The organism is Nonomuraea sp. NPDC049504, from assembly GCF_040676845.1.
Taxonomy (GTDB): domain Bacteria; phylum Actinomycetota; class Actinomycetes; order Streptosporangiales; family Streptosporangiaceae; genus Nonomuraea; species Nonomuraea salmonea.
This window is the reverse complement of record NZ_JBFAPT010000019.1, coordinates 112,932-167,226: the sequence shown is the minus strand read 5'-3', so window position 1 is coordinate 167,226 and position 54,295 is coordinate 112,932. Positions and strand designations below refer to the sequence as shown.

General features: G+C 71.7%; 57 protein-coding genes and 1 pseudogene (2 of these 58 only partly in view). 31 read left to right on the top strand and 27 right to left on the bottom strand.

The genetic code is table 11. The annotated features are described in order from the left end of the window. A protein-coding gene (locus tag AB0K28_RS32225; RefSeq protein ID WP_364377455.1) for an MFS transporter crosses the window boundary here: on the top strand, positions 1–615 show its 3' portion. The gene continues 609 nt to the left of window position 1, outside the view; only the last 615 of its 1,224 coding nucleotides appear in the window; its start codon lies off the left edge, out of view; it ends in the stop codon at positions 613–615. On the opposite strand, the gene AB0K28_RS32220 is transcribed toward AB0K28_RS32225, so the two are convergent. Continuing rightward, the gene (locus tag AB0K28_RS32220; RefSeq protein ID WP_364377453.1) at positions 601–1,092 is read right to left on the bottom strand and encodes an ATP-binding protein; all 492 of its coding nucleotides are present in this window, start codon (positions 1,090–1,092) and stop codon (positions 601–603) included. The genes AB0K28_RS32225 and AB0K28_RS32220 overlap by 15 nt on opposite strands. A gap of 156 nt (positions 1,093–1,248) precedes the next feature. Between AB0K28_RS32220 and AB0K28_RS32215 the strand changes: the two genes are divergently transcribed. Both AB0K28_RS32215 and AB0K28_RS32210 read left to right on the top strand, forming a co-directional pair. Continuing rightward, entirely contained in the window at positions 1,249–2,073 is an 825-nt protein-coding gene (locus AB0K28_RS32215) for a helix-turn-helix transcriptional regulator (protein ID WP_364377451.1), read from the top strand. Beyond that, positions 2,066–2,284, top strand: a complete 219-nt coding sequence (locus AB0K28_RS32210; protein WP_364377449.1) for a DUF397 domain-containing protein — start codon at positions 2,066–2,068, stop codon at positions 2,282–2,284. The genes AB0K28_RS32215 and AB0K28_RS32210 overlap by 8 nt, the downstream gene beginning before the upstream one ends. A gap of 68 nt (positions 2,285–2,352) precedes the next feature. On the opposite strand, the gene AB0K28_RS32205 is transcribed toward AB0K28_RS32210, so the two are convergent. Then, the gene (locus AB0K28_RS32205; protein WP_364377447.1) at positions 2,353–2,667 is read right to left on the bottom strand and encodes an ATP-binding protein; all 315 of its coding nucleotides are present in this window, start codon (positions 2,665–2,667) and stop codon (positions 2,353–2,355) included. 13 nt (positions 2,668–2,680) lie between these two features. Between AB0K28_RS32205 and AB0K28_RS32200 the strand changes: the two genes are divergently transcribed. Together AB0K28_RS32200 and thpR are read left to right on the top strand one after the other, a co-directional pair. Next, positions 2,681–2,791 (top strand): DUF397 domain-containing protein, encoded by a 111-nt coding sequence (locus AB0K28_RS32200; protein ID WP_364377445.1) that lies wholly within the window; start codon positions 2,681–2,683, stop codon positions 2,789–2,791. 59 nt (positions 2,792–2,850) lie between these two features. After that, positions 2,851–3,408 (top strand): RNA 2',3'-cyclic phosphodiesterase, encoded by a 558-nt coding sequence (gene thpR, locus AB0K28_RS32195; RefSeq protein ID WP_345391148.1) that lies wholly within the window; start codon positions 2,851–2,853, stop codon positions 3,406–3,408. 159 nt (positions 3,409–3,567) lie between these two features. Here thpR and AB0K28_RS32190 read toward each other — a convergent pair whose 3' ends face one another. Next, entirely contained in the window at positions 3,568–4,536 is a 969-nt protein-coding gene (locus AB0K28_RS32190; protein WP_364377443.1) for an aldo/keto reductase, read from the bottom strand. Between the two features lie 51 nt (positions 4,537–4,587). Here AB0K28_RS32190 and AB0K28_RS32185 point away from each other — a divergent pair, with 51 nt between their 5' ends. Together AB0K28_RS32185 and AB0K28_RS32180 are read left to right on the top strand one after the other, a co-directional pair. Then, entirely contained in the window at positions 4,588–5,892 is a 1,305-nt protein-coding gene (locus AB0K28_RS32185) for an MATE family efflux transporter (protein ID WP_364377441.1), read from the top strand. 25 nt (positions 5,893–5,917) lie between these two features. After that, complete coding sequence (locus AB0K28_RS32180; RefSeq protein WP_364377439.1) at positions 5,918–6,931, top strand: hypothetical protein; 1,014 nt, start codon at positions 5,918–5,920, stop codon at positions 6,929–6,931. On the opposite strand, the gene AB0K28_RS32175 is transcribed toward AB0K28_RS32180, so the two are convergent. Further along, positions 6,928–7,296 carry a hypothetical protein gene (locus AB0K28_RS32175; RefSeq protein WP_345391130.1) on the bottom strand — a complete coding sequence of 123 codons (369 nt, stop codon included), beginning with the start codon at positions 7,294–7,296 and terminating at the stop codon, positions 6,928–6,930. The genes AB0K28_RS32180 and AB0K28_RS32175 overlap by 4 nt on opposite strands. A gap of 55 nt (positions 7,297–7,351) precedes the next feature. Here AB0K28_RS32175 and AB0K28_RS32170 point away from each other — a divergent pair, with 55 nt between their 5' ends. Genes AB0K28_RS32170 through AB0K28_RS32140 form a run of 7 tightly spaced genes read left to right on the top strand, consistent with a single transcriptional unit; the run spans position 7,352 to position 15,672 of the window. Continuing rightward, complete coding sequence (locus AB0K28_RS32170; RefSeq protein ID WP_364377437.1) at positions 7,352–8,137, top strand: alpha/beta hydrolase; 786 nt, start codon at positions 7,352–7,354, stop codon at positions 8,135–8,137. 15 nt (positions 8,138–8,152) lie between these two features. Next, positions 8,153–9,379 (top strand): L-2-hydroxyglutarate oxidase, encoded by a 1,227-nt coding sequence (lhgO, locus tag AB0K28_RS32165; RefSeq protein WP_364377435.1) that lies wholly within the window; start codon positions 8,153–8,155, stop codon positions 9,377–9,379. Positions 9,380–9,396: 17 nt separating this feature from the next. Then, a complete protein-coding gene (locus AB0K28_RS32160) occupies positions 9,397–10,089 on the top strand; it encodes a response regulator transcription factor (RefSeq protein WP_364377433.1) in 693 nt (230 codons plus the stop codon). After that, positions 10,089–11,501: a HAMP domain-containing sensor histidine kinase gene (locus tag AB0K28_RS32155; protein ID WP_364377431.1), complete on the top strand. Its 1,413-nt coding sequence runs from the start codon at positions 10,089–10,091 to the stop codon at positions 11,499–11,501. The genes AB0K28_RS32160 and AB0K28_RS32155 overlap by 1 nt, the downstream gene beginning before the upstream one ends. A gap of 41 nt (positions 11,502–11,542) precedes the next feature. Continuing rightward, positions 11,543–12,223, top strand: a complete 681-nt coding sequence (locus AB0K28_RS32150) for a response regulator transcription factor (protein ID WP_345391119.1) — start codon at positions 11,543–11,545, stop codon at positions 12,221–12,223. Positions 12,224–12,232: 9 nt separating this feature from the next. Further along, a complete protein-coding gene (locus AB0K28_RS32145; RefSeq protein WP_364377429.1) occupies positions 12,233–14,032 on the top strand; it encodes an ABC transporter in 1,800 nt (599 codons plus the stop codon). Next, on the top strand, positions 14,029–15,672 hold the full coding sequence (locus AB0K28_RS32140) for a GTPase (protein ID WP_364377427.1): 1,644 nt from the start codon (positions 14,029–14,031) through the stop codon (positions 15,670–15,672). The genes AB0K28_RS32145 and AB0K28_RS32140 overlap by 4 nt, the downstream gene beginning before the upstream one ends. Here the strand turns inward: AB0K28_RS32140 and AB0K28_RS32135 are convergent. The 4 genes from AB0K28_RS32135 to tdh form a co-directional block, all read right to left on the bottom strand. Then, a complete protein-coding gene (locus AB0K28_RS32135) occupies positions 15,653–16,822 on the bottom strand; it encodes an MFS transporter (protein ID WP_364377425.1) in 1,170 nt (389 codons plus the stop codon). The two genes, AB0K28_RS32140 and AB0K28_RS32135, sit on opposite strands and share 20 nt — an antisense overlap. A gap of 214 nt (positions 16,823–17,036) precedes the next feature. Further along, on the bottom strand, positions 17,037–17,939 hold the full coding sequence (locus tag AB0K28_RS32130; RefSeq protein WP_364377423.1) for a LysR family transcriptional regulator: 903 nt from the start codon (positions 17,937–17,939) through the stop codon (positions 17,037–17,039). Between the two features lie 61 nt (positions 17,940–18,000). Then, a complete protein-coding gene (locus tag AB0K28_RS32125) occupies positions 18,001–19,176 on the bottom strand; it encodes a glycine C-acetyltransferase (protein WP_364377421.1) in 1,176 nt (391 codons plus the stop codon). Beyond that, positions 19,177–20,244 carry an L-threonine 3-dehydrogenase gene (gene tdh, locus AB0K28_RS32120; protein WP_364377419.1) on the bottom strand — a complete coding sequence of 356 codons (1,068 nt, stop codon included), beginning with the start codon at positions 20,242–20,244 and terminating at the stop codon, positions 19,177–19,179. Between the two features lie 226 nt (positions 20,245–20,470). Between tdh and AB0K28_RS32115 the strand changes: the two genes are divergently transcribed. Beyond that, positions 20,471–21,613, top strand: a complete 1,143-nt coding sequence (locus tag AB0K28_RS32115; protein ID WP_364377417.1) for an ROK family transcriptional regulator — start codon at positions 20,471–20,473, stop codon at positions 21,611–21,613. A gap of 103 nt (positions 21,614–21,716) precedes the next feature. Then, a complete protein-coding gene (locus tag AB0K28_RS32110; protein WP_364377415.1) occupies positions 21,717–22,907 on the top strand; it encodes a Gfo/Idh/MocA family oxidoreductase in 1,191 nt (396 codons plus the stop codon). Between the two features lie 44 nt (positions 22,908–22,951). On the opposite strand, the gene AB0K28_RS32105 is transcribed toward AB0K28_RS32110, so the two are convergent. The 7 genes from AB0K28_RS32105 to AB0K28_RS32075 form a co-directional block, all read right to left on the bottom strand. Then, positions 22,952–24,019: an SPFH domain-containing protein gene (locus tag AB0K28_RS32105; RefSeq protein WP_364377413.1), complete on the bottom strand. Its 1,068-nt coding sequence runs from the start codon at positions 24,017–24,019 to the stop codon at positions 22,952–22,954. Between the two features lie 3 nt (positions 24,020–24,022). After that, positions 24,023–24,454 (bottom strand): NfeD family protein, encoded by a 432-nt coding sequence (locus AB0K28_RS32100; protein ID WP_364377411.1) that lies wholly within the window; start codon positions 24,452–24,454, stop codon positions 24,023–24,025. Positions 24,455–24,527: 73 nt separating this feature from the next. Then, complete coding sequence (locus AB0K28_RS32095; RefSeq protein WP_364377409.1) at positions 24,528–25,697, bottom strand: Ig-like domain-containing protein; 1,170 nt, start codon at positions 25,695–25,697, stop codon at positions 24,528–24,530. A 73-nt stretch (positions 25,698–25,770) separates the two neighbouring features. After that, positions 25,771–26,874 (bottom strand): fumarylacetoacetase, encoded by a 1,104-nt coding sequence (fahA, locus tag AB0K28_RS32090; protein ID WP_364377407.1) that lies wholly within the window; start codon positions 26,872–26,874, stop codon positions 25,771–25,773. Further along, a complete protein-coding gene (locus tag AB0K28_RS32085; RefSeq protein ID WP_345391091.1) occupies positions 26,871–27,641 on the bottom strand; it encodes a hypothetical protein in 771 nt (256 codons plus the stop codon). The genes fahA and AB0K28_RS32085 overlap by 4 nt, the downstream gene beginning before the upstream one ends. After that, positions 27,638–28,807 carry a homogentisate 1,2-dioxygenase domain-containing protein gene (locus AB0K28_RS32080; protein ID WP_364377404.1) on the bottom strand — a complete coding sequence of 390 codons (1,170 nt, stop codon included), beginning with the start codon at positions 28,805–28,807 and terminating at the stop codon, positions 27,638–27,640. Before AB0K28_RS32080 ends, AB0K28_RS32085 begins: the two co-directional genes overlap by 4 nt. A gap of 79 nt (positions 28,808–28,886) precedes the next feature. After that, the gene (locus AB0K28_RS32075) at positions 28,887–29,516 is read right to left on the bottom strand and encodes a helix-turn-helix domain-containing protein (RefSeq protein ID WP_364377402.1); all 630 of its coding nucleotides are present in this window, start codon (positions 29,514–29,516) and stop codon (positions 28,887–28,889) included. Positions 29,517–29,590: 74 nt separating this feature from the next. On the opposite strand from AB0K28_RS32075, the gene AB0K28_RS32070 reads away from it, so the two are divergent. Beyond that, positions 29,591–30,211, top strand: a complete 621-nt coding sequence (locus AB0K28_RS32070; protein WP_364377400.1) for a hypothetical protein — start codon at positions 29,591–29,593, stop codon at positions 30,209–30,211. A 40-nt stretch (positions 30,212–30,251) separates the two neighbouring features. Then, positions 30,252–31,382 (top strand): FAD-dependent oxidoreductase, encoded by a 1,131-nt coding sequence (locus AB0K28_RS32065; RefSeq protein ID WP_364377398.1) that lies wholly within the window; start codon positions 30,252–30,254, stop codon positions 31,380–31,382. Between the two features lie 4 nt (positions 31,383–31,386). Here AB0K28_RS32065 and AB0K28_RS32060 read toward each other — a convergent pair whose 3' ends face one another. Continuing rightward, positions 31,387–32,637, bottom strand: a complete 1,251-nt coding sequence (locus AB0K28_RS32060) for an MFS transporter (RefSeq protein WP_364377396.1) — start codon at positions 32,635–32,637, stop codon at positions 31,387–31,389. A 211-nt stretch (positions 32,638–32,848) separates the two neighbouring features. Between AB0K28_RS32060 and AB0K28_RS32055 the strand changes: the two genes are divergently transcribed. The 3 genes from AB0K28_RS32055 to AB0K28_RS32045 all read left to right on the top strand — a co-directional run bounded on the left by AB0K28_RS32055 (position 32,849) and on the right by AB0K28_RS32045 (position 36,831). Continuing rightward, a complete protein-coding gene (locus tag AB0K28_RS32055) occupies positions 32,849–34,132 on the top strand; it encodes a hypothetical protein (RefSeq protein ID WP_364377394.1) in 1,284 nt (427 codons plus the stop codon). 126 nt (positions 34,133–34,258) lie between these two features. Beyond that, the gene (locus AB0K28_RS32050; RefSeq protein WP_364377392.1) at positions 34,259–35,644 is read left to right on the top strand and encodes an ATP-binding protein; all 1,386 of its coding nucleotides are present in this window, start codon (positions 34,259–34,261) and stop codon (positions 35,642–35,644) included. Continuing rightward, on the top strand, positions 35,638–36,831 hold the full coding sequence (locus tag AB0K28_RS32045) for a tetratricopeptide repeat protein (protein ID WP_345391067.1): 1,194 nt from the start codon (positions 35,638–35,640) through the stop codon (positions 36,829–36,831). The genes AB0K28_RS32050 and AB0K28_RS32045 overlap by 7 nt, the downstream gene beginning before the upstream one ends. Positions 36,832–36,858: 27 nt before the next feature. On the opposite strand, the gene AB0K28_RS32040 is transcribed toward AB0K28_RS32045, so the two are convergent. Then, on the bottom strand, positions 36,859–37,842 hold the full coding sequence (locus tag AB0K28_RS32040) for an aldo/keto reductase (RefSeq protein ID WP_364377390.1): 984 nt from the start codon (positions 37,840–37,842) through the stop codon (positions 36,859–36,861). A gap of 62 nt (positions 37,843–37,904) precedes the next feature. Here AB0K28_RS32040 and AB0K28_RS32035 point away from each other — a divergent pair, with 62 nt between their 5' ends. The 5 genes from AB0K28_RS32035 (at position 37,905) to AB0K28_RS32015 (ending at position 43,069) form a co-directional block, all read left to right on the top strand. Further along, positions 37,905–38,783 (top strand): LysR substrate-binding domain-containing protein, encoded by an 879-nt coding sequence (locus AB0K28_RS32035; RefSeq protein WP_364377388.1) that lies wholly within the window; start codon positions 37,905–37,907, stop codon positions 38,781–38,783. A 38-nt stretch (positions 38,784–38,821) separates the two neighbouring features. Further along, positions 38,822–39,022, top strand: coding sequence for an EF-hand domain-containing protein (locus AB0K28_RS32030; protein WP_345391058.1), 201 nt, complete (start codon positions 38,822–38,824; stop codon positions 39,020–39,022). A 64-nt stretch (positions 39,023–39,086) separates the two neighbouring features. Further along, entirely contained in the window at positions 39,087–40,400 is a 1,314-nt protein-coding gene (locus tag AB0K28_RS32025; RefSeq protein WP_364377386.1) for a helix-turn-helix domain-containing protein, read from the top strand. A gap of 49 nt (positions 40,401–40,449) precedes the next feature. Beyond that, entirely contained in the window at positions 40,450–41,382 is a 933-nt protein-coding gene (locus AB0K28_RS32020; protein ID WP_345391049.1) for a nucleoside hydrolase, read from the top strand. 28 nt (positions 41,383–41,410) lie between these two features. Further along, positions 41,411–43,069 (top strand): alpha-amylase family protein, encoded by a 1,659-nt coding sequence (locus AB0K28_RS32015; RefSeq protein ID WP_364377384.1) that lies wholly within the window; start codon positions 41,411–41,413, stop codon positions 43,067–43,069. On the opposite strand, the gene AB0K28_RS32010 is transcribed toward AB0K28_RS32015, so the two are convergent. Next, complete coding sequence (locus AB0K28_RS32010; RefSeq protein ID WP_345391040.1) at positions 43,056–43,646, bottom strand: TetR/AcrR family transcriptional regulator; 591 nt, start codon at positions 43,644–43,646, stop codon at positions 43,056–43,058. The two genes, AB0K28_RS32015 and AB0K28_RS32010, sit on opposite strands and share 14 nt — an antisense overlap. A 67-nt stretch (positions 43,647–43,713) precedes the next feature. Between AB0K28_RS32010 and AB0K28_RS32005 the strand changes: the two genes are divergently transcribed. Beyond that, positions 43,714–44,481, top strand: a complete 768-nt coding sequence (locus AB0K28_RS32005; RefSeq protein ID WP_364377382.1) for an alpha/beta hydrolase — start codon at positions 43,714–43,716, stop codon at positions 44,479–44,481. Between the two features lie 25 nt (positions 44,482–44,506). Further along, positions 44,507–46,261 (top strand): 5'-nucleotidase C-terminal domain-containing protein, encoded by a 1,755-nt coding sequence (locus AB0K28_RS32000; protein WP_345391037.1) that lies wholly within the window; start codon positions 44,507–44,509, stop codon positions 46,259–46,261. Here AB0K28_RS32000 and AB0K28_RS31995 read toward each other — a convergent pair. From AB0K28_RS31995 to AB0K28_RS31980, 4 genes are all read right to left on the bottom strand, one after another. Beyond that, positions 46,258–46,998, bottom strand: a complete 741-nt coding sequence (locus AB0K28_RS31995; RefSeq protein ID WP_345391034.1) for a cytochrome d ubiquinol oxidase subunit II — start codon at positions 46,996–46,998, stop codon at positions 46,258–46,260. The genes AB0K28_RS32000 and AB0K28_RS31995 overlap by 4 nt on opposite strands. A 13-nt stretch (positions 46,999–47,011) precedes the next feature. Further along, positions 47,012–48,262 (bottom strand): cytochrome ubiquinol oxidase subunit I, encoded by a 1,251-nt coding sequence (locus AB0K28_RS31990; protein WP_364377379.1) that lies wholly within the window; start codon positions 48,260–48,262, stop codon positions 47,012–47,014. A gap of 97 nt (positions 48,263–48,359) precedes the next feature. Beyond that, positions 48,360–49,028: a response regulator transcription factor gene (locus AB0K28_RS31985; protein ID WP_345391025.1), complete on the bottom strand. Its 669-nt coding sequence runs from the start codon at positions 49,026–49,028 to the stop codon at positions 48,360–48,362. A 26-nt stretch (positions 49,029–49,054) separates the two neighbouring features. Further along, positions 49,055–50,173 carry a sensor histidine kinase gene (locus AB0K28_RS31980; protein ID WP_364377377.1) on the bottom strand — a complete coding sequence of 373 codons (1,119 nt, stop codon included), beginning with the start codon at positions 50,171–50,173 and terminating at the stop codon, positions 49,055–49,057. A gap of 68 nt (positions 50,174–50,241) precedes the next feature. Here AB0K28_RS31980 and AB0K28_RS31975 point away from each other — a divergent pair, with 68 nt between their 5' ends. Beyond that, positions 50,242–50,475 carry a hypothetical protein gene (locus AB0K28_RS31975; protein WP_345391019.1) on the top strand — a complete coding sequence of 78 codons (234 nt, stop codon included), beginning with the start codon at positions 50,242–50,244 and terminating at the stop codon, positions 50,473–50,475. A 20-nt stretch (positions 50,476–50,495) separates the two neighbouring features. On the opposite strand, the gene AB0K28_RS31970 is transcribed toward AB0K28_RS31975, so the two are convergent. Then, entirely contained in the window at positions 50,496–51,422 is a 927-nt protein-coding gene (locus AB0K28_RS31970; RefSeq protein WP_364377375.1) for an acyl-CoA desaturase, read from the bottom strand. Positions 51,423–51,629: 207 nt separating this feature from the next. On the opposite strand from AB0K28_RS31970, the pseudogene AB0K28_RS31965 reads away from it, so the two are divergent. Next, positions 51,630–51,815 (top strand): annotated as a pseudogene (locus tag AB0K28_RS31965) (FAD-dependent oxidoreductase); the annotation flags it as partial. Positions 51,816–51,841: 26 nt separating this feature from the next. Here the strand turns inward: AB0K28_RS31965 and AB0K28_RS31960 are convergent. Beyond that, positions 51,842–52,780, bottom strand: coding sequence for a beta-ketoacyl-ACP synthase III (locus tag AB0K28_RS31960; protein WP_364377374.1), 939 nt, complete (start codon positions 52,778–52,780; stop codon positions 51,842–51,844). Positions 52,781–52,836: 56 nt separating this feature from the next. Between AB0K28_RS31960 and AB0K28_RS31955 the strand changes: the two genes are divergently transcribed. Then, positions 52,837–53,463 (top strand): TetR/AcrR family transcriptional regulator, encoded by a 627-nt coding sequence (locus AB0K28_RS31955; protein WP_364377372.1) that lies wholly within the window; start codon positions 52,837–52,839, stop codon positions 53,461–53,463. 19 nt (positions 53,464–53,482) lie between these two features. Here AB0K28_RS31955 and AB0K28_RS31950 read toward each other — a convergent pair whose 3' ends face one another. The 3 genes in view from AB0K28_RS31950 to AB0K28_RS31940 are tightly spaced (at most 37 nt apart) and all read right to left on the bottom strand, a layout consistent with a single transcriptional unit that may run on beyond the window. Next, positions 53,483–53,695 carry a hypothetical protein gene (locus tag AB0K28_RS31950; RefSeq protein WP_345391009.1) on the bottom strand — a complete coding sequence of 71 codons (213 nt, stop codon included), beginning with the start codon at positions 53,693–53,695 and terminating at the stop codon, positions 53,483–53,485. A 37-nt stretch (positions 53,696–53,732) separates the two neighbouring features. After that, complete coding sequence (locus tag AB0K28_RS31945; RefSeq protein WP_355415024.1) at positions 53,733–54,083, bottom strand: nuclear transport factor 2 family protein; 351 nt, start codon at positions 54,081–54,083, stop codon at positions 53,733–53,735. A gap of 4 nt (positions 54,084–54,087) precedes the next feature. Continuing rightward, on the bottom strand, positions 54,088–54,295 hold the 3' portion of the coding sequence (locus tag AB0K28_RS31940) for a DUF3140 domain-containing protein (RefSeq protein ID WP_345391003.1). It continues 110 nt past the right edge of the window; the window shows 208 of its 318 coding nt (coding positions 111–318); its start codon lies beyond the right edge, outside the window; its stop codon occupies positions 54,088–54,090.

Here is a 54,295-nt window from a genome sequence, read left to right as displayed (position 1 = left end):
AAGGGGCAGCTGCGCGAGGGGCTGCGCTACGTGCTCCAGCACGAGGAGATCCTCATGCCGGTGCTGCTGATCGGGTTCGTGTCGATGTTCTCGCAGTCGTTCTCGATGTCGATCGCGCTCATGGCCCGCGAAGTGTTCGGCGCCGGGGCGTCCTCGTTCGGGCTGGCCTCCAGCATGTTCGCGGTCGGCGCGCTCGCCGGCGCCCTGCTGGCCGCGCGGCGGGCCAGGCTGTCGCGCAAGGTGCTGTTCGCGGGGGCGATCGGATTCGGGCTGTTCCAGATCGCCACGGCCGTCGCGCCGTTCTACCCGATCTACCTGCTGCTGCTGGTGCCGACCGGGATCGCGCTGATCACCATCAACACGGCCGCGAACGCCAGCGTGCAGATCGCCACCTCGCCCGAGATGCGGGGCCGCGTGATGGGCATCTACATGCTCGTCTTCACCGGCGGGGCGCCGGTGGGCGCGCCGCTGATCGGCTGGCTGTCCGAGCTCGGCGGGCCGCGGACGGGCGTGCTGCTCTCCGGCGTCCTGGTCCTCGTCGGCACCGGGGCGGCCGTCCTGATGACCCGCCTCATCACCACTCGGGTGGAGAGGTCGGCGCTAGCGATGGCATGAGTCATTTCCGCCGTCGTCGTGGGGGAAGCGGGCGTCCGTACGCGGACGCCCGCTTCGTTCTGTGCGGGGGAGCAGAGCCCAGACGACGCGCTCGCCCACGCGGGTGACGTCCGTGCCCCAGCAACCGCCCGTGAGGCGGTGCACCAGCCACAGGCCCCTGCCTCGCGTGTCCTCCGGAGTCGGCCGCTGTGGCAGCGGCACGGCTCCGCTTCCGCCCGGGTCGATGACGGCGAGCCGCCAGTAGTAGCCTCCGCCCTCCTGGACGGGGAGCAGGCTCAGCCGCACCCAGCGGCCGCCGCCGTGCTCCACCGCGTTGGCCACCAGCTCGGACGCGATGAGCTGCAGGTCGTCCAGCGCCGGTTGGTCCCGCACCCACGCGTGCACCTCGCGCCGCGCCAGCGCGGGCAGCCGTCTCGGGTCGTCCAGCTCGTCGATCAGCCAGACCTTGAAGCTCGTGTACGCTAGCGCTCTTTGCATGGTCACCTCGGCCCGTCGCAGGGATACACCACCGATCCGGCTCGTACGCGGAATCTCCCCAGCATGAGCTTTCCGCCGGCCGGCAAGGGCTGGGAGCGGACCTACAGTTCCCTTACAGTTAGTAAGCCAGCACGCTGCGTGTCCGAGGAGCGCGAGATGGCAGCTGAGGGGGACGATCCGGGCCGGGCGGCGTGGAAGGAGTTCGCCAGGCGGCAGCGCAGGTTCCGCAGGGGCCGGGGCCTGAGCCAGGAGCGCCTGGCGAGCCTGCTGCCCTACAGCGAGAGCGCCGTCGGCCATGTCGAGCGCCTCATGCGCAAGCCGACCGGCGACTACACCCGCGCGGTGGAGAAGGCGCTCGGTCTCGACGGTGAGCTCATGGAGCTGGTGCCGGTGATTCAGGGCCACACCATGGCCCCGAAGTGGTTCAGGGAGTGGCCGCGCGTCGAGATGTCGGCGCACACGATCAGGACGTGGGAGCCGATGCTGATCCCCGGGCTGCTGCAGACGGAGGACTACGCCACTCAGGTGTTCCTGGGGGAGCCGGGGGTCGCCGAGGCGGGCATGCGGCAGGCCGTCCGGTTCCGTATGCACCGGCAGACCGTCTTCGCCCGCCCCCGCCCGCCGCTCTACTCGGCCCTCATCGACGAGAGCGTCCTGCGCCGCCCGGTCGGCGGGCGGGAGGTCATGCGGGCGCAGCTGGCCAAGATCCTCGACGTCCTGCGGCCCCCGTACGTCACGGTGCGGATCGTGCCGCTCTCAGCAGGGCTGACGACGGGCTGTCTCGGCGCGTTCGAAGTGGCGACGCTCCTCGACGGCGGCGCGGACCACGCGTACTTGGAAAGTGCGGAGGAAGGGCGTGTGACCAATCGCGCCGAGACCGTACAAGCGCTTATCGTGCGGTGGGAGATCCTTTCCAGCGTGGCGTACCCGCTGGACAGGAGCCGGGAAACGATTCATGAGGTGATGGCGGGCTATGTCTGAAACAGGCGGATTGGCCGTTGGCGTGTGGACGAAGGCCAAGGCGTCGGGCGGAAACGGTGGGAGTTGCGTCGAGGTGATGCGCCGGGCGGACGACAGCGTCCTCGTGCGCGACACCAAGGATCACGGGAAGGGGCCTGTCCTGACGTTCCGGTGGGACGAGTGGCGGGCCTTCCTGGACGGCGCGTCGAAGGGGGAGTTCGATCTCTCCTGAAGTGAGAGGACCCGCTCCGGCCGGAACCCTCGCCCATAGGGTGAGCGACCACGGAGGTGCCGCGGCGGTCAGCGGGTGAGCAGCGCCCAGACGACGCGTTCGCCCACGCGGGTGAGGTCGGTGCCCCAGCAGCCGCCGGTCAGGCCGTCCACGAGCCACAGGCCGCGCCCGCGTGGCTCGTCCGGGCCCGGTGTGCGAGGCAGGGGGACGGCTCCGGGCCTGCCGGGGTCGATGACGGCGAGCCGCCAGTAGCTCCGTTCCCCCTCCTGTACGGGGAGCAGGCTCATCCGCACCCAGGGGCCGCCGTCGTGCTCCACCGCGTTGGCCACCAGTTCGGACGCGATGAGCTGCAGGTCGTTGAGCGATTGCGTTGAGGTCGCCACCAATCTTCCCGGCATGATCGCCGTTCGTGACAGCAAGAATCCGGCCGGTTCCGCGCTCGTCTTCACGCCGGATGAGTGGCGGGCCTTCCTCGGCGGGGTCAAGCTCGGCGAGTTCGACCGGTAACTCCGGCTGCGGCATGGTCCGCTTCTCCTGCCTCGGCGTCGTTCGGCAGGATGAGGGGCATGAGGTTGTTCGCGGCGGTGGTGCCGCCCGATGCGGTGCTGGATGAGGTCGCCGAGGCCATCAAGCCCTTCGTCGGGCAGGTGCCCGGCCTGCGGTGGCCCGACCGGGCGTTCTGGCACATCACGCTCGGGTTCTTCGGTGAGGTGCCCGAGCGGGTGCTGCCGGAGCTGGAGGTGCGGCTGGCCCGCGCCGTACGTCGGCATTCCGCCCCTGAGCTGGCCTTCGACGGGTTCGGGGCCTTCTCCTCCGTACGCCGCGCGCGGGTCTTCTGGGCCGGCCTCACCGGCGACTCCATGGTCAGGCTGGCCGACTCCGTCAAGGCGGGGGCGCGGCGGGCCGGGGCCGTGCAGACGGATGAGAAGCGGTTCCATCCGCATCTCACGCTGGCCCGCGCCAAGACGGAGACCGATCTCCGGCCGCTGGTCGAGGCCCTTTCCGGGTTCAGCGGGTCGCCGTGGCGGGCCGAGCGGGTGCAGCTGGTCCGCAGCCACACCGGGGCCCAGATGAGGTACGAGTCACTCGCCGAATGGGCGCTGGCACCAGCCGAGCAGAGCTAGGCTCCACGTCGTGGACCGTCCTCGCTCCTGGTTGCTGCCCGTCGTGCTGGGCCTGCTCCTGCTGATCGTCATCGTCGGGGCCGCACTCGCCTGACAAGGCCTGGCCTGCCCCTGCTCGCCGCCGGCCGCCGAGGTGACAGCCGGCGACGCGGTCAGGGACTACCAGGCGTAGTCCTCCGGGGCGGTGCGGTGGCCGGGGAAGATCTCGTCGAGGCGGGCCAGGGCGGCCTTGTCCAGGTCGATCTCCAGCGCCCGCAGGCTGCCCTCCAGCTGCTCCATCGTCCGCGGGCCGATGATCGGGGCGGCGACCGCGCGCTGCTTGAGCAGCCAGGCCAGCGCCACGTTCGCCGGGTCCTCGTTCAGCTCGTCACAGAACTTCTCGTACGCCTCGATCTTGTCGCGGTGCCTGTCGAGCTGCTTGACCATGTTCTCGGCGGCCGAGCGGCCCTTGTCGATCTTGCGCAGCACGCCGCCGAGCAGGCCGCCGGCCAGCGGGCTCCACGGGATCACGCCGAGCCCGTAGTCCTCGGCCGCGGGCAGCACCTCCAGCTCCGGCGCGCGGGTCAGGAGGTTGTAGTGGGTCTGCTCGCTGACCAGGCCCATGAAGTTGCGGCGGGCCGCGGTCTCCTGGGCCTTGGCGAGGTGCCAGCCGGCGAAGTTGGACGAACCCACGTAAATGATCTTGCCCTGCTGGCGCAGGACCTCCATGGCCTCCCAGAACTCGTCGAACGGCGTGAGCCTGTCGACGTGGTGGGCCTGGTAGATGTCGATGTAGTCGGTCTGCAGCCGCTTGAGCGAGGCGTCGGCGGCGCGGCGGATGTTGAGCGCCGACAGCCGGCGCTCGTTGGGCCAGTCGCCCATGTCGCCGTAGACCTTGGTCGCGATGACCGTACGCTCCCTGCGGCCCCCGCCCTGAGCGAACCACCGGCCCACGATGGTCTCGGTGATGCCCTCGCCCTTGACGCCGCCGTACACGTTGGCCGTGTCGAAGAAGTTCAGCCCCAGCTCGTGAGCCCGGTCCATGATGGCGAAGGAGTCTTCCTCCGTCGTGCGCGGGCCGAAGTTCATGGTGCCGAGGCAGAGCGGGCTCACGAGGAGACCGCTGCGTCCGAGTGTGACGTATTCCATGACGTCCAACCCTAAAGACCTGGAGTGCACTCCAGGCCATACGCTCGACGGGTGATTTCCGCCGCGTCGCCCCCCGGACATCGGCTCGTGCTCACCCTGCTCCGCGCGGCGGTGCCGCTCTGCCTGGCGATGATCGCCGGCATGGTCGGCTCGCTGGTGGTGACCTCGGTGCTGGGGCAGCACGACACGGTGACGCTGGCCGCGTTCGCGGTGGTGACGGCCGTGCTCAACCCGGCCTCCGCGGCCGTGCAGGGGGCGCTGCGCGGGCTGGGGCCGTTCGTCGCGCCCTTCCGCGACGACCCGGCGGCGGCCGTGCCGGTGATCCGCGACGCGCGCTGGCTCAGCCTGGCGGCGGGCGCGCTGGGGGCGGTCGCGGTGGTCTGCGTGCCGCTGCTCGCCACCGTCACCGGCGTGCCGGACGAGGTGGTGGCCGAGATGGGGCTGCTGCCCTGGTTCCTCGCCGGATACGTGCTCATCTTCGCCTCCACCGGCGGCGCCAGCACCATCCTGGTCGCGCTCGGACGCAACCGTAACGTGCTCTGGCCCACCCTGACCTTCGGCGTCGCGCTGGGCGGGTTCACCGCGCTGCTCGTGCCGTCGCTCGGGCTGACGGGGGTAGGCATCGCCTGGCTGGTGGGCGGCGTGACGTCGGCGGGAGTGGCGGCCTTCAACGTGCGCAGGGCCGTCGGCCGCCCAGTGGGGCAGAGCCGGCCGCGGCCGCGCGAGATCGTCAAGCTGGCCAGGGTCAGCCTCCCGCTGGCCGCGACCGTGCTGGTGAAGTTCGCGGTGCTGGGCGTGGTGACGTTCGCGGCGGGCACCACCAACACCCGCGACACCGCCGCCCACGCCGTGCTCACCACGCTGACTGGCCTGATCATGATGGTGTCGCTGTCCATCGCGCAGGCCGCGGTGCCCGAGATCGCCCGCGCCCCCGACACCGCCGGAGCGCGGCGGGCCGGGCGCGTCGCGGCGCTGCTCGCCGTCTCGGGGACGCTCGTGGTCGCGGTGCTGCTGCTGGTGGCCGGGCAACCGTTCATCGGGCTGTTCACCGACGACCCGGCCGTGCGGGAACGGGTGCTCGGGCTGCTGCCGCTGATGCTGGTCTCCGCGGCGTTCGACGCGGCGCAGGCGGTACGCGGCATGGGGCTGACGGCGCTGAAGCGGTCGTCGTCCAGCCTCGGGTATTTCGCGCTCGCGTACGGGCTGCTGCTCGTCTCCGTCGTCCCCGTGGCGCGGACCTGGGGCATCACCGGGTTGTGGGCGGCCATGACGGCGGCCAACGCGCTGCTGGTGGTGCTGCAGGGGCTGGGCTTCCACCGGCACAGCGCCCGCGTCGGCGCGGTCGCGACCGCCTGAGCGGCCGGTGGGGCATGATGGCGGCGTGGGGGACTTCGTGATCAGACTGCTCGCCGTCGTGGCGGCCGCGTGCCTGCTGCCCGCCGCACCGGCGCTCGCGGCGCCCGGCGACGACGGCATGGAGAAGCTGTTCACCTTCAAGGACGAGCGCATCACCGAGTCGAGCGGCCTCGCCGTCTCGCCCACCCACGACGGCGTCTACTACACCCACAACGACAGCGCCGCCGCGCCCGTCTTCTACGCGGTGGACGGTGGCGGGCGCACGCTCGCCACCTTCCAGCTGCGCGGGGCCGAGGCGCGCGACTGGGAGGCCATGGCCGCCTCCAAGGACCCGGCGACCGGGCGGGGCGTGCTCTGGTTCGCCGACATCGGCGACAACCTCGACGGCGCCTGGCCGAACGTCTCCGTCTACAAGGTGATGGAGCCGCGCAACCTCACCGACGCCACCCTGCCCGCCGTCCGCTACCGCTTCCGGTACGCCGACGGGGCGCGCAACGCCGAGGGCATCATGGTCAACCCCAGGAACGGGCGGCTGTACGTCGTGTCCAAGGAGTTCGCCGGGTCGGTCTACGCGGCCCCCAAGAAGCTCCGTACCGACCGGGTCAACGTGCTGCGCAAGGTCACCGGCGCGCCCATCATGGCGACGGACGCCGCGTACGCGCCCGACGGGTCCTCGTACGTCGTCCGCACCTACTTCTCCGCCACCGTCTACAAGCCCTCGGGCGAGGTGCTGACCAGGGTGACGATGCCGGACCTCAAGCAGGCGGAGTCGATCGCGTACACGGCCGACGGCAAGGCGCTGCTCACCGGCAGCGAGGGGCCGCGCAGCCCGGTCTACCGGGTGCCGATCCCCGAGGCCGCCCAGCCCACGCCCACGCCGACTCCGACGCCCACGCCCTCGGAGACCGAGGCCGGGAACGAGGAGAGCGCACAGGCCGCCGGCTCCGGTGGCCTGACCGGCACGGACGTCCTCATCTGGCTGGCCGCCGCCGTGCTCGCCATCGGCGTGATCACGTTCCTGGCCCGGCGCACCCGCTAGCGGCGCATGGTGGCGGTGAAGATGTCGCCGCGCAGCGCCCGCTCGACCACCTCGATCGAGCGCTGCAGCCGCACCAGCCGGGGCCCCTCCTCGCGGTAGGTGTCGAGCACGGCCTCGATGGCGTGGGGCGGCAGGTGGCCCTTGAGATCGAGGGCGGCGGCGCGGTAGCCGGCGCGGGCGGCCTCGACGGCGGACCTGACGTGGTGGCGGGCCATCGCGGCCAGCGCCACGGGGTGCCGCCTGAGCACCTCGTACGCCCGGTAGTCGGGCGGCACCGCGTCGAGCAGCCAGGCCACCGCCGAGGTCTCCCAGTCGGGGACGCTGGGCGGACGGACCTCGGGCGGCCACTCCGGCGGCAGGTACATGAGCCCATCGTACTCACGTTCGATTTCGGTCCACTTCGGTGGATAGCATCCCGGTATGCGGCTTCATGTACGGGAGTTCGACGGCCCCGCGGATCGTACCTTGCTGGTCATCCATGGTGGCCCCGACTGGGATCACAGTTACCTGGTGGAGCCGCTGAACAGGTTGGCCGGCGAGCATCGCCTGCTCTTCCCCGACCTGCGCGGGTGCGGCCGTTCTTCGGTCGCCGAGCCGCTCACTCCCGACGCGATGGTGGCCGATCTCGTCGAACTCATCGGCGCGTCACAGGTGGACGTGCTCGGCTTCTCCTATGGCGGTCTCATCGCGCAGCGGCTGGCCATTCAGGCTCCTGGCCTGGTCCGCCGCCTGATCGTCGCCTCCAGCAGCGTTCTGCCGGTGCCGGCGGACGCGTTCGAGGGATGGGAGGAGTACGAGCGCCGCAGCGCCGCTCACCCGTCGATCTGGGACACCTCGCCGCTGCGAGGGGCAGAGCTGACACGGGCCGAGGCGTTCGCGACCGCTCCGCTGGATGTCTGGCGGGAGGAGTCGCTCCCCGATTACCTCAAGCGACTGGAGCAGGTGACCTTCACCGGTAATTATCTGCGGGCCTGGCGGGAGGGCCGGTTTCCGTCGGCCCGCCATCCCGACGCCGTCGAGCGGTTGTCGGGGGTGCCGCTGTTCCTGCTGCACGGACGCCAGGACATGACGTTCCCGGCCTCGTTGGTGCCGTTGACGCCGTGCACGGATGCGGTCGTTCTGGAGGAGGCAGGGCACATGGCGCACATCGATCAGCCAGCGGCGTGGCTGGATGCGGTCAGGCGATTCCTGGCCGCTGCCACGTGATCCCCCGCGCCGGATATGGCGGGGACGGGCGGTAAGTCGGAAAATCGGCTTGTGACGGAGAAGATCGGAGTCGTGGGAGCGGGCATCGTCGGGCTGGCGGTGGCGCGCGAGCTGGCCGGCGCCAGGGGCGCCGAGGTGACCGTGCTGGAGAAGGAGGGCCACGTCGGCGCCCACCAGACCGGGCACAACAGCGGCGTCGTGCACGCGGGCATCTACTACCCGCCCGGCTCGCTCAAGGCGCGGCTCTGCCGGGAGGGCGTGGCGCTGCTCAAGGAGTACTGCGCCGCGCACGACCTGCCGTACCAGGAGGTCGGCAAGCTGGTGGTGGCGAGCACGCGCGCCGAGCGGCCGCTGCTCGCGGCCCTGGCCGAGCGGGCACGGGCGAACGGCGTGCCGGACATCGCCGAGCTGGACGGTCTCGCGCTGCGCGAGATCGAGCCGCACGCGGTCGGCGTCGGCGCGATCCACTCGCCGCACACCGCGATCTGCGACTTCCCCGCCGTCGCCCGCCGGCTCGCGCGGGACGTCGAGGAGCTGGGCGGGTCCGTACGCCTGGAGGCGCCGGTCAGGGCCATCAGGGAACGCGCCGGCAAGGTCGAGGTGATGGCCGGGCGGGAGCGGCTGGCCTTCGACCGGCTGGTGGTCTGCGGCGGCCTGGGCACCGACGCGGTGGCCCGGATGGCGGGCGCGCCGGGCGAGGTGCGGATCGTGCCGTTCAGGGGCGAGTACTACGCGCTCAAGGGCGCCGCGCAGGACCTGGTGCGCGGCCTCATCTATCCGGTGCCCGACCCGCGCTATCCGTTCCTGGGCGTGCATCTGACGCGGCGGATCGGCGGGGGCGTGCTGGTGGGGCCGAACGCGGTCTTGGCGCTCGCGTACGAAGGCTACAAGTGGCGAAATCTCGGCAATTTTCGGCAAATTCTGGGTTGGCCGGGCACGCTCCGCATGGCACGGACCCACTGGCGTACCGGCGTCAAAGAGGTCTACGGCTCCCTCGCCAAGGGCGCCTTCCTGGAGGCCGCGCGCCGCTACGTCCCCGAGCTCACCGCCGCCGACCTGGAAAGAGCGCAGGGCGGCGTCCGCGCCCAGGCCGTCGCGCGGGACGGCAGGCTCGTGGACGACTTCATCGTGGACGTGCACGGCCGCGTCGTCCTGGTCCGCAACGCGCCCTCACCCGCGGCCACGTCGAGCCTCGCGATCGCCCGGCACATCGCCGGAATTGTCCCAGCACTCGTCCGATGAGTGCATCCTTGGTACTGATGGAATCACGCCTGCTGATAGTCGAGGACGACCCCAACATCCTCGAGCTCCTCGCCGCGAGCCTGAGGTTCGCGGGTTTCGACGTGACCACGGCGAAGAGCGGCCACGACGCCGTCGCCGCCGTCCAACGACACCGCCCTGACCTCGTCGTGCTCGACGTCATGCTGCCCGACCTGGACGGTTTCGAGATCGTCAGGCGGATGCGCGGCGGCGGGCTGCACACGCCGGTGGTGTTCCTGACCGCGCGTGACGAGACCGAGGACAAGATCCGCGGGCTCACGATCGGCGGCGACGACTACGTCACCAAGCCGTTCAGCCTGGAGGAAGTGGTCGCGAGGATCCACGCCGTGCTGCGCCGGACGAGCGGGGACGCCCAGGCCGCGCCGCCCCGGCTGACGTTCGCCGACATCGAGCTGGACGAGGAGAGCCACGAGGTGTGGCGCGGCGGCACCGCCGTCGCGCTGTCGCCCACCGAGTTCAAGCTGCTGCGCTACTTCATGACGAACGCCGGCCGCGTCCTGTCCAAGCCGCAGATCCTCGACCACGTGTGGGACTACGACTTCCGCGGCGAGGTGGGCATCGTCGAGTCGTACGTGTCCGTGCTGCGCCGCAAGATCGACAACCGCAGCCCCCGGCTCATCCACACCCTGCGTGGCGTCGGATACGTCATGCGCCTGCCACCGAGCTGCTGATGCGCGGGCTGCCGCTGCGGATCAAGCTCATCGCGTCGATGCTGGCACTGCTCGGCATGGGCATGTTCTTCATCGGCCTGGTGAGCGTCTCCGTCCTGCACGGCTACCTGCTCGACCGGGTGGACAGCCAGCTCCACCTGCTCAGCGCGCGCATGGAGAAGAAGATCAGGAGCGACTGGCGCAAGGACAGGGAGACCGACGAGCGGCCGATCCTCATCGAGTCGGACGCGATCGCGCTGGTCAAGGAGCGCGGCGGCGCGTTCGTCCCGATGCTGACCGACCGCGACGTGGACGCCAAGCCGAAGCCCGTGCTGTCGGCCACGCCGGGCAGCGACCCCTACACCGCGCCCGCCGCGAGCGGTGACGGCGAGTGGCGGGTGCTGGAGACCGTGGGGCAGTGGCGCACGCTCGTCGTCGCGGTCGACCTCGAGGAGGTGGACGCCATCACCCGGCGGCTCGCCTTGATCGAGCTGCTGGGCGGCGGCGGGATCCTGCTCATCCTGGCCGTGGCCGGCGTCACGACCGTGCGGCACAGCATGCGGCCGCTGGGCCAGATCGAGCGTACGGCCGAGGCCATCGCGGGCGGCGAGCTGGGCCGCAGGGTGCCCGACCTCGACCCGCGTACGGAGGTCGGCGGCCTGGCCAGGTCGCTCAACGGCATGCTGGCCCAGATCGAGGCGGCGTTCGCCGCCAGGTCGGCGTCGGAGGAGGCGGCCCGCCGCTCCGAGGACCGCATGCGGCAGTTCGTCGGCGACGCCTCCCACGAGCTGCGCACCCCGCTGACCTCGATCCGCGGCTTCGCCGAGTACGCCAGGCAGAACCCCCAGGCCGACACCACCGAGCTGATGCAGCGTGTGGAGAAGGCCGCGGGGCGGATGAGCCTGCTGGTGGACGACCTGCTGCTGCTCGCCAGGGTGGACCAGCAGCGGCCGCTGCGGATGCAGCCGGTGGACATGCTGGCGCTGGCCGCGGACGCCGTACAGGATGCCAGGATCATCGCGCCCGACCGGGAGATCAAGCTCGACGTGGTCGGCGGCGCGGCGCTGATCGTCTCCGGCGACGAGGTGCGGCTGCGCCAGGTCATCAGCAACCTCGTCACCAACGCCATCGTGCACACCGAGCCGGGCTCGCCGGTCATCGTGCGGGCCGGCGGCACCAAGGACAAGGTGTTCGTCGAGGTCGTGGACAGCGGCCCAGGTCTGACCCCCGAGCAGCTCGAGCACGTCTTCGAGCGCTTCTACCGGGCCGACTCCGCCCGCTCGCGCCGCCGCTCCGCCGAGGACCGCGGCAGCGGGCTCGGCCTCGCCATCGTGCAGGCCCTCGTCGAGGCGCACGACGGCACGGTCACCGTGATCAGCTCGCCCGAGTCGGGCTCGACCTTCCGCGTCGAACTCCCACTCGCCTTGGAGTGAGCGTTCAGCAAACCCTCAGCATGCTGCGTCACTCTAAGTAGGTGACGAATGCCGAGGCGTTGATCATGGTCGTGGACGACGAGCCCAGCATCAGGGACCTGCTCGCCGCCAGCCTGCGCTTCTCCGGGTTCGAGGTGCTGACCGCCAGCGACGGCGAGGAGGCCGTCGAGGTCGCCGTACGCGCCTCACCCGACCTGGTGGTGCTCGACGTCATGCTGCCCGACCTCGACGGGTTCGAGGTGGCCAAGCGCATCGACGCGCCCGTGCTGTTCCTCACCGCCCGCGACGCCACCGAGGACAAGATCGCCGGGCTGCGGGTGGGCGACGACTACGTGACCAAGCCGTTCAGCCTGGAAGAGGTGCAGGCGCGCATCCGCGCCGTGCTGCGCCGCACGCGCGGCGACGCCGCGCCGGTCAGCAAGCTCAAGGTCGCCGACCTGGAGCTGGACGAGGACTCGCGCGAGGTGTGGCGGGCCGGCCGGCAGGTACGCCTGTCGCCGACCGAGTTCAAGCTGCTGCACTACTTCATGGTCAACGCCGGGCGGGTGGTGTCGAAGGCGCAGATCCTCGACCACGTCTGGAACTACGACTTCGGCGGCGACGCCGGGGTGGTCGAGTCGTACGTGTCGTATCTGCGGCGCAAGGTCGACGACGTCGAGCCGCGGCTCATCCACACACTGCGCAGCGTCGGGTACGTGCTTAGGGAGCCGCCTGCGGGTTAGCGTGCAGGCATGGACCTGCTCGGCGCGCTCGAGTCGCTGCGGCGGCCGCTGGACCGGGAGCTGTTCCCGCTGGCCGTCGGCGATGTCGTGGCCGAGCGGCGCGCGCTGCGCGACCTGACCGGGCAGCTCGACGACTATCTGCTGCCGCGGCTGCGCTCGATCGACGCGCCGCTGCTCGCCGTCGTCGGCGGCTCCACGGGGGCCGGCAAGTCCACGCTGGTCAACTCGCTGGTCGGGGCCGACGTCGCCGAGCCTGGCGTGCTGCGGCCGACCACGCTGGTGCCGACCCTCGTCGTCAGTCCGGCCGACCGCTCCTGGTTCATGGGCCAGAACGTGCTGCCCGGGCTGTCCCGCGTCACCGGCGACGGGCCGGGCGCGCTGCGCGTCGTCACCTCGCCCGCGCTCGGGGCCGGGCTGGCGCTGCTCGACGCGCCCGACATCGACTCCGTGGTGACCGCCAACCGGGAGCTGGCCGCCCAGCTGCTCGCCGCCGCCGACCTGTGGTTGTTCGTCACCACCGCCGCCCGGTACGCCGACGAGGTGCCGTGGAGCTTCCTGCGCTCGGCCCGCGAACGCAGCACCGCGCTCGCCGTCGTCCTCGACCGGGTGCCGCCAGAGGCGGTCGAGCCCGTCTCCCGCGACCTCGAACGGCTGCTGCGCGAGAACGGTCTTCAAGGCACCCGGCTGTTCACCGTGCCCGAGGCGGCGCTGCCCGACGAGAAGGCCCGGCTGCCCGCCGCCTCCGTCCGGCCCATCGCCGACTGGCTCACCGAGCTGGCCGCCGACGCCGCCCAGCGGTCCCTCGTCGTGCGGCAGACGCTCACCGGGGCGCTCGACAGCCTGGCCACCCGGGTGCCGGCGCTGGCCGCCGCCGTCGAACGCCAGCAGGGCGCCTTCGAGTCGCTGCGCGACATCGTCGAGGCGGCGTACGCGGGCGGCATGGCCGACTTCGACGCCGGCATGCGCGACGGGTCCCTGCTGCGGGGCGAGGTGCTGGCCCGGTGGCAGGACTTCATCGGCACCGGCGACCTCATGCGCTCCCTGGAGAGCCGCGTCGGGTGGCTGCGTGACCGGGTCGTCGGGTTCTTCACCGGGCGGGCGCCCGAGGTGCAGCTTCGCGACGCGCTGGAGAGCGGGGTCGAGGCGCTCATCAGGGGCTCTGCCGACGGCGCCGCCGAACGCGCCCTTGAGGGCTGGTCGGCCGCGCCCGGCGGTCCAGGGCTGCTCGAACGGCTCGGCGCCGTCGAGTCCGCGCGCCTCGGCCGGGCCTCCGCCGACCTCGCGCAGCGGGCCGAGGCGGCGGTGCGGGGGTGGCAGGCGTACGTGCTGGACCTCGTCCGCGAGGAGGGCGCCGAACGGCGGACCGCCGCTCGCGTGGCGTCCTTCAGCGTGAACGGGGCCGGGCTCCTGCTCATGCTGGCCGTCTTCGCCTCCACCGGCGGGCTCACCGGGATCGAGGTGGGGATCGCGGGCGGCACGAGCGTGCTGTCCCAGAAGATCCTGGAGGCCGTCTTCGGCGACCAGGCCGTACGCACGCTCACCGCCCGTGCCCGCGAGGACCTCCGTGACCGCGTACGCGAGCTGCTGGCCGACGAGGCCGACCGCTTCCTCAACCTGCTGAACGCGGTCGAGCCGCCCCGTGACACCGCCGACGAGCTGCGCGCCGCCGCCCGCCGCATCCACGAGCACCGCAGGGAGCTTCCGACCGCCGAACTCCCCACGCTGGGAGAGGGCCCGCCTGGAGGTGGGTCGTCCGCTGACGAGGAGGGGCGTGGGCGGCCCGGCTCTGGACGGGAGGAGGGGGCGTGAAGGTGTTGCGGCGTAAGGAGGGGCCGTCGCTGGACGTCCGGCTGGCCGCTCTCGTCGAAGCCACCGAGCTGGGGGCGGGGCGGCTGCCTGATGAGGTCGTGGCGGCGGCTCGGGAGGTGGCCGGGCGGGCCGGGGCGCGGCGGGAGCTGTCGCTTGAGCACACCGTGGTCGCCCTGGCCGGCGCCACCGGCAGCGGCAAGTCCTCGCTCTACAACGCCCTCGCAGGACGGCAGCTCGCGGACGTCGGCGTCACCAGGCCCACGACCTCGACCGCCCAGGCCGCCCTGTGGGACGGCGACGGCGCGGGCCCGCTCCTCGACTGGCTGGAGGTGCCGCACCGCCACCCGGCGGGCGAGACCGGCGACCTGGCCGGGCTCGTCCTGCTCGACCTGCCCGACCACGACTCCATCCGCCTGTCCCACCGCCTGGAGGTGGACCGGCTGGTACGCCAGGTGGACGTGCTGGTGTGGGTGGTGGACCCGCAGAAGTACGCCGACGCCGCACTGCACGAGCGCTACCTGCGCCCGCTGGCCGGGCACCGCGACGTGACGGTGGTGGTGCTCAACCAGGTGGACCGGCTGCCGCCCGCCGCCGTCGACCGCTGTCTCGACGACCTGCGCCGCCTCCTGGACGGCGACGGCCTCACCGGCGTCCCGGTGCTCGCGGTCTCGGCCAGGACCGGCCAGGGCCTCGACGGCCTGCGCGGTCTGCTGGCCGAGCGCGTCGCGGACCGCCGCTCGTGGTCGGCCCGCCTCTCCGCCGACGTGACGACCGCCGCCGGCCACCTCGCCACCGATCCGCAAGCCACCGATCCGCAAGCCACCGGTGAGCCGTCCGCGACCGAGCGGAAGGGGATGGGCAAGCGGCCAGGTGGGGCGGAGCGAGGGCTGACCGAGGCGTTGTGCGTGGCGGCCGGGGTGCCGGTGATCGTGGAGGCGGTGGCCAGGGGGCATCGGCATCGGGCCGTGGTGGCGACCGGGTGGCCGGTGACGCGGTGGCTGAGGAGGTTCAGGCCCGATCCGCTGCGCAGGTTGCGCATCGAGGCGGGCAGGGGGAAGGACGTCGTCGGGCGGACGTCGGTGCCGGCCGCGTCCGGGGCGCAGCGGGCCCGGGTCGAGACCGCGATCAGGGACGTCGGCGAGGCGGCGGCCAACGGCCTGCCCGGCCCTTGGGCGGCGGCCGTGCGGCAGGCGGCGCGGTCGCGGGCCGGCGAGCTGACGGACGCCGTGGACCGGGTGGTGGCCACGACCTCGGCGGGCGCGACCAGGCGGCCACGGTGGTGGCGGGCGGTGAACGTCCTGCAGTGGCTGGTCTTCGGGGCCCTGCTGGCGGGGGCGCTGTGGCTGGGCGTGCTGTTCGCGATGGACTACCTGCGGCTGCCGCAGCCGCCGCTCCCGACCGCCGGCGAGGTGCCGTGGCCGACGGTGCTGCTGCTGGGCGGGGCGGTGACGGGCGTGCTCATCGCGCTGGCGTCGCGGCTGGCGGCCTGGCTGGGCGGCCGGCGCAGGGCCAGGCGTACGGCGAGGGCACTGCGTACGGCCATCGCGCAGGTCGGCCGCGAGATGGTGCTGGAGCCCGCGGAAGCGGAACTGGCCACCTACGCCCGCTTCACCGAAGCCGTCACCGTGGCCCGCGGTTGATCAGGGTCGCGGCGAGGGCGGCGGCCAGCAGGGCGAAGACGGCGGCGGCGGGGAAGGGGGCCGAGGGGCCTAACCGTTCGCCCGCCACGCCGGCCGCCGCCGAACCCAGCGCGCCGCCGATGCCGATCGCTGTGGACACCCAGCCGAACGCCTCGCCCTGGGCGGCCGGCGCGTACTCGTCCACCAGGAGGGACGACGTCGTGAGGGACGGATTCAGCGCCAGCCCGCCCGCGAACAGCGCCGCCCAGAACACCGCCAGCGGCCCCGCCAGCGCCAGCGGCGCGAGAACGAGCCCGAGCACGAGCAGCAGCGAGGCGAGCCGCACCGGGACGCGCGAGCGCCAGACGCGGGCCCCGTACGCGGCGGCGCCCGCGATGCCGCCCAGCGACAGGGCGGCCACGAGCAGCCCGGTCGCGGCCGGTACGTCGCGGGCGGCGGCCAGCGCGGGCACGCCCACCTGCAGCGCCCCCACGACGGCCCCGAGCAGCGTGGTCACGGCCAGCAGCATGAGCATCCGCCGGTCGGTGAACACCCGCCCCCGCTGCCGGACGGCTGCGACATGCCCGGTACGCAGCGCGCGGGCGAAGGCCAGCGTCCCCGCCCCGGCCGCCCCCGCGACCACGCCCAGCGCCAGCGACGACGACGCCACCGCGATCAGCAGCCCGAACACCAGCGGCCCGACCATCATGGCCGTCTCCTGGACGAGGTAGACGAGGCTGTAGGCGGCCGTCCGCCCCTCGGCGGCCATCCTGGCGCCCCAGGCTATGCGCATGCTGACCGAGATCGGCGGCAGGCCGATGCCCGCCGTCCAGGCGAGCAGGGGCAGCGGCCACCACGGCCGGCCGGCGCGGGCGCAGGCGAGCAGCGCCAGCAGCGCCGCCACGTGCAGGACCGCCGTGCCGGCCAGCACCGGGCCGGCGCCGCGCCGGTCCATCAGCCGCCCCTGCACCGGACGTCCCATGCCCGCTCCCACCCCGAACGCCGCCGCCGTCGCTCCCGCGAAGGCCAGCGAGCCGGTGGCCTGCTGCGTCACCAGCACGATGCCGACCGGCGCGACCTGCTGGGTGAGCTGCGCCAGGAACCCGAGCACGGCCTGCGCCGCGACTCCGGGCAGGCCGAGCAGTTTCCGGTAGGAAAGGTCGCCCGTCATGGGCGCAGGCTACCTCTCGAAGATCACGCGATCGGGCAGCCGTACGCGCGCAGCGACTTGTCGTTCTGGCGGGTGATGTCCTCCTTCGCCATGGGCTCCTCGGAGACCGAGAGGGTGGCCACACCGGTCTCGGTGAGATAGCCGCCGTCACGTGCCAGTCGCCGGGTACGGACGGACGCTCGGCGCCGCCGTCGTCGGATATGGGCGGAGTGTTTCAGCCCGTTCCGAGAGATTCGGCCACCTCGCGGAGCGCGGCGAGGAGCGGACGCAGGAGGGGATGGGCGTCGGAGCCCCGGCGTACGGCGGCGAAAACCCGGCGCTCCGGCCCCGGCGTGTGGCGCACGACGACCCCCCGCAGCGCCATGTCGCGCAGCGCCAGCCGGGGCACCAGCGCCACCCCGGCACCGGCCCCGACCAGGGCGACCACGGCGCGGAAGTCGTCGGAGCAGTGGACGAAGTCGGGCGTGAAGCCGGCCTGCTGGCAGGCGAACGTGATCACGTCGTGCACCGGGTTGCCCGGGTAGGGGCCGATCCAGGTCTCGGAGGCCAGCGAGACGAGGGCCGCCGAGCCGGCCAGCGGGTGGTCGTCGGGGAGCACCAGGTCGAACGGCTCGGCGTACAGGGGGTGGCGGGACAGGCGGCGGTCGGTGGCGTCGGGGCCGCCCCGATATTCCACCGCGATGGTCAGGTCAACCCGCTCGTCGAGCAGGATCGCCAGGCCCTGGTCGCCCTCGGCGTCGTGGACGCGGACCCGCACACCGGGCGCGGTGGCGCGCAGCACGGCGAGCGCGGGGGAGAGCACGGCGCTGATGGCGGTGGCGAAGCAGGCCACGGTGACCTCGCCGGCCTCGCCCGTCGTGTACGCCGCCACCTCCGCCTCGGCCCGTTCGAGCTGGGCCAGCACCTCGTTGGCGTGCGACAGCATGATCTTGCCGACGGCGGTGAGGTGCACGCCGCGCCCGTCGCGGTTGAGCAGGCGGTGGCCCACTTCGTGCTCCAGCGCGGCGAGCTGCTGGGACACGGCGGAGGGCGTCAGGTGCAGCGCGGCCGCGGCGGCGGTGACCGTGCCGTGGTCGGCCACCGCCCGCAGCGTACGCAGTCGCCGCGTGTCAATCACGCAGCGAGAATACGCGCATCGACGGCCCTCACGAGCCCCGGGCGGCCCCTCGGGGCCCGGGTCAGGCGGCTGTGCGGGCCTGGGTGAACGCCTCGATCGCGCGCTCCACGTCCTCCGTGGAGTGCGCGGCGGACAGCTGGACGCGGATCCGCGCCTTGCCGTGCGGCACGACCGGGTAGGAGAAGCCGATCACGTAGATGCCCAGGTCGAGCAGGCGCTCGGCCATGGCGGCGGCCTCGGCGGCGTCACCGATCATGACGGGCACGATCGGGTGGTCGCCCGGCAGGATGTCGAACCCGGCCTTCGTCATCCCCTCGCGGAAGCGCGCGGTGTTGGCGCGCAGCCGCTCGCGGGCGTCGCTGGAGGTCTCCAGCAGGTCGAGGATGCGCAGCGAGGCCGAGGCGATGACGGGCGCCAGCGAGTTGGAGAACAGGTACGGCCTGGACCGCTGCCGCAGCAGGTCGCAGATCTCCTTGCGGGCCGCGACGTAACCGCCGCTGGCCCCGCCGAGCGCCTTGCCCAGGGTGCCGGTGATGATGTCGATGCGGTCGGTCACGCCGTGCAGCTCGGGAGTGCCGCGCCCGGTGGGGCCGACGAAGCCGACGGCGTGGGAGTCGTCGACCATGACCATGGCGTCGTAGCGGTCGGCCAGGTCGCAGATCTCGCGCAGCGGCGCGACGTAGCCGTCCATGGAGAACACGCCGTCGGTCACGATGAGCCGCCGCCGCGCCTCCGACGCCTCCTTGAGCCGGGACTCCAGCTCGGCCATGTCGCGGTTGGCGTAGCGGAAGCGCTGGGCCTTGGACAGGCGGATGCCGTCGATGATGCTGGCGTGGTTGAGCGCGTCGGAGATCACCGCGTCCTGGGCGTCGAGCAGGGTCTCGAACACGCCGCCGTTGGCGTCGAAGCAGGAGCTGTAGAGGACGGTGTCCTCCATGCCGAGGAAGTCCGACAGGCGCGACTCCAGCTCCTTGTGCACCTCCTGGGTGCCGCAGATGAACCGTACGGAGGCCATGCCGAAGCCCCAGCGGTCGAGCGCCTCCTTGGCCGCATCGACCACCACCGGGTCGTCGGCGAGGCCCAGGTAGTTGTTGGCGCAGAAGTTGAGCACCTCGCGCCCGGCCACGCCGACCTGGGAGCTCTGCGGGGTGGAGATGACGCGCTCGGGCTTGAGCAGCCCGGCCTCGGTGATCTCGTCGAGCGTCGCACGCAGCTGCTCGCGCACGTTGGTGAACATTCAGGCGCTCCTGTTCGTGGTCGGGGCGGTGCCGCCGGCGTCCTCGCTCCAGTCGAGGATCACCTTCCCGGTACGGCCGCTCGCCGCCGTCTCGAAGGCGGCGTCGAAGTCCTGGTACGGGAACCGGTCGGTGATCACCGGGCTGAGGTCGAGCCCCTTCTCCAGCAGGACGGACATGTTGTACCAGGTCTCGTACATCTCCCGGCCGTAGACCCCCTTGATGGTGAGCATGGAGGTCACCACCGTCGACCAGTCCACGGCGAACTCCTCGGCGGGCAGCCCCAGCATGGCGATCCGGCCGCCGTGGGTCATGCTCGCGATCATGTCGCGCACGGCCACGGGGTTGCCGGACATCTCCAGGCCCACGTCGAAGCCCTCGCGCAGGTGGAGCTGGCGCATGCCCTCGGCGATGGAGGAGCGGGCGACGTTCACGGCGAGGGAGACGCCGAGCTTGCCGGCCAGGTCGAGCCGCTCGTCGCTGACATCGGTGATCATCACGTTGCGCGCGCCGACGTGGGTGGCCACGGCCGCCGCCATGAGGCCGATCGGGCCGGCGCCGGTGATCAGCACGTCCTCGCCGACGAGGGGGAAGGAGAGGGCGGTGTGCACGGCGTTGCCGAAGGGGTCGAAGATGGCGGCGATGTCCGGGTGGACGGGGTTGCGGTGGACCCAGACGTTGGTGGCGGGCAGGGTGACGTACTCGGCGAAGGCGCCGTCCCTGTTGACGCCGAGCCCGACGGTGTTGCGGCACAGGTGCCGGCGCCCCGCCATGCAGTTGCGGCACTTGCCGCAGACGAGGTGGCCCTCACCGCTGACGAGGTCGCCGACGGCGATGTCCTCGACGCCGGGCGCGACCTCGACGACGTGGCCGCTGAACTCGTGGCCCACGATGAGCGGCAGCTCCAGCGTGTGCCGCGCCCAATCATCAAATTTCCGGATATGCAGGTCCGTGCCGCAGATCCCGGTACGCAGGACCCGGATCTTCACCTCACCGGGCCCCAGCTCCGGCTCCGGCACGTCCACCAGCCACAGGCCAGGCTCGGCCTGGTTCTTGACCAGCGCTTTCATGACGTCGCTCCCCCTGTCACAACCTACTGACGAGCCCCGGCCCCGTCACCCCACCGCCCCGGGCGGGGCCGGCGAGCGGGCCGGACATGACGCGTCGCAACGCACTGTGCCGCTTCGGCTCGGGACGTGTCCATCGAGGAGTTCTTAAGTGCCCCCACAGCTCCGCTTCACGCGACCTCAGCACCTGGCAGAATTAGCCAACCGACTTGAGATAACCGGAGGACGGATGCGGCAGCAGAGCGGCGACGCCTCCCTCCTGCGCAGGCTCAACTCGGCGGCGATCCTGCGCGTCCTGCGCGAGAGCGGCGCGGCCACGGTGTCCGAGCTGGCGGGTGCGGCCCGGGTGTCCAGGCCCACGGCCGAGGTCATCGTCGACGACCTGGTGGCCGGCGGCTGGGCGGAGGAGTGCGGCGAGGAGCCCGGCGACCGCAGGCGGGGGCGGCCCGCGCGGCGCTTCAGGTTCAGGGCCGCGGCAGGTCACGTGGTGGGGGTGGGCATCGGGTCGTCCTGGCTGCGCGCGATGGTGAGCGACCTCGACGGCACGGTGGTGGCCGCCCGGCGCCTGCGCCACCACGCCTCGATGCCCGCCGCCGACCGGCTCGACGCCGTCGCGGGCCTGGTCGAGGCGGTGGCGGCCGAGGCGGGGCTGCCGGTGTCCGGCCTGGCGGCGGTGGGCGTCGGCACCACGGGCACGGTCGACGGCGCCGGCCGGGTCGTCAAGAGCGTCGCGCTGGCCGGCTGGACGGGCCTCGACCTGCGCGGCGAGCTGGCCCACAGGCTGCCCGCCCCCGTGCTGGTCGAGAACGACATGCGGCTCGCGGTGCTGGCCGAGCACTGGCGCGGGCAGGCGCGCGGCCACGACGACGTGGTCTACCTGTTCACCGGCAGCAGGCTCGGCCTCGGCCTGCTCATCGGCGGCCGGCCGCACCGGGGCGCCCACACGGCCTCGGGCGAGATCGGCCGCCAGTCGGGCGACCACTGGCTGGCCCACCGGCACGTCATCGACTACGCGCTGGCCGCCGAGCCGGGGGAGATGCGCTCGCAGCGCGAGGCCGCCGAGTTCGCCGTCGAGCGGGCGCGGGCCGGTGACGAGCGGGCGCTGGCGGCCGTCCGCGCGTTCGCCCGTCACCTCGGCGACGGCCTGCTCACCGTGGTCAACCCGCTCGACCCCGAGCTGGTGGTGATCGGCGGCAGCCTGTCGAAGGCCGCTGACCTGCTGCTCGAGCCGATCGCGGAGCGGTTCGCGGACGTCTGCCTCTGCCCGCCGCCGGTGGTGGCCTCGACGCTGGGCAACGAGTGCGTGGTGCTGGGCGCGGTCAGGTGGGCACTCGATCACGCCGAGCGGCGCCTGTTTACGCTGCCCGCTTGACTATCGATTGCGTGATGTCGCGCGTTCGAGCCATGTATTGACCTTTTTCGGGAGATCATGCCAGATTAAAGCAAGCAACTTGCTTAATGCGGGGAGGACGTCAGTGGAAGACCTGCGCATCGGAGTCATCGGGCTCGGCCTGCGGACCAGCATCGCCCTCGCCGCCGACCGGCCCAGCGAGGGGACGGGCGAGGGAGCCGTGGTGACCGCCCTGTGCGACGCCGACCCCGCCGTGCTCAAGCGGCAGTCCGCGAAGTTCCCCGCGGCCGCCTTCCGCACCCAGGACCACCGCGAGCTGCTCGACCGCCCCGACCTCGACGCGATCGTGGTCAACACCCCCGACGACACGCACGAGCGGCTCGCCGTCGACGTCCTGCGCGCCGGCAAGGCCCTCTACCTGGAAAAGCCCATGGCCATCACGGTCGAGGGCTGCGACGCCATCCTGCGCACCGCCCGCGAGACCGGCACCAAGCTGTACGTCGGCCACAACATGCGCCACATGGGCGTCGTCCGGCTGATGCGCGACATCATCGCCAAGGGCGTCATCGGCGAGCCCAAGACCGTCTGGGTGCGCCACTTCGTCGGCTACGGCACCGAGTTCTACTACAAGGACTGGCACGCCGACCGCACCCGTACGACGGGCCTGCTGCTGCAGAAGGCCACCCACGACCTCGACGTCATCCACTGGCTGGCCGGCGGCTACACCACCCGCGTCAACGCGCTCGGCGACCTGCTGCTCCACGACGAGCTGCCCCGCCGCGCCCCCGGCACGCTCCGGCCGGACGGCGAGTGGCTGCTGGCCGACGACTGGCCGCCCACCGCCCGCAAGGACCTCAACCCGGTCGTGGACGTCGAGGACGTCTCGGTCATGAACATGCGGCTCGACAACGGCGTCATCGCCGCCTACCAGCAGTGCCACTTCACGCCCGACTACGTGCGCAACTACACGGTCATCGGCACCGAGGGCCGCCTGGAGAACTTCGGCGACGGGCCGGGCGCCACGGTCAAGGTCTGGAACACCGGGCCGACGGGGTACCGGGACGACTGCGACATCGCGTACAAGGTGCCGGAGGCGCAGGGCACGCACGGCGGCGCGGACGTGCAGATCATGTCGGAGTTCATCAGGTTCGCGCGCGAGGGCGGGGTGACCGACACCTCGCCGGTGGCGGCCAGGATGAGCGTCGCGGCCGGTTACCTCGCCACGATGTCGTTGCGCGACGGCGGCCGGCCGTACGACGTGCCGCCGCTCGACCCGGACCTGGCGGCGTACTTCGACGGCGGCCAGCAGGCATGAGAACGCCGCCCGCCGCAGCGGCGGGCGGCGTGTGTCGTGGCCGGTCAGCGGTGCTCGGCCTCGGTGGGCTTCTTGTCGAGGCCGGGGAACGGGGACGGCTCATCGGCGGCCTGGGTGAGCTGGCGCGGCCCGTTGGCCTCCTGGGCGTCGGCGACCGCCTCGGCCGCCGCCTCCGCCGCCTTGGCGACCTCCTCGTCCGCGGCGGAGGACTCGGGCAGGTCCTCCCTGGTCGCGGTGCGGGGCAGCGCCTCGGTGAACGCCTTGGAGACGCCCTGCAGCGCCGAGGTGACCTCGCTGGGGATCACCCAGAACGTGTTGCCGTCGCCCTGCGCGAGCTGCGGCAGCACCTGGAGATACTGGTACGCGAGCAGCTTGGGGTCGGGGTCGTTGCGGTGGACGGCCTGGAAGACCTGGTCGATGGCCCGCGACTGACCCTCGGCCTCCAGGATCGCGGCGGTGCGCTGGCCTTCGGCGCGCAGGATGCGGCTCTGCTTGTCACCTTCGGCGGTGAGGATCTGCGACTGCCGCTGGCCCTCGGCGTTGAGGATCGCGGCCCGCTTGTCGCGCTCGGCCCGCATCTGCTTCTCCATCGCGTCCTTGATGGTCTTCGGCGGGTCGATGGCCTTGATCTCGACGCGGTTGACGCGGATGCCCCACTTGCCGGTGGCCTCGTCGAGCACGCCGCGCAGCTGGCTGTTGATGGTGTCGCGGGAGGTGAGCGTCTTCTCCAGGTCCATCGAGCCGACGACGTTGCGCAGCGTGGTGACCGTGAGCTGCTCGACCGCCTGGATGTAGTTGGCGATCTCGTACGCCGCCGCCCGCGGGTCGGTGACCTGGAAGTACAGCACGGTGTCGATCTCGACGACCAGGTTGTCCTCGGTGATGACCGGCTGGGGGCGGAAGGAGACGACCTGCTCACGCAGGTCGATCATGGGGTAGACGCGGTCGATGTACGGGATGACGAAGTTGAGACCTGGCTTGAGCGTGCGGTGATAGCGGCCGAGCCGCTCGACGTTGCGCGCCCTGGCCTGCGGGATGATGCGCACGGCCTTGAGCATCGTGATCACCGCGAACAGGATGATGAAGATTCCGACCAGCAACAGCGGGTCCATGGATCACTCCCGGGGATATACGAGGGCGGTGGCCCCCTCGATCTCGATGACGTCGACGGTCGCCCCTGCGGGAATCACCAGGGTCTCGTCGTAGGCGCGCGCCGACCATTCCTCGCCCCCGATGCGCACGCGACCGTCTCTGCCCGTCACCTCGGCGACGACGTAGGCGGGCTTTCCGACGAGTGCTTCCACGCCGAAACGCTGCAACGGCGGATGTTTGATATAGCGCATCGCGATCGGCTTGAGCACCAGCAAGCCGGCGGTGGACGTCACGGCGAAGAGGAGTAACTGCAGGGGAACGGGCAATCCGACGGCCGCGCCGGCAGCGGTGAGCAGCGCGGCGACGCCGAGCAGACCGAGGGACGCCGTCAAAGTGAAGATTTCGGCAACACCGAGGACGATCGCCAGGATTACCCAGATGATCCATTCGTCCATGTCCGGCCCTCCTCAAGGTATAACGGGCCTGCACTCTTATCTGGTTCCCCCACTGTCTACGGTAATCCTGATATCAACCACTCGGCACCATGGCGGCCGTGGTGTCCTTCCTCGGTAGTGCGCTGCCCTGGCGCCATTTCTCCCACGGGAGTTGCCAGAAACCCCATCCGTTGTGCCATTCGAGCGGCCGGTCGGTGCCGGTGATGAGCACCGGGTCGCCGCGCAGTGAGGTGGCGTAGAACCAGGCCGCCTGGTCGGGGCGGGCGTTGACGCAGCCGTGGCTGACGTTGACCCGGCCCTGGGCCCACACGTTGTCCTTGGCGTGGACGTATTCGCCGCTGTCGGAGATGCGGACGGCGTGGTCGATCATCAGGTCGTAGTAGCCGGGGTCGCCCTCCTCACGGCCGGGGGAGATCATGCGGACCGGGTTGCCCTTGTCCATGGTCAGGTGCCAGCCGCTGGTCGTGGTGTATTCGACGGTGGTGGCCATGCCGGCGCTGATGGCCATGCGCTGGGCCACCCGCCCGTCGCGGGTGACGACCATCTGGTGGGTCCTGGTGTCGATGGTGCTGGTCTGCCTGCGGCCGACGGTGAAGGCGAAGGTGGTGTCGGTGGCGCCGTAGAGGCCGTCGCCCGCGCGTACGCCGGCCAGGTGGGCGGTGACCGTGACCTGCTGCCTGGGCGTCCAGAAGCGGCGGGGACGGTAGGCCACCCGAGTGTCGCCGAGCCAGCGCCACGCACCCTCGACGGGCGTGGAGGCGCGCACTTCGAGCGCTTCTTCGACGGCGGCGCGGTCGCTGACCGGGGTGTCGAAGTCGATGATGATCGGCATGCCGACGCCGACGGTCTCGCCGGGCAGCGGCGTGATGCGGGCCACCTGGAACGTCGTGTCGACGGCGCGGGTGCGGACGCGGCCCATGGCGACGGTGGCGGGCGCGCCCTCACGGGTGGCGGTGGCGGTGACCGTGTATTCGGTGGCGGGCTTGAGCGTCCAGTCGGTGCGCCACGTCGTACGCGACCCGTCGAGCCGCCCCGGCACCGGCTCGCCGGCCTGGTAGACGAGCACCTGGCTGAGCGTGCCGCCCTGGGCCCTGACGACCAGGCCGCGGTCGGGCCGCGCCCGCTTGGTGTCGAACGGCGGCCAGACCCGCACGACGGGTGGCGCGGAAGGCGTGGCCGCGGTGACGGACGTGCAGCCGCAGACCAGGAGGAAGGCGACACAGAACATCGCGGCACGACGCATGTGACTCCTGCTTTCCGAGGGAGAGGGAGCTCCCAGGGTAGCGGTGAGTCACTGTGCAAGCACGTCGAGTCACTTATCCGACAGTTCCGGAAACCTCCCCCAAGGTCACCCCGCCGGCGGCGGCCCTGATCGTGACCGTGTCGCCGTCCTGGAGGAACGCACGCGTCTCGCCGCCCCGCAGCTTGATCGGGTCGGTTCCGTTCCAGGTCAGCTCCATGAGCGAGCCCCGCTGGTCGCGCTCGGGGCCGGAGATCGTGCCGCTGGCGAACAGGTCGCCCGTCCGCAGCGTGGCCCCGTTCACCGTCATGTGCGCGAGCATCTGGTCGGGCGTCCAGTACATCCCCGCGTAGGGCGGCCGGGAGATCACCTCGCCGTTGAGCAGCACCTCCAGGGTGATGTCCAGCCCCCAGTCCGCCTGGCGGCGCAGGTAGGGGGCGGGCTCGGGGTCCTGGGCCCGCCCGGGGACGCGCGGCAGCGCCTCCAGCGGCGTCACCCAGGGCGAGATCGACGTGGCGAACGACTTGGCCAGGAAGGGACCCAGCGGGACGTACTCCCACGCCTGGATGTCACGCGCGCTCCAGTCGTTGACCAGCGTCACCCCGAACACGTGCTCGTCGAACGACCCCGCCGGCTCGCCTGGCACGGTCGGCACGCCGACCACGAACCCCAGCTCCGCCTCGATGTCGAGCTTCTCGCACGGCCCGAACCTGCCGGGGCCGAGCTGCCCGCTCGGCCGCCTGACCGGCGTGCCCGACACCACCACCGTGCCCGCCCTGCCGTGGTAGCCGACCGGCAGGTGCCGCCAGTTGGGCTGCAGCGGCTCCTGGCCGGGGCGGAAGATCTGGCCGATGGCGCTCGCGTGCTCGATCGAGCAGTAGAAGTCGACGTAGTCGGCCACCTCGAACGGCAGGTGCAGGCGCACCTGGTCGAGCGGGATCAGGTGGGCCTCGGTGACGGACAGGTCGGTGGTCAGCTTGTTGCGGATCAGCTCCCTGGTGGCGTGCCAGGCCGCGCGGCCCCGCGCCATGAACGGGTTGAGCGAGGGCGCCGCGAACACCTCGTCGTGCAGCGCGGGAGCCAGGTCGAGCACCTTGTCGCCGTACCTGACGCCGACCCTGGGCCGCTCTCCCGGGCAGGAGAAGACCCCGTAGGGCAGGTTGTCCACACCCCAGCTCACCGATCCTCCTCCTCGATCAGTCCGAGCGCGCACAGGTCGTCGAGCGGCGCGGTGGTGTTGCAGGAGCCGTAGCTGACCAGCAGCCGCCTGGCGCGGGCGGCCGTCTCGTCGGACACCGCGTGGGCCATCTGCACGAGGCGGCCGACGTCGGTGGAGCGCAGCACGGGCGTCGGGTCGCGGCCCTCGACGGCCTCGCAGACGGCCAGCAGCAGGTTGAGGAAGCCGTGGCGGTCGACGCCGAGCGAGGGGTCGAAGTGGCGTACGGCGTGGTGCAGCCCGGCCGTCGCCTTGAACGGGATGCCGTTGTCCGCGCACGACTTGATGAACTGCGCGAGGTGCTCGACCGGCGGGAAGTCCTCGGCCGCCGCGCCGCCGCAGCGCACCTTGAGCCCGGTGCCGGGTGGCAGGTCACCTGCGGTCTTGTGCGCGGGCACCTCGGCGAACAGCCGCACGCCTTCCGGCAGCCCGAGCCGGTCGGCCAGCGCCTCGATCGTGCTGTCGGGCGGCAGCTTCGTCTCGACGAAGTCCACCGGCAGGTCGCCGAAGTCGGGCAGGTCGGCGGTGTCGGCGATGAGCCCGATGCGGCGCGGCCGGTAGTCGGCGCCGCGCAGCCGGTCGAGCCGGCTGGCCGGGCAGAGGAAACGGTGGGTGAGCACGTCGCTGCCGTGCTCAAGGTCGCGCCGGTTGCGGGCCAGCGCCTCGGTCATGTGCAGGGACGACGGCGGGAACAGTCCGGCGTCGTCGACGAGTGCGGCGTAGAGCTTCATCGTGCCCAGGTCCAGGCGTATCCGGGGTCCTCGCAGGACAGAGCGCCCTGTCCGAGGTCGAGCGGGCGGAACGTGTCGACCATGACGGCCATCTCGCTCGTCACGGTGACGCCACGCGAGACGGCGTCGATCACCGCCTCCACGGCGCCGGGCTGCGGCCCATGGGTGAACCCGGCGGGATGCAGCGAGATCGACCCGACGTCGATGCCGGAGCCGGCCCGCGCGGAGTAGTCGCCGCCCACGTAGAACATGAACTCGTCGGAGTCCACGTTGTGATGGTTGTACGGGATCGGAACCGCCTCCGGGTGATAGTCGAGCGGCCGGGGACAGAACGAGCACACCACGAACCCGGGCCCCTCGAAGGTCTGGTGCACGGGCGGTGGCGCGTGCGTCTTCTTCACGATCGGCTCGAAGTCCTCGATGTTGAACGCGTACGGGTAGAGGTAGCCGTCCCAGCCGACCACGTCGAACGGGTGGTGGCGGTAGACCAGCCTGGTCAGCCCGCCCCGCGTGCGGACCAGCACCGGCACCTCCTCGCCCGAGACGATGTGCGGCTCGGTGGGCGCGCGCAGGTCGCGCTCGCAGTAGGGGGCGTGCTCAAGGAACTGGCCGTACTGCGACAGGTAGCGCTTGGGCGGCCTGATGTGCCCGGACGCCTCGATGGCCAGCACGTTGACCTGCCCGTCGGGCACCCAGCGGTGGATGGTGCCGGTCGGGACGATCACGTAGTCGCCCTCGCCGGCCTCGATCACGCCGTACGTGGACTCGAAGCGGACCCGTCCCCGCTGCACGTACACGCATTCGTCGCCCATGGAGTTGCGGTAGAGCTCGCTCGGCCGGTCGCTGGTGGCGTACGACAACCGGACGTCGGCGTTGCCCGCCAGCATCATGCGCCCGGTGACGAGGTCGCCCGCACTGGCCAGCTCCTGAGTGCGGAAGTGGCGGGGCGAGAGCGGCAGGTTGGGCCGCAGTGTCGGCTCCAGGGCCGGGGTGACGGCGTCGGCCTTGACGATGGCGGTCGGCAGGTGGCGGTGGTAGAGCAGGGAGGAGTCGGACGAGAAGCCCTCCTCGCCCATCAGCTCTTCGGCGTAGAGGCCGCCGTCCGGCCGTCTGAACTGCACGTGCCGTTTTCGCGGCACCTCTCCCACAACGCGGTAGTACGGCATTCACCCCTCCACTGCTGTCCGATTATCGGACGGAAGTGTCCTCTATCTGGAACCACCGTCCGCCATGGGCCTGGAGAAGTCAACTCAACTCAGCAGCCAGCTCGGCGGCGGCCGCAACCACGCGCGGTCCCGTGGACTCCTCCAGCGGCCCGAACGTCACCACCCCCACCGACGCCTCCAGCCACGGCAGCCCGGTGACCGGCGCGGCGACGCCACGCGCCCCTTCCTGCAACTGCCCCTCCGTGACGAAGTAGTCGTGCCTGCCCTGGCGCAGCGCCAGGATGGCCTGCCCCGCCGCGCTTCTGCCCAGCGGATGGCGCGAGCCCTCCCGGTAGGCCACGTGCATGTCGGTCCACGACGGCTCCACGACCGCCACGGCCAGGCCGTCGTCGCCCTCGGCCACGGTCAGGTGCGCGGTCGCGCCCACCTGCTCGGCCAGCCGCCGCAGCGTGGGCGTGGCCGCCGCGCGCAGCAGCGGCTGCACGGCCTGGGCCAGCGCCAGCACCCCGAATCCGAGGTGCACCCGGCCCTCGGCGTCCCTGCGCACGAAGCCCTCGCCCTGCAGCGTCGTCAGCAGGCGGTAGACGACGGGCCTGCTCAGCGACAGCTCGCCGCTCAGCTCGGTCGGCGTGCGCCCGCCCTTCCCGTCGGCGAGCAGGCGCAGCAGGCGGAGCCCGCGTTCGAGGGTCTGAGCGGATTCTGCGGCCATACGACCGATTATCCAGTGGTGACGCCGCCCTGCTGGAGGGGTACGTAAGGGCAGGGAAGAGCCGGGGGGTAAACATGCGGCAATGGTGGGTTCTCCTGCTTGCCGGGATGGCGCTGTGCGTGCTGTCGCCTGCCATGCCGCCGTTCACCGCGACCCTGGTCAACCAGGCCTCGCTCACCGCCCCCGCGAGCCCGAGCCTGGTCGAGGACACCTTCTACGTCACGCAGGGCATCGAGGTCAGCCAGACGCTGCTGCCCCGGGTCAAGGGCGTCACGTTCCGGCCCGCGTACCTCGCCTCCGGCGTCCGCGTGGACGGCAGCGGCCGGCTGTCCGGCAGGCCCGAGCGCCCCGGCACCTACGCCGTCCGCGTGGGCGTCTGCTCCGACGGCTCCTGCCAGGAGGAGAGCCTGACGCTCGTGGTGCTGGCGAACGTCCCGTGGGAGCCGCGCGAGCTGACCTTCCCCGGCCGGGCCGGCACGCCGCTCGACGGCGAGATCGGCGTCAACGGCGGCCCGAGCGGCGTGGTGCCCACCTTCACCGTCACCGACCAGGACAAGGTGCCCGCGGGCGTGGCCATCGGGCCCGACGGCCACGTGGGCGGCGTCCCGGCCGCGGCGGGCATCTCCGAGGTGCCCGTACGCATCTGCGTGGCGGGCAACTGCGCGGGCGTGGTCGTCCGGCTGATCATCGTCTGACCCTCTTGCGGGGGCTGCGGTTTGCGGTCACCGTGGAGGCATGAAATCGGTCATTGTGGTCGGATCCGGTATTTGGGGGTCGTCCTTGGCGTTGCGGCTGGCCGAAACCGGCTGGCAGGTGACGCTGGTGGAGCAGCACAGGCCGGGGCACGTACGGCAGGCCAGCGCGGGCGAGACGCGGCTGCTGCGCTGCTCGCACGGCGACGACGACTGGTACGCGCGCCTCGCCTGGCAGGCCAGGGAGGGCTGGCTGCGACTGGGCGAGCGGGCCGGCGAGGACCTGTACGTCGAGTCGGGCATGCTGTGGTTCGCCAGGAAGCCGGACGGGTGGGAGCACGCCAGCGCCCAGGTCCTGAAAAATCTGGACATCGAGTGTGAGGTGCTCGACCCCGCCGACGGCCGTCGCTTCTTCCCCGACTTCCGCGGCGACGACCTCAGCTTCCTGCTCTGGGAGCCGAACGCGGGCGTGCTGCGCGCCAGGCGGGCCACCCAGGTCACCGCCGCGCTGGCGCAGGCCGCCGGGGTGCGGCTGGTCAGGGCGCGGGCGGTGCCGGTGGCCGGGGACGAGGCGCCGTACGGGTGCGCGGTCGAGATCGAGGGCGAGATCCACCACGCCGACCGGGTGGTCTGGGCGTGCGGCGGGTGGCTGCCCGAGCTGTTCGACGGGCTGCCGATCACCGTGACCAAGCAGGACACGCTGCACTTCGCCGCGCCGCCGCAGTGGTCGCTGCCCGAGACGCCGGCCTGGGTGGACCACGGCGCCTCCGCGTACGGGCACGGCGACGTGGACGGCGTGGGCATGAAGGCCACCTCCGACGCCGAGGGGCCGCCGTACGAGCCCGAGCACGGCCCGCGCGTCGTGGACCCCGGCAGCGTCGAGCAGGCCCGCGGCTACCTGCGCCGCCGCTTCCCGAGCCTGGCCGAGCTGCCGGTGCTGTTCACCCAGGTCTGCCAGTACGCGCTGACCCCCGACGCCGAGTGGCTGCTGGCCGAGGTCTCGCCCGGCGTGTGGGTGCTGGGCGGCGACTCGGGGCACGGGTTCAAGCACGGCCCCGCGTGGGCCGGTTACGTGGCGGGCGTGCTGGACGGCGCGTACGAGCCGGAGCCGCGTTTCGGCGACCACCCGCGCACGCCGAGCCGCGGCCTGCGGACGAGCGGCCAGACCTGGTGAGGGGTCACGCCTGGGCGACCGGAGCGGCCGGCTGAGGCGCGCGCAGGTTGCGCACGCCCGGTGAGAGCAGCGCGGCCAGCGTCGAGAGCAGGACGAGGGCCGCGCACCCCAGCAGCGCCTGCTGGGTGCCGAACACCGCCGCCGCGGGCCCGGCGAGCAGCAGCCCGATCGGGCCGAACATCAGCGAGCCGAGCACGTCGTACGAGCTGACCCGCGACAGCGCCTCGGGCGGCACCTCGCGCTGCATCGTCGTCTGCCACAGCACGCCGAACACGTCGAAGCAGACGCCGAGCACGAAGGCCGCGCCCACGATCGCCCAGAGCGGCGCGCCGACCCCGAGCGTCACGTAAGGCAGGGCGGTCGGCAGGCAGAGCAGCACCGCGACGAGGATGGGCCGGCGCGGGCGCACCCGCAGCGAGACCAGCACGCCGACGATCGTCCCCACGGCCTCGCCGGTCAGGAACGCCGACCAGGCGGCGGGCCCGCCCAGCGACTCCTTGGCCATCAGCGGCCCGAGCACGCCGTGCCCGGCCTGCACGGCCATGACCAGCAGCGAGAACTGCGCGACCACCACCCAGATCCACTGCCGCGAGCGGAACTCCCGCCAGCCGTCGCGCAGGTCGGCCAGCACCGAGTGGGCCTCCTGGCGGGCCCGCTCGCCGGGCGTGAGCCGCAGGTTGGCGATCAGCAGCCCGGCCACCGCGAACATCGCTCCGCTCACCGCCAGCGCCCAGCCGCCGCCGAACAGCACGACCGTGGCGCCGCCGAGCACCGCCCCCGCCACGCGGGAGGCGTTGGCGCCGAGGCCGAGCAGCGCGTTGCCGGTCTGCAGCCGGTCGGCGGGGACGACCTCGGGGATGATCCCGGTCAGCGCGGGGTACGTCACCGCGCTGGCCACCCCGGCGAGCGCGGCGGCGGCGGCCAGCGCGCCCAGCGGGGTCCAGCCGGTGAGCAGCATGACCGCCAGCCCGAGATAGCCGGTCGCGAGCAGGAACTCGCCGGCCATCATCACCCGCTGGCGCGGGAGGCGGTCCGCGATCACGCCACCGATCAGCATGAACAGGATCATCGGCAGCGACTGAGCGGTGAGCACCACCGACAGGGTCGTGGCGGTGGCGCCGGGCAGGTTCAGCACGCCGAACGCCAGCGCGACGGGCGCGAACGAGCTGCCCAGCATGGAAATGGTCCTGGCGGTCAGCAACAGGGAGAAGCGGCGGTCACGGAGCAGTCCGAGATCGCCGAGAAAGGAATGCACGCCACTCAACCCCCCGCTTTATGCCAAACTCCGCCATTCTGCCGCAGTTCACCGGCTCTGTCGCGGGATTAAAGGCCGGTGTACGGCGTCGACAGCGATGGTTACAGGCCGTGGAGAAATGGGGGAAGAACGCCGCTGATCTCATTGAACGTTGTTGATCGTCCGGATAGTGTGCGATATGCCCACGATCACCCCCTGGAAGTAAGGTGCCATGAGACGGCGGCTACGGCAGGTCTTCATCATCGGACTCACCCTTTCGCTCCTCGGCATCGGCGTTCCCGCGTGGTCGGAGGACGACGACCGCAGCTGCAACGACCTGATGGCCGCCGACACCCCGGCGTACGTCGTCTGCACCTGGCTGGCCAAGCCCGACGAGGCCGCCGACATCGCGAGGTTCTGGCTCAACGACGACGGCCAGAACATGATCGACGCCGGCCCCATGAACCCCATCACCATCGACTGCCAGGAGCCGGGCGCCCAGTGCCCGACCGACGGCGAGGGTGACGGCGAGATGCACGACGTCGGCGACCCCGACGTGCCGGGCGCCGAGGACGGTGGCACCCCCGAGTGCCAGAACGGCGAGCAGTGCTACGTCGACCCGACGGGCATCAGCGCCGCCGAGAAGAGCGCCGCCAAGGCCACCCCGGCCGGCCAGGCCGCGCAGGCCGCCGTCCAGACCACGATGCGCGTCTGGATCGACACCGAGCTGGCCGACGACTACAAGGCGGGCAAGCTCGCCGAGGCCGCCAAGAAGATCGCCGCGCTGGCCGTCGCGCAGCCCGGCGTCGTGGGCGTGCGGTTCACCTCGCAGCTCGGCTACAACCAGACCTTCAGCACCGCCGAGGAGCTGGACACCTTCGTCAGCGAGGCCGCGACCACGCTGCGCACGCTGCTGCCCGGCAAGAAGCTGGCCGCGCACACGGTGGTGCCGCTGCTCGGCTGCGGCGCGAACGACGCCTGCAAGACCGCGATGACCGAGAAGTACCCGCTGCTCGACCCCGAGCGCATCGGCGCCTGGCTCAGCAAGGGCTACATCGACCAGCTCGCCCTCGACGACGGCCACCTCGCCAGCCAGTACGCCGAGTGGCAGATCGACGCGAACGAGGCCCAGCGCAACCAGTGGATCCAGGTCCGCGCCCGCGCCTGGGACGCCTACGCCCAGATCGCGGCCGAGGACGCCACCCTCGCCGGCGGCCAGCTCAAGGACGAGCAGATCGACCAGGTCATCTCCGAGCGCGTCGCGACCCCGCTGCAGAACGACGCCGCCGAGACCGTCACCCTGTGGACCCGCTGGCAGGACGACAAGGGCCAGATCAAGCGGGCGTACGGCGAGCAGTGGGCCGACAACGCCACCTGGGAGCGGCTCAAGAAGCTCGGCTCCGTCAAGCCCCGGCTGGCCACCCTCTACGACCCGGCCAACCCCGAGGTCGACCAGGCCACCGACCTGAAGCACCTGTCCGAGGTGTTCGGCCAGGTGTACCTGCACGCCGCCTGACCTCACGCTCTCCGAGGCCGGACGCCCCTTCCCAGGGGCGCCCGGCCTCGCCCGTTCCTGGCCTTTCGCGGGCAGTTCGGTATCTTGCCTACTCGACCGAACACTCGCGACAGAAGGGAACGGCACGTGCCTGACGACGCCGGCCTGCAGGCACTCCGCGAGGCGGCCCGCCTGTCCCCGGACAACCTGCCGCTCCGCCAGCACCTCGCCGGGCAGCTCCTGGCCAAGGGCTACCTCGCCGACGCGGAGGCCGAGTTCAGGGCGGCGCTCGTGCTCTCGCCCAAGAACCCCGAGATCATCACCGGTCTGGCCGAGGCGTTCGTCCGGCAGAGCGCGTACGGCTCCGCGCTGGCCGCGCTCGAACCGCTGCTCGCCGAGCCCGGCTACCCGCCCAGGGCCGGGGTGCTCGCGGCCAGGGCGCTGGCCGGTGAGGGCGATCTGGGGCGGGCCGCGTACCGGTATTTCGAGGCGATCTCCCGGGATCCCGCGCTGGCCGACCCCGAGTTCGCCGCCCGGCTCAACCCGCCGCCCGCGCCGCCCCCCGTCCCCCAGCCACCCGTCCCCCAGCCACCCGTCCCGCACGGGCCCGCGTTGGTCACCCCGCAGCCTGGCTCGCCGCTCGCGCCCCAGAGCAACGCCGAGGTGCAGAGCTCCGGGCTGACGTTCGCCGACGTGGCCGGCATGGAGGCGGTCAAGGAGGCGCTGCGGGTCAAGCTGCTGCTGCCGATCCAGCAGCCCGACCTGTTCGCCGCGTTCGGCAAGCGCGCGGGCGGCGGCGTCCTGCTGTACGGCCCGCCCGGCGCCGGCAAGACCCACCTCGCCAGGGCGGCGGCGGGCGAGCTGGGCGCGGCGTTCGTCAACGTGGGCCTCGCCGACATCCTCGACATGTACATCGGCTCCAGCGAGCGCAACCTGCACGCCACCTTCGACCTCGCCCGCCGCAACCGGCCGTGCGTGCTGTTCTTCGACGAGGTGGACGCGCTCGCCGCCCGCCGCTCCGACATGCGCCAGGCGCACACCAGGCAGCTCGTCAACCAGTTCCTGGCCGAGCTGGACGGCGTGGACCAGAACGCCAACGAGGGCGTCCTGGTGCTGGCCGCCACCAACGCCCCCTGGTACGTCGACGCCGCCTTCCGCCGCCCGGGCCGGCTCGACCAGCCGGTGTTCGTGCCCCCGCCCGACGCCGCCGCCCGCGCCGCCATCCTGCGCATCCTGTGTAGGGACAAGCCGCTCGCGGAGATGGACTTCGACGCCGTGGCCAAGGTGACCGAGCACTTCGTCGGCGCCGACCTCAAGGGCGTGGTGGACCGCGCGGTCGAGGCCAAGCTGCAGCAGTCGATCAGCGCGGGCCGGCCGATCCCGCTGTCCACGCCCGACCTGCTCGCGGCGGCCCAAAGCGTACGCCCGACGGCCGTACGCGAATGGATGGCCACCGCCCGCAACTACGTCATGCACGCCAACGACTCCGGCGCCTGGGACGAGCTGATGCCCTGGGTCAAAGGCAAGTGGTGAAGGTCGGCGACCCGGTCGAGCGGGCGCGCACGCTCCTGCGGCTGCGGCGCCCGGCCGACGCCGAGCGGGAGCTGCGCGGGCTGCTCGCGCAGGAGCCTGAGCACCTCAGCGGGCACGCCCTGCTGGCGCTCGCCCTGGTCGAGCAGCGCCGGGTCGCCGAGGCGGTCGCCGAGGCCGAGGAGTCCGTACGTCTCGCGCCCGACCACTGGTTCTCCCACTACGCCGGCGCCCAGGTGTACTACCGGGCCCGCGACGCCGATCGGGCCATGGCGGCCGTCCGCACCACGCTGGATCTCGAACCGCAGTACGCGCCCGCGTGGGAGCTGCTGGCCCGCGTCCACATGCTCAAGGGCGAGTGGCCGCTGATGGCCGGGGCGGCGCGGCAGGGGCTGTCCATCGACCCCGAGGACACCGACCTGGTGAGCCTGCTGGCCCTCGCTCACGTCAACCAGGGCGAGGCGGAGCCGGCGCGGGCCGCCGCCGCGCACGCCGTACGGCTGGATCCCGAGAGCCCGACCGCGCACTTCGTCCATGGGCGCGTGTCGCTGCGGTTCGGCGAGGCCCGGCAGGCCGCCGACGCCTTCCGCGAGGTGCTGCGCCTCGACCCCGGCTACGGCGTCGCCAGGGACCTGCTGGTGGCGGCGCTCAAGCAGGGCAACCCCCTCTACCGGTGGTTGTCGCGGCTCCGTGGCCGGTTCGCCGGCGGCTGGCGGCTGCTCTTCCTGCTGCCCGTCGTGCCGCCGCTCGTCGCCGTCTTCATCGTGCTCGCGGTGCTGCACTGGGTGGCGTGGGTGGCCGAGGCGTGGACCACGCTGCGGCTGGCCCGGGGCAAGGCCACCGGCCTGCTGTTCGAGGGCACGGCGGCCCGCGTGGCGGCGGGCTGTCTCGCGCTCGTGGTGGTCGGCGCGGCCCTGCTCGCCGCGGGCGTCGCATTCGGCCACGAGGCGCTGGGCACCGCAGGGGTGGCCGCCATGGCGCTGGTCACCCCCGTTCAGGAGGCCGCCCACACCGGCGCACCCCGCCGCCGCACGGTCCTGTACGTCTGGTCCGCCCTCCTCGCCCTGACCATGGCCACCGGAGCGGTCTTCGCCCAGCCCGCGGTGCCCCTGCTCGCCGGCTACGCCGCCCTCGCCACGGTCTGGCTGGCCACGGCCGTCCGAGGCCGCCTCGCCACCGACGGCCTCTGAGCCCCCGGACTCAGAGGCCGCCGACGGTCAGAGGAGGGTGGCGCCGGTGACCTTGAAGCGGGAGAGGGCGTCGTCGATCCTGGCCAGCGTGTCCTCGTGGAGGACGAGGTCGGCGGCGGCCAGGTTCTCCTCGATGTGGGCGGGGGTGCGGCTGCCCGGGATCGGCACCACGTGCTCGTCCTGGTGCAGCAGCCAGGCCAGGGCGAGCTGGGCCGGGGTGATGCCGAGCGACACGGCGAGGTCGCGTACGGGGGCGTAGCGGTTGTTGTTGCCGGCGAGGTTCTCGGCCGAGAAGCGGGGGGCGTTGCGGCGGAAGTCGTCCTCGCCGAGGGCGGTGACCGTACCGGTGAGGAAGCCGTTGCCGAGCGGGCTCCAGGCGACGATCCCGACGCCCAGCTCGCGCGCCGTGGCGAGCAGATCGGCGTCGATCGGCCGCCACATCGACCACTCGGTCTGCACGGCCGCCACGGGATGCACCGCGTGCGCGGCCCTGAGCTGGGCGGCCGTCAGGTTGGACAGGCCGATGTGCCGCACCAGCCCGTCGCGCACCAGCTCCGCCATCGCTCCCACCGTCTCCTCGATGGGCACGCCGGGGTCGGGATAGTGGGCGTAGTAGAGGTCGATCACGTCGATGCCCAGGTTGCGCAGGCTGTGCTCGGCGTAGCCGCGTACGAGGCGGGGCTCGGCGTTCACGCGCAGCTCGCCGAAGGCGTAGCCGACGGGCTGGGCCCGGCTCGGCTCGCCCTCGGGCACCGCCAGGCCGAACTTGGTCGCGACCGTCACCTCGTCCCTGCGGCCCTTGATCGCCCGGCCGACCAGGCGCTCGTTGTGGCCGTCGGGGCCGTAGGCGTCGCTGGTGTCCACATGGGTGCCGCCCGCGTCCAGCGCCGCCCTGATCGCGGCCTCGCCGCGGGCGTCGTCCACCTCGCCGTACGTGCCGGGTGACAGCACCATCGCGCCGTAACCGATCGCAGGGACCCGCAGGCCGTTTCCAAGAGTGCGTGTCTTCATGCCGACGATCCTGGGGCCGCGCCGGGCCGCGCGTCCAAGACCCTTTGCTATAACCGGTGGTTATGGACGTTCATTTGCGCGAGTTGCGGTACTTCGTCGCCGTCGCCGAGGAGCTGAACGTCACCCGCGCCGCCGAGCGGCTCTTCGTCTCCCAGCCCGCGCTGTCCAAGCAGCTCAGGGTGCTCGAACGGCAGCTCGGCCACCGCCTGTTCGACCGGGTGCCGAGCGGGGTGGTGCTCACCCGGCAGGGCGCCGAGCTGCTGCCGGTGGCCCGCGACGTGCTCGAACGGTGGGCGGCAGGGGTCGAGCGGGCGCGGGCCGCGGGGCCCGCCGGCACGCTCGTCATCGGCCTGCAGACCGCCGTCGGGCGAGGGCTGCAGCAGGAGGCGCTGCGGCGGTTCCGTTCGGTGATGCCGGGGTGGGAGGTGTCGCTGCGGCTGGTCGGCTGGGAGGACCCGAGCGGCGGGCTGGCCGACGGGTCGTCGGACGTGGCGTTCCTGTGGTTGCCGGTGCCGCCGGGGCTGCGGGCGTACGTGCTGGTCGCCGAGCGGCGCGGGGTCGCCATGCCCGCCGATCACCGGCTGGCCGGGCTCGCGGAGGTGCCGTTCGACGAGCTGCGGGACGAGCCGTTCATCGCGCTGCCTCCGGCGGCCGGGCCGCTGCGTGACTTCTGGCTCGGCGTCGAGCATCGTTCGGGGCCGCCGGTGATCGGCGTCACCGCCGGTACGGCCGAGGCGGTGTTCGAGGCGGTGTCGAGCGGGCTCGGGGTCGTGCTGGTGGCCGAGGGGAACGCGGAGCTCTACCGGCGACCTGGGGTGACGTACCGGCCTGTTAGCGGGCTGCCTCCCGGGGAACTCGCCATTGCCTGGCGCGAAAGGGATACCAGGCCACAAGTGATGGCATTCGTCGACGCGTTGCGACACGTCACCACTAAGGTCTGACCCGACGATCGGATCAAGCGGAAGGGCGACCCCCCCACATGAGCGACTACGCGACGACCTTCGACCTCATCGACGCCGACAAGGACGGCCGGATCTCCGCCGACGAGCTGGTCCGGCTGATGGACGTGCTCGGCCAGCCCGTGACGCTGGAGGCCGCCCAGGAAGGGGTGCGGAAGCTGGACAAGGACGGTGACGGGCTGATCGACGTGGAGGAGTTCGGGGCTTTCCTCCAGAGGTGATAACAAACAAGCACTTGTTTACCATTCTCCTGTTGCCTGGGTCACAATGGCGACAGGAGGGACGATGGCCAACACGAGTGACACCAGCGGCAGCCGCCGGGACGCCGTGCGCGCGCTCAGATCGGGCATCGGGCGGATCTCTGACGAGCTGACCGCGGAGATCCAGGCCCGCATCCCGGAGTACGCCCGGCCCTCGGACGAGCTCTGCACCAAGGTCGTCAGGACGGCGGTGGAGCAGGCCGTCGAAGGTTTCGTCGATCGCGTCGAGCGGCCCGGCGCGGCGTGGGACCCCGAGCCGTTCCGGCAGATCGGCCGGGCCGAGGCCGCCGAGGGCCGCACCCTGGAGCCCCTCCAGTCGGCCTTACGGCTCGGGGCCCGCGTGGGCTGGCGCCGCCTCACCGACCTCGGGCTCCCCCCGGAATGCCTGCACGACCTGGGCGAGACGGTCTTCACCTACTTGGACGACCTCGCCCAAGCCGCCACGGAAGGCTACGAGACGGCCAAGGCGCACGGCCCTGACGCCCTGACCCGCCACCGCGCCTACCTCCTGAACCTCCTCCTGAACGACCCATCCCCCTCTCCGGAGGCCCTGAGCACCGCCGCCCAAGCCGCCGCCTGGCCCCTCCCCACCACCGTCACCTGCATAGCCCTCGCCCCCACCCACCCCACCGCTACGAGCACCGCTCCTTTCGCGGCCCGGAGCAGCGGCAACGCCGCCACTGCGAGCCAGGCCCGCTTCGCGGGTCCGGATGCGACCGGCTCCGCCCCCTTCCCCCCTCATCAAAAGGACGGTCACCCTCGACGGCGGGATGTCCTGGTGCGGTGGGCTGCTTGTGGGGGGTTGCCGGCTGATGTGTTGGTGGGGCTTGAGCGGGGCGTGCCGTGTCTCCTCGTGCCGGAGCCCGAGGGGAAGGGGGAGGTGATCGAGCGGGTCCTGCGGGGGTGCAGGGCTGCGGTCGGGCCCGCGGTGCCCCCGATGGCGGCGGGGACGTCGCTGCGGTGGGCCTCAGAGGCGCTGGAGTTGTCGCGGCGGGGTGTGCTGCCCGGTGGGTTGCTGCGGTGTGCCGATCACATGGCGACGCTGGTGTTGTTCAAGGATGAGGAGCTGGTCAGGGCGCTGGCTCAGGCGCGGCTCGCGCCGCTCGCTCATCTGCGGCCGGCGCAGCAGGATCGGCTGGCCGAGACGCTGCTCGCCTGGTTGCGGCATGGCAGGGGCGCCGGTGAGGTGGCGGCGACGTTGCACGTACATCCGCAGACCGTGCGTTACCGGCTTCGGCAGCTCGAAGAGCTGTACGGCGACCAGCTCGCCGACCCCGACATCCGCTTCGAGCTGGAGATCGCGCTCAGGGCCAGGCAGGCCGCCACGCCCGCCCGCTGACCTCGCCGTTCCCCTGGGCGGACCGGGCCCGCGGGCCTAGCATGGGGCGATGCCGACACCCGTGATCCTGGACTGCGACCCCGGGCACGACGACGCCTTCGCGATCTGGCTGGCGGCCGGAGACCCCGCGATCGATCTGCGGGCCGTCACCACCGTCGGTGGCAACGGCCGGCTCTACCACACCACCTACAACGCCAGGGTGGTGATCAGCCTGGCGGGCATCGAGGGGGTGCCGGTCGCGCCGGGCGCCGACAGCCCCATGGTGCGGCTGCTGAAACCGGCCGAGTGGATCCATGGGGACAACGCGCTGGGCGGGCCGGAGCTGCCGAAGCCCACGGTGGAGGCCGACGCGCGCTCGGCGATCGAGCTGATCAGGGACACGCTCGACGCCGCCGGCGAGCCGGTGACGATCGTGGCGACCGGGCCGCTGACGAATGTGGCGATGTTCGCCCGCACCTGCCCCGACCGCCTCCCGATGATCAGGGAGGTGGTCTGGATGGGCGGCTCGACGGGCAGGGGGAACGTCACCCCGTACGCCGAGTTCAACGCCTGGACCGACCCCGAGGCGGTGGCGATCGTGCTGGGCACGGGCGTGCCGTTCACGATGGTCGGGCTGAACGTCACCCACCAGGTCCTCGCCACCCAAGAGGTGATCGCGCGGATCGAGGCGGTGGGCAACAGGACGGCGGCGTTCGGGGTGGAGCTGCTCAACTTCTTCAACTCCACGTACGAGACCGACCAGGGCATGCCGGACGGCCCGCTGCACGACCCGGTGGCGGTGGCCCTGGTGGCCAGGCCGGGGCTGGTGACGACGGTCCGCACCCGCGTGGACGTCGAGCTGCACGGCACGGAGACCTCGGGCGCGACCTGCGTCGACCTGCTGGGCAAGCTCAACCGCCCGCCCAACGCGAACGTGGCCACCGGCGTGGACGTTCCGGCGTTCTGGCAGCTCGTGGAGGACGCCGTACGCACGCTCGCGTGACGGCGGACGCGCTGGGTAGCGGAGCCGGATGCGACTGACGTACACCTCCGACGTGTGGTGGAAGAACGCCGTCGTCTACTGCCTGGACGTGGAGACGTTCAAGGACGGCAACGACGACGGCGTGGGCGACTTCCGCGGCCTGACACAGCACATCGACTACCTCGCGGGCCTGGGCGTGACGTGCCTGTGGCTCATGCCGTTCTTCCCGACCCCCAACAAGGACGACGGTTACGACATCACCGACTTCTACACGGTCGATCCCCGCCTCGGCACGCTGGGCGACTTCGTGGAGTTCATGCGCACGGCGCACGACCGGGGCCTGCGCGTGATCGCGGACCTGGTCGTCAACCACACCTCCGACCAGCATCCGTGGTTCGTGGAGTCGCGGTCGAGCCGGGAGTCGCCGCTGCGCGACTGGTACGTCTGGAAGGACACCCCCGAGCCGGAGCCGGACCAGGTCGTCTTCCCCGACAAGGAGGACAGCGTCTGGGAGTACGACGAGCGCACCGGCCAGTACTACCTGCACAGCTTCTACCGGCACCAGCCCGACCTCAACGTGAGCAACCCGCAGGTCAGGGACGAGATCACCCGCATACTCGGCTTCTGGATGGAGCTGGGGCTGTCGGGGTTCAGGGTGGACGCGGTGCCGTTCCTCATCGACAACGTCGATCCCGAGCTGGCGGACCCGCACGAGTTCCTGGCGGACCTGCGGGGGTTCATGACGCGGCGCATGGGCGGGTCGGTTCTGCTCGGCGAGGTGAACCTGGCCTACAAGGAGCTGATGGCGTACTTCGGCGACGGCCTGGGCGACCAGCTCACCATGTGCTTCGACTTCGTCGGCATGCAGAAGGCGTGGCTGTCGATGGCGCGCGGCGACGCGCGGCCGCTGGCGGCGGCGCTGCGCGAGCGGCCGGAGCCGCCGAAGGACTGCCAGTGGGCGATGTTCCTGCGCAACCACGACGAGCTGACGCTCGACAAGCTCACCGACGGCGAGCGGCAGGAGGTCTTCGCGGCGTTCGGGCCTGACGAGGACATGCAGATCTTCGGACGCGGCCTGCGCAGGAGGCTGCCGCCGATGTTCGGCGGGGACGAGCGGCGCGTGAAGATGGCGTACAGCCTGCTGTTCTCGCTGCCCAGCACGCCGGTGATCTTCTACGGTGAGGAGATCGGCATGGGGGAGAACCTCGCGGAGGAGGGCCGCATGGCGGTCCGCCTGCCCATGCAGTGGTCGCAGGGCGGCGGCTTCAGCAGGGCCGAGCCGGTGCGCCCGATGGCCGAGGGCGAGTTCGGCCCCGCGCACGTCAACGTGGCGGCGCAGAAGCGGGACCCCGGCTCGTTACTGCGCTGGTTCCAGCTCCTCATCGAGCGCTACCGGGAGTGCCCCGAGCTGGCGTGGGGCGCGTACACGGTGCTGGACGGCGGCCCCGACGCCGTGCTGGCGCACCGCTGCGACGCCGACGGCGCCACGGTGGTGGTCCTGCACAACCTGTCGGACGCGGCGCAGGACGTGGAGCTGCACCTGGAGGGCCTGGAGCGCTGCCGGCTGACGGACCTGCTGGTGGACGGCACGCTGGAGGTGCCGGACGACGGCGTCGTACGCCTGACGCTCGACCCGTACGGCTGCCGCTGGCTGCGCGCCTCGGAACCCGAGGTCTCGCCCGAGGACGCCTCGGTCAAGTCGCGGTGACGGCCGGCCAGGCGGCCATGGCGCGGTCGGCGACCGCGAGCAGCTCGCGGAGGGAGGCGCCGTCGCGGGCCTGGGTGGACATGCCCTGGATGATCGCGGCGTAGAAGGTGGCGAGCCCGTCCGCGTCGGTGCCGGGCGGCAGGCGGCCCGCGCTGACGTCGTCGTCGATGCGCTGCTTGATCGCCGCCTTGGTCGCCTCCCTGAACCCGCGCAGCAGCTCGACCACCTCGGCCGACTCGCAGTTGACGGCGGCACTGATGATCATGCAGCCGTGCGGGTGTTCGGGGCGGGAGTATTCGCCGGCCGCGTCGCGCAGCACGCGCTGGACGGCCTCGCGGGCGGTGGGCTCCTCGGTCAGGGCGCGGGCGGCGAAGGCGCCGTAGGTCTCCTGGTAGCGCTGGACGGCCTCCTCGAACAGGCGGCGTTTGTCGCCGAAGGCGGCGTACAGGCTGGGCGGGTTGATGCCCATCGCGGTCGTCAGCGTGGCGACGGAGGTGGCCTCGTAGCCGTGCTGCCAGAACGTGCGCAGCGCGCTCTCCAGCGCCTCGTCCCTGTCGAATGCTCGCCGTCTGGCCATGCGGCAATTCTATAGCGGTCGCTATGCTATTTTTCTGTAGCGATCACTAAAGCAAGGAGACGTTCGCATGCCTGTAGCCGCTCACGCCCTGGGAGACGTCCACTACCGCAAGGAGGGCAGCGGGCCCGGCCTGGTGCTGGTGCACGGCGCGTCCGGCGACGCGGAGAGCAACTACGCCCACCTCATGCCCGGCCTGTCCGACATCCGTACCGTCATCGCCCCCGACTACGCCGGCAGCGGCCGGACCTTCGACCACGGCGGCGACCTCACCCTCGACCTGCTCGCCGGCCAGGTCGCCGCCACCTTCGAGGGGCCGTCGGACCTGGTCGGGTTCTCGCTGGGCTCGGCGGTCGCGGTCACCATCGCGGCCCAGCGGCCGGAGCTGGTCAGGCGGCTGGTGCTGATCGCGGGCTGGACCCACCTCGCCGACTCCCGCCTTGAGCTGGGCCTGCGTACGTGGGCCAGGCTGGCGGACACCGACCCGGAGAGCTATGCCGCGTACGGGCCGCTCATGGCCTTCAGCCCCGGGTTCGTCAGCGAGGTCGGCGTGAAGACCCTGATGGCGGGGGACCCGCCGCGCGGCGCCCTGCGCCAGATCGACCTGGCCCTGCGGGTGGACGTCAGGGACGCGCTGCCGAAGATCACCGCGCCGACCCTGGTCGTCGGGGCGGCCAAGGACTACCTGATCCCGGTCGAGCACTCCCGCGCGCTGCACGCGGCCATCCCGGGCAGTGCGTACGCCGAACTCGACAGCGGTCACGTGGTCCTGCACGAGCGCCCGGAGGAGGTCACCCGGCTGATCAGGAATTTCGTCACCAATGAGACCAACGGGTGATTCATCCCAGTTACCCTCGCCAACCATGCAGACCTCACGACTCGCCATCGCCGGAACCGCCGCGCTCAGCGCGCTGGTCCTGGTGGCACCCCCCGCGCAGGCCGCGAAACCGGCCAAGACGGTCACGGTCACGGTCATGGGCACGTCCGACACCCACGGGAACACGCTCAACTGGGACTACTTCAAGGACGCCGCCTACACCGACAGCCAGGGCAACTCCATCGGTCTCGCGAAGGTGTCCTCCCTGGTCAACAAGGTCAGAGCCGAGCGGGGAGCGGATCGTACGCTGCTGTTCGACTCGGGTGACACCATCCAGGGCACGCCGCTGGCCTACTACTACGCCAAGGTCGAGCCGATCACCACGACCGGCGTGATCCACCCGATGGCCAAGGCCATGAACGCCATCGGCTACGACGCCGTGACCCTGGGCAACCACGAGTTCAACTACGGCCTGCCGCTGCTGGCCACCTGGATCAAGCAGATGAAGGCGCCCGTGCTGGGCGCGAACGCGGTGCACGCCAAGACCGGGCTGCCGGCGTACAAGCCGTTCGTCATCAAGACGATGAAGGTCAAGGGCGACAAGCCGATCAAGGTGGGCGTGCTCGGCCTCACCAACCCCGGCGTGGCCATCTGGGACAAGGCGAACGTCGAGGGCAAGCTCCGCTTCACCGACCTGGTCGACTCGGCCAAGAAGTGGGTGCCGATCATCCGCGGCCAGGGCGCGGACGTGGTCGTCGTGACCGCGCACGCGGGCGACGACGGCATGTCCTCCTACGGCGACGCGCTGCCGGTCGAGAACGCCTCCGCGATGGTGGCCGAGCAGGTGCCGGGCGTGGACGCGGTGCTGTTCGGGCACGCGCACAACGAGGTGCCGGAGAAGTTCGTGACGAACAAGGTCACCGGGCAGCAGGTGCTGCTCAGCGAGCCGAGCAAGTGGGGCCAGCGCCTGTCGGTGCTGGACTTCGAGCTCGCCAAGCAGCGCGGCAAGTGGGTGGTCACCGGCAAGTCGGCCACCACGCTCAACACGAACACCGTCGCCGAGGACCCGAAGATCGTCAATCTGCTGAAGCCGCAGCACGAGACCACGATCGGCTACGTCAACAAGGTCGTCGCGCAGTCGGCGCAGGAGCTGTCGGCGGCCGAGTCGCCGTACAAGGACACGCCGATCCTCGACTACATCCAGCACGTGCAGGTCGAGACCGTGAAGCAGGCGCTGCCCGACAGCACGCTGCCGGTGCTGTCGATCGCCGCGCCGTTCAGCCGCAGCGCCGTCTTCCCCGCCGGTGACGTGCGGGTCAGGGACGTCGCCGGTCTGTACGTCTACGACAACACGCTGATGGCCGTGAAACTGACCGGCGCGCAGATCAAGGAGTACCTGGAGTACAGCGCCAAGTACTTCAACCAGCTCGCGCCTGGCGACCCGGTGGACGTCTCCAAGCTCACCAACGCCGGCAACACCCCCGACTACAACTACGACCAGCTCTCCGGCGTCTCGTACGACATCGACGTCGCCAAGCCGGTCGGCCGGCGCGTCGCGAACCTGACCTACGACGGCGCGCCGGTGCCGGACGACAAGGAGTTCGTGGTCGCGATCAACAACTACCGCCAGTCGGGCGGCGGCGGCTTCCCGCACGTCACCGGCGCCGAGGTGGTCTACAACGCGCAGGTGGAGATCAGGCAGGCGCTCATCGAGTACGCCACCGCGCAGGGCACCATCGACCCGGCCGACTTCGCCGCCTCCAACTGGAAGCTGACCAGGGACGGCCAGCCGCTGTTCTAGAGGTAGGAGGGCCCGCTGACCCGGTGCCGGAACGTCCACCACACCCATGCCTGCGCCGCCACCAGGAACGGGAGCAGGGTGAGGACGATCGGCACCAGCAGCGGCCCCGACGTGCCGGGCTCCAGCGGCAGCCGGAACCCGGCCAGCATCCCCACGACCAGCAGCGCCGCGGACGTGAGCGCGTACGTACGTGCCTCGCCGGCCCCGCCCGAGGTCACGGCCGCTCGCCCGCGCAGCTCGCCGCGCAGCCGCAGCGCCGCGAACGCCAGCCCGTGCGCGCAGAACAGCGCGGCGACCACCAGCGCGGGCAGCAGCGCGACCGGCCCCTCGATGCCGAGCAGCACCCCGGACAGGATCACGCCGAGGCTGACCGCCAGCCCCCAGCTCCCCGCCACGATGGCGCCGTCCCAGAACGCCTGCCAGCGCGCCCCGGGCACCCGCCCGCGCAGCCACAGCCCCATGTCGCGCACCACCCACGCGAGCAGCAGCGTCACCACCATCCCATAGTTGCCGTGCAGCAGCTCGCCCTCCAGCCGGGGGAACAGCCCGGCCAGCACCCCGGCCGTGGCCACCAGCCACACCTCGTTGCCGAGGAAGAACGGCGCGATCGCGGCGATCACCTCGCGCCGCTCGCCCGGCGTCCTGCCCAGGTACGGCAGCGCCATCCCGACCCCGATGTCGGCACCGGCCAGCACGAGGTAACCGAGCGCGAAGAAGGCCAGTACGAAGATCTCCATGTGCGGGGGGCTCCTAGAACGAGGGGACGGGGACGGGCGTCTCGACCGGCCGGTCGCCCAGCGCCACCGCGCCGGGGCCGCGACGGGCGTGCCTGGCCAGCAGCCAGGTGTTGACCGCGATCAGCACCGCGAAGACCGTGGCGAAGGCGAGCACGGAGAACATCGCCTGTGCCCTTGTGACCGGCGACATGGCCTCCGACGTGCTCAGCAGCCCGTACACGACCCACGGCTGGCGGCCCATCTCGCGGAAGACCCAGCCGCCCAGCATGGCCACGAACGGCACCGGGATCATCAGCGTCAGCACCCAGTGCCACAACCGGAACCGGTAGACGGCGGGCTGGATGAGCATGAGCAGGAAGCTCGGGCCCGCCACCGCCATCATGAGCAGCCACAGCATGATCATCACCAGGCCGCCCGCCCGGACCCAGCCGACGTCCGGCAAGTAGTCGCCGGGCCCGAGCCTGGCGACCAGCTCCGCCTGGAATGCGGCCAGCCGGTCCGCGTCGCCCGACCAGGCGGCGGACTTCGCGGGCTGCAGCGTCTGGAACGAGATGCCGCCGATGACGGCGTTGAGGAAGGTCGCGGGCAGCGCGACGCCGATCCCGATGCGCAGCGACTTGCGGAACAGCTCCCACTCGGGGGTGCGGCGGCGCAGGTGGTAGGCGCTCACCCCCGCCATGAAGAACCCGCCGACGATCAGCCCGCCCACCAGCACGTGCCAGAACGCCGCCTGCGCCGCCGGGTTGGCCACCATCGCGCCGAAGTCGGTCAGCCGCAGCCGTCCGCCCTCCACCACGTGGCCCACCGGATTCTGCAGGAAACCGTTGGCGACCAGGATCCAGAACGCCGACGCGTACGCGGTGAGCGTCACCACCCAGATGAGCGCCAGGTGCGCCCACCGGTTCAGCTTGTTCCAGCCGAAGATCCACAGGCCCAGGAACGTGGACTCGACGAAGAACGCCACCAGCGTCTCGATCGCCAGCGCCGAGCCGAACACGTCACCCGCGTAGTTCGTCAGCCCGCTCCACGACAGCCCGAGCTGGAACTCCATCACCAGCCCGGTGACGATGCCCATCGCGTAGTTGATGATGTAGAGCTGGCCCCAGAACCGGGTCATCCGCAGGTGGACGTCCTTGCCCGAGATCGTCGCCGTGGTCTGCACGACCGCGAGCAGGGTCGCGAGGCCGAGCGTCAGCGCGACGAACAGGAAGTGCGCGCCCGCGGTGAGCGCGAACTGCAGGCGGGCGAGGTCGAGGGTGTCCATGCCGTCGAGCCTCCGCCCGCGGCATCGCCCGCCGCGTCCGTCCACGGCGGGCAGCCGGCGTACCTCCTGGGATGACAGGCGGCCGCCGGCGTACGCCTCAGGGAGTAAGCCAGCCCGGGGTGATCATGCCGGCCTCGTACGCGATGACCACGAGCTGCGCCCTGTCGCGCACGCCGAGCTTGGTGAGGATGCGGCTGACGTGCGTCTTCGCGGTGGCGGGGCTGACCACGAGCCGGGCCGCGATCTCGTCGTTGGACAGGCCGCCCGCCACCAGCGTCATGACCTCGCGCTCCCGCTCGGTGAGCGCGTTGAGCTCGGGGCCGGGGTCGGGGCGCTTGACCCGGCCGGCGAACTCGGCGATGAGCCGCCGGGTGATCGACGGCGCGATGAGGGCGTCGCCCCGCGCCACCACCCGGACGGCGTGGATCAGCTCGGCCGGCTCGGTGTCCTTCACCAGGAAGCCGCTCGCGCCCGCGCGCAGCGCCCCGTAGACGTAGTCGTCCAGGTCGAACGTGGTCAGGATGATCACCTTGGCGTCGCCGAGCGCCTGGTCGCCGGCGATGCGGCGGGTGGCCTCCAGGCCGTCGAGCTCGGGCATGCGGATGTCCATGAGCACCACGTCGGGCCGGTGCTCGCGGGCTCCGTCGATCGCCTGGGCGCCGGTGGCGGCCTCGGCCACCACCTCGATGTCGTCCTCGTCGCTGAGTATGGACCGGAACCCGGCGCGTACCAGGGTCTGGTCGTCGGCGAGCAGTACGCGGATCATCGAGCCTCGTTCGTGAGCGGGGTGGGTCATGGGGTGAGGGGGAGGCGGGCGGTGACGCGGAAGCCGCCCTCTGGGCGGGGGCCCGCCTCCAGCGTGCCGCCGAGGGCGGTGGCGCGTTCGCGCATGCCCTGGATGCCGTAGCCGGTGCCGCCGTCGTACTGGGTGCCCGGACCCTCATCTTCCACGCAGATGATGATATTTCCGGACTCGTTGGTGACGGTGAGGGTCGCCTGGTCGGTGCCCGCGTGGCGGGAGACGTTCGTCAGCGCCTCCCTGATGATGCGGGCGGAGGCCAGGTCGACCTCGGTGGGCAGCGCGTCCAGCGGGCCCGACGTCTCCGTACGGACCCGCAGCCCTGACGCCTTGACCAGCTCGTCCAGCAACGCGAGCCCGGCGGCGGGCCCGGTCGGCGCGTCCTCGTCCACCTGGCGCAGCACGCCCAGCGTGGTGCGCAGCTCGCGCAGCGTCTCCTTGCTGGTGTCCTTGATCGTGCGCAGCGCCGCCTCGGCGTCCTCTGGCCGCTTCTTCAGCCCGTGCAGCGCCGCCGCGGCCTGCACGTTGATCAGGGAGATGTTGTGGCCGATCACGTCGTGCAGCTCGCGCGCGATGCGCAGCCGCTCCTCGCCGGCCCGCCGCCTGGCCTCTTCCTCTTTCGTGCGCAGCGCGTCGAGCGCGAGCTGCCTGGCCGCTTCGAGGTACGCGCGGCGGTTGCGGGTGACGCCGCCGAACGCGATGGCGGCCACCACCCAACCGGCGATCATGATGAACATGCTGTCGTCCACGTGCCGGACGCCGCCGCTCTCGCCGTAGCCCATGGCCAGCAGCGCGGCCGCGCCCGTCGCCACGGCGGCGGCCAGGTGCCCCCGGTCGGCGGCGGTGTAGAGGGCGACGAAGATCACCACGAGGAGCGGCCCGTCGAGCTTCGCGTACGGGTAGTAGGCGACGGTCGAGGCCGCCGCCACGATCACCGCCGCGACCGGGTGCCGCCGCCGCGCCAGCAGCGCGCCGCAGGCGGCCAGCGGCAGGACGACGTCGAGCGCGTTGAGCTCGATGGGGCGGCGGGCGACGTAGGTGGCGACGAGGCCCGCCAGCACGGCGGCGCAGATCGCGAGCGACACGATCGTGCCGGTGGAGAGCCTCGACATGGCTCCCATTCTGGACGTTGCCCCCACTTCCCGGTAATCGGGCGGGTACTGCTGGGTAGAGCCCGTGCATGAGCACCAAGGACGAACTCCAGCGGATCGAAGCGGATCTGGCCCGGCTGCGCGCCGAGAACCAGGAGATCCGCGACCAGATCAGGGACATCGGCGCGACCGATCAGGTCGAGATCGGGGCGATGATCAGCCAGGCGGACGAGCAGGTCGAGCTGATCGCCGACCTCGAACGGCGTCGCGACGGGCTGCTGCAGAAGCTGGAGTCAGGAGGCGATGAGGAGGGCACCCGCTGACCGGCCGCCCTCCTGGGAGGTCAGCCGACGGCCGCGGCCGGGGGGCGGCGTAGGGCGGCGCCCACTTCGTGCAGGTGGGACAGCGCCTGCCCGTACGACTCGAACAGGCCGGTCTGCAGGTAGCTGACGCCGATCTCGGCGCAGTAGCGCTCGACGATGGGCTGTGCCTTGCGCAGGTTGGGCGCGGGCATGTTGGGGAACAGGTGGTGCTCGATCTGGTAGTTGAGCTGGCCGAGCGCGATGTCGGTGAACCAGCCGCCGCGCACGTTCCGCGAGGTGAGCACCTGCTTGCGGAGGAAGTCCAGCTTGTCGTCCTTGGTGAGGACGGGCATGCCCTTGTGGTTGGGTGCGAACGTACTGCCGAGGTAGACCCCGAACAGGCCCTGGTGCACGATCAGGAACAGCACCGCCTTGCCGGGCGAGAGCACGGCGAAGACCGCGCCGAGGTAGATCACGGCGTGCACGACCAGCAGGGTCATCTCCAGCTTGCGGCGCTTGGCGGCCGGGTTCAGCAGGGCTTTGAAGCTGGCGATGTGCAGGTGCCAGGCTTCGAGCGTGAGCAGCGGAAAGAACCAATAAGCCTGGTATTTCGCGATAAATCTTGGCAAGCCGGAGCTGCGCGCCACCTGATCCTCCGACCAGACGATCACTGCGGGGGAGACGTCGGGGTCGTGGTCCTCGTGGTTGGGGTTGGCGTGGTGGCGGTTGTGCTTGCTGGTCCACCACCCCCAGCCCAGGCCGACGCCGAGATTGCCGATGATCAGGCCGGCGACGTCGCTCGGCCGCCGCGTCCTGAAGACCTGGCGGTGGCCGAGGTCATGAGCGAGGAAGCCGAGCTGCCCGAAGACCACCGCCAGTACGGCGGCCAACAGCAGCTGGAGCCAGGAGTCGCCGAGCCAGGCGAACAACGCCCAGCAACCGGCGTACACGACGGCGGCGATGGTCATCCGCACGGCGTAGTAAACAGGGCGCCGGTTCAGCAGGCCGGCGTCGGTGATGCGATGGGCTAGTCGGGCGAAGTCACTGCCTCGAGTGTCGATCGTGCCGGGACTGGCCACAGGTCTCCTTACTTCTTACTTCGCGGTGCAAGTTGCCCTAACCATCGCGCATCCATCGCCAAACCGGAAGGACGCCGCGTATCCCTCGGCGCTGCCATGCCCGGCCCGGGCTCGGCAGCCGATGACAGAGATCCGGCAGCGGGCACCGGCATCGTCACCGGTATGACCAGCGTACTCATCGTCGGCTCAGGGCCGACCGGACTGACCCTCGCCATCGAGCTCGCCCGCAGGGGCGCCGACCTGCGCATCGTCGAGCGCTCGCCGCAGCCGCCCACCGGCGTGCGCGGCAAGGGGCCTGCAGCAAAGGCTCAGGGGCAGCGGACGACCATCCCCGCGTACGACAGGTTGCCCCCGAACCCGAACAGCAGCATCGGCGCCCCAGCAGCCACCCTCCCCTCCTCCAGCAGCTTCGACAGGGCGAGCGGCACGCTGGCGGCCGAGGTGTTGCCCGACTCCACGACGTCCCTGGCCACGATGGCGTTGACGGCGCCGATGCGGGCGGCGACGGGCTCGATGATGCGCAGGTTCGCCTGGTGCAGGACGACGGCGGCCAGCTCGTCGGGACGCACGCCGCCCCGCTCGCACGCCTGCCTGGCGATCTCGGGCAGCCGCGTGGTGGCCCACCGGTAGACGGTCTGCCCGTCCTGGGAGAAGCGGGAGGGAACGCCTTCGATGCGGACGGCGGTGCCCAGCTCGGGCGCCGACCCCCAGACGACGGGCCCGATCTCCGGCGTCTCGGCCGCGGCGACGACGGCCGCGCCGGCCCCGTCGCCGGTCAGGACGCAGGTGGTGCGGTCGGTCCAGTCGGTCACGGACGTCATCATGTCGGCCCCGACGACCAGGGCGCGGGTGGCGGCGCCGGCCCTGATGGCGTGGTCGGCCTGGGCGAGGGCGTGCGTGAAGCCGGAGCAGGAGGCGCCGACGTCGATGAGCGCCCCGCCTCGTACGCCGAGCCGCGCCGCCACCCGCGCGGCCACGTTCGGCGCCCGCTCGGTCTGGGTGCAGGTGGCGACGAGCACGAGGTCGATCTCGGACGCGTCCATGCCGCTCGCGGCCAGCGCCCGGGCGGCGGCGCCGGCGGCGAGGTCGGTCACCGTCTCATCCTCGGCGGCGACGTGGCGGGTGCGGATGCCGACCCGCTTGGTGATCCACTCGTCGCTGGTGTCGACCATGGCGGCCAGGTCATCGTTCGTCAGTATCTTCGTGGGCTGGTGGTGGCCGGTGGCGACGAGTCGTGATCCAGTCATGCCGGGGACTATAGCAACCGAACGTTCGGACGCTAATCTAGGTGAGGGAGGTACAGGTGAGTCCACGCAAGTCGGTCGCCGAGGCCATGGGGACGCGGGCGGCGATCCTGGATCGGTCGGTGGCCGTCGCGTCCAAGGAGGGCCTGGAAGGGCTGACCATCGGGCGGCTGGCGGCCGAGCTGGGCATGAGCAAGTCAGGCGTGCTCGGGCACTTCGGCTCCAAGGAGGCGTTGCAGCTCGCGGCCCTGGGCCGGGCGGGGGAGGTCTTCCGCGCCGAGGTCTGGGAGCCCGTCGTCGCCGTCGCTCCCGGGCTGCCCCGGCTGCGGGCGCTCTGCGCGGCGTGGGTGTCCTACCTCGAACGCCAGGTCTTCCCCGGCGGGTGCTTCTTCGTGGCGGCGGCGCACGAGTTCGACGGCCGGCCGGGGGCCGTGCGGGACGCGGTGGAGTCGCTCTTCGACGCCTGGCGGGCGCGGCTGCTCAAGGAGATCGGCCGGGCCGTGGCCGCCGGCGAGCTGCCTGAGAGCACGGATCAGGCCGGGCTGGCGTTCGAGCTGACGGGCCTGGCCATGGCCCTGAACCACGCGATCCAGCTGCACCGCGACCCCGAGGCGGCCGCCCGCGCCCGCCGCGCCTTCGCCGCCCGCCTCGGCGACCCCGCGAAGGCCGGCGGCGATCACCCCTGAACGGGAGGGGTGGGGCTGGTCAGGCGGTGGCGAGGCGGTCGAAGAGAGCGAGGGCCGCTTCGCGCACCTCGGCCGGCGTCACGCCGTCCAGGGTCTTTCTCGCGTCGTCGATGTCGCGGGTGGTGGCCAGGGTGATGGCCACGGACGTGGCGGCGGCGCGGTCGATCGATCCCGTCGGGGCGGCGTCGGCCATTTCCTGGGCGCTCGCGGCGAGGTCGAGGTTGTCTCTCAACGGATCTCCTCGGGTGAAGACGGTTCGGCCCATTGCATCACTTGAGGTCGTGCTGCATCCACCATTCGGTGAATTCCCGGCACCGCCCGTCGGGTCCGAATCGGATCACCCATAGATTGCTGTACGTTTTGTCCGGATATGTCGTAACTCCCTGGATGATGCTCACATCGTCCGTCACACAAACCGGATGCCATTGAAAGTCTGCCTCGCCAGGCTTGTCCTGCCGGCCCAGCCACTGCGAGATGATCTCGTCGCGCCCCTGCCAGGGCCTGCTGAAAGGCTCGGGGTAGTAGACCGCGCTCTCGGTGAACAGCGCGGCGATGTCATCGGGGTCATTGGAGTTCCAGGCTCGGACATACCCCTCGATCCAGGGACGCGGCTCGATCACGGAGTCATCCTCTCAAGGGGTCGTGGCCCACGGACATCAGCTCCCGCCGTGAGTCGTCGTCCGTACGGTCGCCCATGGTCTCGACGATCTCCACGACCCGGCGCATGACGTCGAGGTCGGCCCCGGTGAGGTCGCCCTTCCGCTTGCTCAGGACGTGCAGCACGCCCCGGCCCAGCTCGTCGATGCCGAGATCGGGGTCGGCGGAGAAGCTC

Excerpts from the sequence above, each read along its gene's own strand:
- AB0K28_RS32175 (WP_345391130.1), bottom strand. The coding sequence starts at position 7,296 with ATGTACCTGCCGCCGGAGTGGCCGCCCGAGGTCCGTCCGCCCAGCGTC.
- AB0K28_RS32170 (WP_364377437.1), top strand. The coding sequence starts at position 7,352 with ATGCGGCTTCATGTACGGGAGTTCGACGGCCCCGCGGATCGTACCTTG.
- AB0K28_RS31990 (WP_364377379.1), bottom strand. The coding sequence starts at position 48,262 with ATGGACACCCTCGACCTCGCCCGCCTGCAGTTCGCGCTCACCGCGGGC.
- AB0K28_RS32070 (WP_364377400.1), top strand. The coding sequence starts at position 29,591 with ATGCGGCAATGGTGGGTTCTCCTGCTTGCCGGGATGGCGCTGTGCGTG.
- thpR (WP_345391148.1), top strand. The coding sequence starts at position 2,851 with ATGAGGTTGTTCGCGGCGGTGGTGCCGCCCGATGCGGTGCTGGATGAG.
- AB0K28_RS32115 (WP_364377417.1), top strand. The coding sequence starts at position 20,471 with ATGCGGCAGCAGAGCGGCGACGCCTCCCTCCTGCGCAGGCTCAACTCG.
- AB0K28_RS32065 (WP_364377398.1), top strand. The coding sequence starts at position 30,252 with ATGAAATCGGTCATTGTGGTCGGATCCGGTATTTGGGGGTCGTCCTTG.
- AB0K28_RS32155 (WP_364377431.1), top strand. The coding sequence starts at position 10,089 with ATGCGCGGGCTGCCGCTGCGGATCAAGCTCATCGCGTCGATGCTGGCA.
- AB0K28_RS32005 (WP_364377382.1), top strand. The coding sequence starts at position 43,714 with ATGCCTGTAGCCGCTCACGCCCTGGGAGACGTCCACTACCGCAAGGAG.
- AB0K28_RS32125 (WP_364377421.1), bottom strand. The coding sequence starts at position 19,176 with ATGTTCACCAACGTGCGCGAGCAGCTGCGTGCGACGCTCGACGAGATC.
- AB0K28_RS32035 (WP_364377388.1), top strand. The coding sequence starts at position 37,905 with ATGGACGTTCATTTGCGCGAGTTGCGGTACTTCGTCGCCGTCGCCGAG.
- AB0K28_RS31995 (WP_345391034.1), bottom strand. The coding sequence starts at position 46,998 with ATGGAGATCTTCGTACTGGCCTTCTTCGCGCTCGGTTACCTCGTGCTG.
- AB0K28_RS32030 (WP_345391058.1), top strand. The coding sequence starts at position 38,822 with ATGAGCGACTACGCGACGACCTTCGACCTCATCGACGCCGACAAGGAC.
- AB0K28_RS31975 (WP_345391019.1), top strand. The coding sequence starts at position 50,242 with ATGAGCACCAAGGACGAACTCCAGCGGATCGAAGCGGATCTGGCCCGG.
- AB0K28_RS32210 (WP_364377449.1), top strand. The coding sequence starts at position 2,066 with ATGTCTGAAACAGGCGGATTGGCCGTTGGCGTGTGGACGAAGGCCAAG.
- AB0K28_RS32020 (WP_345391049.1), top strand. The coding sequence starts at position 40,450 with ATGCCGACACCCGTGATCCTGGACTGCGACCCCGGGCACGACGACGCC.
- AB0K28_RS31980 (WP_364377377.1), bottom strand. The coding sequence starts at position 50,173 with ATGTCGAGGCTCTCCACCGGCACGATCGTGTCGCTCGCGATCTGCGCC.
- AB0K28_RS32160 (WP_364377433.1), top strand. The coding sequence starts at position 9,397 with ATGGAATCACGCCTGCTGATAGTCGAGGACGACCCCAACATCCTCGAG.
- AB0K28_RS32145 (WP_364377429.1), top strand. The coding sequence starts at position 12,233 with ATGGACCTGCTCGGCGCGCTCGAGTCGCTGCGGCGGCCGCTGGACCGG.
- AB0K28_RS32215 (WP_364377451.1), top strand. The coding sequence starts at position 1,249 with ATGGCAGCTGAGGGGGACGATCCGGGCCGGGCGGCGTGGAAGGAGTTC.
- lhgO (WP_364377435.1), top strand. The coding sequence starts at position 8,153 with ATGGCGGGGACGGGCGGTAAGTCGGAAAATCGGCTTGTGACGGAGAAG.
- AB0K28_RS32075 (WP_364377402.1), bottom strand. The coding sequence starts at position 29,516 with ATGGCCGCAGAATCCGCTCAGACCCTCGAACGCGGGCTCCGCCTGCTG.
- AB0K28_RS32100 (WP_364377411.1), bottom strand. The coding sequence starts at position 24,454 with ATGGACGAATGGATCATCTGGGTAATCCTGGCGATCGTCCTCGGTGTT.
- tdh (WP_364377419.1), bottom strand. The coding sequence starts at position 20,244 with ATGAAAGCGCTGGTCAAGAACCAGGCCGAGCCTGGCCTGTGGCTGGTG.
- AB0K28_RS31970 (WP_364377375.1), bottom strand. The coding sequence starts at position 51,422 with ATGACCATCGCCGCCGTCGTGTACGCCGGTTGCTGGGCGTTGTTCGCC.
- AB0K28_RS32055 (WP_364377394.1), top strand. The coding sequence starts at position 32,849 with ATGAGACGGCGGCTACGGCAGGTCTTCATCATCGGACTCACCCTTTCG.
- AB0K28_RS32040 (WP_364377390.1), bottom strand. The coding sequence starts at position 37,842 with ATGAAGACACGCACTCTTGGAAACGGCCTGCGGGTCCCTGCGATCGGT.
- AB0K28_RS32080 (WP_364377404.1), bottom strand. The coding sequence starts at position 28,807 with ATGCCGTACTACCGCGTTGTGGGAGAGGTGCCGCGAAAACGGCACGTG.
- AB0K28_RS32000 (WP_345391037.1), top strand. The coding sequence starts at position 44,507 with ATGCAGACCTCACGACTCGCCATCGCCGGAACCGCCGCGCTCAGCGCG.
- AB0K28_RS32200 (WP_364377445.1), top strand. The coding sequence starts at position 2,681 with ATGATCGCCGTTCGTGACAGCAAGAATCCGGCCGGTTCCGCGCTCGTC.
- AB0K28_RS32015 (WP_364377384.1), top strand. The coding sequence starts at position 41,411 with ATGCGACTGACGTACACCTCCGACGTGTGGTGGAAGAACGCCGTCGTC.
- AB0K28_RS32025 (WP_364377386.1), top strand. The coding sequence starts at position 39,087 with ATGGCCAACACGAGTGACACCAGCGGCAGCCGCCGGGACGCCGTGCGC.
- AB0K28_RS32105 (WP_364377413.1), bottom strand. The coding sequence starts at position 24,019 with ATGGACCCGCTGTTGCTGGTCGGAATCTTCATCATCCTGTTCGCGGTG.
- AB0K28_RS32010 (WP_345391040.1), bottom strand. The coding sequence starts at position 43,646 with ATGGCCAGACGGCGAGCATTCGACAGGGACGAGGCGCTGGAGAGCGCG.
- AB0K28_RS32135 (WP_364377425.1), bottom strand. The coding sequence starts at position 16,822 with ATGACGGGCGACCTTTCCTACCGGAAACTGCTCGGCCTGCCCGGAGTC.
- AB0K28_RS31960 (WP_364377374.1), bottom strand. The coding sequence starts at position 52,780 with ATGACTGGATCACGACTCGTCGCCACCGGCCACCACCAGCCCACGAAG.
- AB0K28_RS32220 (WP_364377453.1), bottom strand. The coding sequence starts at position 1,092 with ATGCAAAGAGCGCTAGCGTACACGAGCTTCAAGGTCTGGCTGATCGAC.
- AB0K28_RS31985 (WP_345391025.1), bottom strand. The coding sequence starts at position 49,028 with ATGATCCGCGTACTGCTCGCCGACGACCAGACCCTGGTACGCGCCGGG.
- AB0K28_RS32085 (WP_345391091.1), bottom strand. The coding sequence starts at position 27,641 with ATGAAGCTCTACGCCGCACTCGTCGACGACGCCGGACTGTTCCCGCCG.
- AB0K28_RS32190 (WP_364377443.1), bottom strand. The coding sequence starts at position 4,536 with ATGGAATACGTCACACTCGGACGCAGCGGTCTCCTCGTGAGCCCGCTC.
- AB0K28_RS32095 (WP_364377409.1), bottom strand. The coding sequence starts at position 25,697 with ATGCGTCGTGCCGCGATGTTCTGTGTCGCCTTCCTCCTGGTCTGCGGC.